This window comes from Saccharospirillum alexandrii, assembly GCF_043641555.1.
In the GTDB taxonomy this organism is placed as follows: domain Bacteria; phylum Pseudomonadota; class Gammaproteobacteria; order Pseudomonadales; family Natronospirillaceae; genus Saccharospirillum; species Saccharospirillum alexandrii_A.
Map to the genome: position 1 here is coordinate 459,809 of NZ_JBHZRJ010000001.1, position 57,671 is coordinate 517,479.

A 57,671-nucleotide genomic window follows, 5' to 3' on the forward strand; every position below is an offset into this window, starting at 1 on the left:
CAAGCGGCCACACTGGGTGAGGTCGGTGCTGGCATTCAAGTCAGCGCCAATGCCAGCCGGGTGTATCGAGAGATCGGCGTACTTGATCAGCTCAAGGCACTGGGCTTTCAACCAGATCAGTATCGCTTTCGTGTGTTCGACGAAGGCGACGTATTACAAAACATCCCGCTAGGGGAAACCTATGTCGAACGTCACGGTGTACCCTACCTTTCAGTGCACCGGGCTGACTTACATCGCGTCTTGGTTGATCGGGTGCGCGAGCTTAAGGCTGATGCCATTACCCTGAATGCGGCGGTGTCAGAATTTACCGAAGACGACAGTGGTGTCACCGTGCACTTCTCCGACGGCCGTTCCGCCCGGGGCGACGTGCTAATTGGTGCCGATGGCATCAAATCGGTCATTCGCCAGCAAGTGCTGGGCGACACGCCGATCAATTACACGGGTGATGCCTCCTGGCGTGTCATCGTGCCAATGGATCGCCTGCCCGAAGAGTACCGCCAGACCAGCGTCGATATCTGGGTCGGGCCCGGCAAACACGCGGTCACGTATCCGATGCGTGAAGGCACGTTGCTGAACCTCGTCGGTTGTGTGGAGCAAAACGACTGGGACGATGAATCATGGGTGACCAAACGCCCGTGGGAAGAATTAAAGGCTGACTTTGTTGGCTGGCATCCGGCCATTACCGCCATCATTGAGGCAGCTGACCGGGATGAGTGCTACCGCTGGGCGATGAACAATCGTATGCCGGTCGAAAACTGGAGTACAAAGCGAGTCACCCTCCTTGGCGATGCGGCTCATCCAACCCTGCCGTACATGGCCCAGGGTGCGGCCATGGCGGTTGAAGATGCGGCAGTACTTGCCCGGGCGTTGGTTCAGGAGTCCAACCCTACTGAGGCATTGCAGCTGTACCAGCGCAACCGGCTTGAGCGGACCGCAAAGATCGTCAATGAGTCGTCTGATAACCGGAATCTGTTTCATCTCGATTCAGTCAAGGCGCTTCGCGAGGCGTTTGCCAAGCGGGATATGAACGCCGAGCGAACGGCCTGGCTGTTCTCTTATGATCCCACGCGAGTACCGCTGGTCTGATGATCAACGGGGTTCTTGCGGACACGGCTTCATGGCACTATCGACGGCCCACCCCCGTTGTGAGTTCTGCTTGTGGATAGACGACTTAAGTTCCGGCACATTCAGTGTTTTCTTGAAGCGGCCAAGTCCCATCACCTCACTGAGGTGGCCCGGTCGCTGAACGTGACACAGGCTGCGGTGTCAAAAACCTTGACCGAACTGGAAACGATCATGGGCATGCAGTTAATTTTGCGTGATCGTTCGGGACTGTCGCTGACACCCAAAGGTGAAGTGTTTTATCACTACGCAGCCGCTGGCATGGAATCATTTGAAAAAGGCTACGAAGGGCTGGTCGGTCTTAGCGATGCCCCCAGTATCGAATTGCGCATTGGGGTTTTGCCAACGGTAGCCGCGCGGTTTATGCCACAGGCAATGAATACGTTTTTTGCCCAAGCCACCCAGCCGGTCAATTTTGCGCTGCAGACGGGCTACAACCGTCACCTGTTCGACTTACTGCACGGTGGCAAGATTGACCTGGCGATTGCCCGGATTGGCGTGCCTGAAATGATGCATGAGCTGGATTTTATCCATTTGTATGCCGAGCCGATGGTGCTGGTGGCCCGGGCCGGTCATCCGATACTGGCCTTACCCGCTGCCAGCCGAATGCGAGCGGTTAAGGATTATCCGTTTCTGCTGGCACCGAAAGACACCCGGATACGGCCGATCATTGAGCAATCCTTCGCGACATTGAACATACCGTTGCCCAGTACATTAATTGAGACCGTCTCCAACACCTTCGGCCGGTCCTATCTGCCAAAGTCGGATGGTTTGTGGATGATTTCTTACGGTGTGGTGGGCGACTTGATTGAGGCGGGGGTGCTGGCACTGGTTGCGGAGCCGCTTGACAGTACCCGTGAGCCGGTTGGGCTCGTCCGGCGGCTGGATCAGGAAATGCCGATAGCTATGCGGCAGCTGATGTCTATTCTACTGGCTCAGACTCGTGAGCTTCGGCCGTTGACAGACAGCGCTAACTGAACGCAGCGTTCCATGGTGGTGAGGCGGCCGGGCTAAGCCCTCTGTTGCAAGGGCACGACGATCGAAAGCCTGGTTCGATAGGGCGGTCTGCAACGAGTGAGTCAGGGTTATAAGTTAATCATCACTATAATGATGATCACAATAGTGATTAAATAAAAAAGTGAATGAAGGGTCTACTGCCTGTGCCTGCTTGCATCGCACGGTGGAACAATATTAATCACCCCAGGCTAGGAGCTCACCATGTCTCTGACTGAAAAACCAGCCACATCGCCCGCACGGGATGCTTATTACAAGAAACTGGATGAGCGCAGCATGTCGGCGCTGTGGAATGTACTCAGCGATATCATCACACCGACGCCGCGCAGCGGTTGCCAGCCATTCAAGTGGGATTTCGATGAGGCCCGCGACTTGCTGATGGAAGCCGGCAGTCTAATCACTGCCAAGGAGGCTGAGCGGCGGGTACTGATTTTGGAAAACCCGGGTCTGCGCGGCCAGAGCCGTATTACCACCTCGCTGTATGCCGGCTTGCAACTGGTTATGCCGGGCGAAGTGGCCCCGGCGCACCGCCACAGCCAGTCGGCCTTGCGATTTGTGGTAGATGGCGACGGTGCATACACCAATGTGGCGGGTGAGCGTACCCTGATGCATGAGGGCGATTTTGTCATCACACCGCCCTGGGCCTGGCATGACCATGGTAATGAGTCAGACCGGCCGATGATCTGGCTTGATGGGCTGGACATCCCCATGGCCTCCTTTTTTGATGCGTCCTTTGCTGAAGGCTATGGCGCCGAATCCCAACCGGAATCGATTCCCCGTGGCGACAGTCTGGCCCGCTACGGCGCTAATCTGATGCCTTTTGGGCATGAGCAGCGGGGGCTGGCGTCACCCATTTTCAATTACCCGTACGACCGGACGCGTGACGCACTGGAACACATGCGGCTGCGCAATGAATGGGATCCGTGCCATGGCTTGAAACTGCGTTATGTGAACCCGGTTAACGGTGAAGACGCCATGCCGACGATCTCGACAGCGATGCAGCTGTTACCCAAAGGCCTGATTACCGATGTCTACCGGTCGACTGATGCGACGGTCTTCAGTGTGGTGGAAGGTCAGGGTCGCACAACCGTTGGCGACACAGTCATTGACTGGAAAGCCAAGGATCACTTCGTGGTGCCAAGCTGGGCACCGGTGGTTCACCAGGCACAGGACGACGCTATTCTGTTCAGTTTTTCAGACCGGGGCGTCCAGCAAAAACTGGGCTTCTGGCGCGAACGCCGCGGCAGTTAAACAGTCGACAATAAACAAACAGACGCTACGAAAAAAACGACACAAGAGGACCTACTAATGACCGCTTATATCTTCGAGCCGATGCCAACCCCCAGCGTTGAAATTACGGGCGAATCAAGCCGCTTTCCAGTTCGTCGTATTTTTTGCGTTGGCCGCAACTACGAAGCCCATGCCCGCGAAATGGGGCGTGACCCGAGCCGTGAATTCCCGTTCTTTTTCACCAAACCGGCTGATGCAATCGTGCCCGATGGCGGTGACGTACCGTACCCGCCCGAGACCGAAAATTTCCATTATGAAATGGAACTGGTTGTCGCAATCGGTAAGGCCGGCTTTCAAATAAAAACAGAAGATGCGCATGACTATATATATGGCTATGCCGTTGGCAATGACCTGACGCGTCGTGACCTGCAACTCGAAGCCCGTGAAAAAGGCCGCCCCTGGGACTGGGGAAAAGCGTTTGATGATTCCGCGGTGATTGGACCCATTCAGAAAGCCAGTGATATCGGCCACCCGACCAAAGGTCGGATCTGGATCGCGGTCAATGGCGAAGTAAAACAGGACCAGGACATCGCCGACCTGATCTGGGATGTTGAAGAAATCATATCCATTTTGTCGCACACCATGCGCATTCAACCGGGCGATCTGATTTACACCGGTACACCAGCAGGAGTGGGGGCAATGTCGGTCGGTGACACCGTCACTGGCGGGATAGACGGCGTGGGCGAGCACCGCATTCAGATTGTGGCGCCCCGGGAGGGAGTATGAAGCCGATATTGCATAACTTCTTCCGCAGTTCGGCATCGATTCGGGTTCGCGCCGCATTGAACCTGAAGGGCATCAGCTACGATCAGGTGTCTTATGTGCTGCGCGAGAACGAACATCACTCGGAAGCGTTTCTGGCGCTGAACCCCCAAGGCCTGGTGCCGGCGCTGCAGCTGGATTCGCAAACGGTCATCGCCCAGTCGCTGGCGATTATTGATTACCTGGATGAGGTCTATCCGGAACCGGCTTTTCTGCCCAAAACCCCGTTGGACCGTGCCTGGGTGCGGTCACTGGCCTACAGCCTGGCCTGCGATGTGCACCCGATTAATAATTTGCGGGTGCTCGGCTATATCGGGACCGAGCTCGGTGCCGACGATGCCCAGGTGAAAGCCTGGTTTCAGCACTGGGTAGCTGAGGCGTTTGGCCCAGTGGAAGCTATGCTGTCCAAGGACGCCCGGCGCGGCCAGTTCTGTTATGGCGACACACCGGGGTATGCTGATTTGTCGCTCTTTGCCCAGGTGACCAACAACCGCCGTTTTGAGGTTGATATGTCGCCGTATCCGACGATCCAGGCCATTCACCAGGCCTGCCTGGCATTACCAGCCTTTGTCGATGCCCTGCCTGAAAATCACCCGCACGCCACATGACCGACCGGTTCTGAGCACTCTGCAGCGCCCGCCAGCCTTGACGCTGCCGGGTGCTTTCTATAAAAGAACGACACACGCTTGCGGTACCCTGCCTATATGAAACGCGCACCTTTGGCCGATGCCAACGCCATGCCCGGTAATCTGCTGCGCAGATGCCACCAGATCAGCGTGGCGCTGTTTTTAAAACATTGCGAGGCCCTGGGCCTGACCCAACTGCAGTATGCGGCCCTGGTCGCACTGGAAGAAAAGGGCCCACTGGACCAGATTACCCTGGGCGGCTACACCGCTATGGACCGCAATACCATTGCTCTCGTTGTGCGCAAGCTGGAAGAGCGCGGTTCCGTTACCCGGGTGCGCAACCCTGAGGATCGTCGTGCGGTAATCGTGACACTGACTGAAGCTGGGGCGACGTTGCGGGCAGAAGCGGAGACAGCCGTTCGCCAGGTGCAGGAAGACATTGTTGCACCACTGACCGAGCCGGAACGCGAGCAATTGATCCGCTTGCTCGGAAAAATGGCGCACGCTCACAACGATCAGAGCCGAGTTCGGTTGCAGACTTGAGACGAGATTAGGTGCGACCTAGCCCTTTACTGGCCACTTAAGACATCCACCATATCACCTTATCGGTGCATTCAAGCTAATAGTCCCTTCCGACCCGCGAAACCTAGCCAGACCCGCCATGTGCGGGTCTTTTAGTGCCTGCCAGACACTGACCCCCTTCCTGAATAGCCCATTTTTAGTGTGTTATCGCTAATGTTTGACCTCCCCACACTTCTAATCCATAATAAATTCGACTACCAAAATAAAAGACAACTACTCAAGCCGATACCAGGAGGCCACCCATGGCGGATTTCTTCCGTGCAATCGACCCGATACGCTTTGAAGGGCCGGGTTCCGATAACCCGCTGGCGTTTCATCATTATGATCCGGAGCACATCGTGTTGGGTGCGCCACTGAAAGATCACCTTCGCTTCGCCGTCTGTTACTGGCACAACTTCTGCTGGGACGGTGCCGATGTGTTTGGCGAGGGTACCTTTCAGCGCCCCTGGCACAGCGGGGCCGACGCGCTGGCTTTGGCCGAGCAGAAAATGGACGTGGCGTTCGAGTTTTTTCAGAAGCTGGGCACTCCGTTCTGGACCTTTCACGATTACGACATCGCCCCGGAAGGTCAGACCATCATCGAGAGCCGGGAGAACCTGGCCCGCATGGTCGACCGGGCTGAGCAGAAGCAGGAAGAGACCGGTGTGCGGCTGCTGTGGGGCACGGCTAAGAACTTTGGCCACAAACGCTATATGGCCGGCGCGGCCACCAATCCGGATCCGGAGGTGTTTGCCTATGCCTGTTCGCAGGTGCAGCAGGCGCTGGATGCGACACATCGGCTGGGTGGTTCGAATTACGTGCTCTGGGGCGGGCGCGAAGGGTATGAAACCCTGCTCAACACCGACCTGAAGCGTGAGCAGGAACAGCTGGGCCGCTTTTTGCAAATGGTGGTGGCACACAAACATAAGATAGGGTTCAAGGGCGCCTTGTTTATTGAACCCAAACCCCAGGAACCGACCAAGCACCAGTATGATTATGATTCAGCGACGGTGTTCGGCTTTCTGCAGAAGTTTGGCCTGGAAAAAGAGATTAAGGTGAACATCGAGGTAAACCACGCCACGCTGGCGGGGCATACCTTTGAGCATGAGGTGGCTACAGCGGCTGCACTGGGTATTCTGGGTTCGGTCGATGCCAACCGTGGCGATCACCAGAATGGCTGGGATACCGATCAGTTTCCGAACAGTGTCGAAGAGATGACGCTGGGCTGTTATGAAATCATCAAGGCGGGCGGGTTCACCACCGGTGGCTTTAACTTCGACACCAAGCTTCGTCGCACCTCGATCGCACCCGAGGATTTCTTTCATGCCCATGTAGGCGCTATGGATACCATTGCGCTGTCGTTCATGAAAGCGGCCGAATTGTATGAGCAAAAGGTACTGAGCGATTTTGTCGAGGCGCGCTATGCCCGCTGGCAAGGTGAGCTGGGGCAAAACATCCTGAATGGAACCTTGGATCTGGCTGCTGTATCCGATCATGCCGTGTCCCGGAATCTGAATCCGCAACCGGTTTCCAGCGGTCAGGAAATGCTAGAGAACCGGGTAAACCGGGTGATATTCGGGTAAAGCACCTGTGATAGAGTAACCTGATCGCTCATTGGTTTTTGTGTCACTTCATCAGGTTACTTACGTCATGTCAGATTTTCCCTTTACCGATCTTTCCCGCCTGGAACATCAGGACGCATTGCCCGAGGCGTGCGATACGCTGATCATCGGTGGCGGCATCGCGGGTGTGATGACCGCCTACTTCCTGGCGAAGCAGGGTCAGCGGGTTGTGGTGTGTGAGAAAGGCCGTATTGCCGGCGAACAATCCTCCCGTAACTGGGGCTGGATTCGTCAGCAGGGTCGTCATCCGGCTGAACTGCCAATCATGGTGGAGGCAAACCGGTTGTGGCATCAACTGGCGGATGAGGTCGGCGAAGACATCGGCTTTAAAACCACCGGCATCCTGTACATGGCATCCGATCAGGCGGAGCTTGAAACCTATGAGCGCTGGTTGCCTTATGCCAGGCAGGCCGGGGTAGACAGCCGGGCACTCAGTGCGCAGGAGCTGGCCGATAATCTGCCTGGCGCCCGCGCGAACTGGGTGGGCGGCTTGTACACCCCCAGCGATGCACGGGCCGAACCCTGGCTGGCCGTGCCGGCACTGGCCCGCTTGGCGAAGCGGACCGGTGCCTTGTTGCGCGAACACTGTGCAGTGCGCTCACTGGATATAGCCGGTGGTAAGGTAGCTGGCGTCTGGACGGAGGCCGGTAGGGTGCGGTGCAATCAGGTTGTTCTGGCCGGGGGTGCCTGGTCATCCCTGTTTGCACGCGCCCAAGGCATTGTCTTACCACAGCTGAGCGTGCTGGCGTCGGCCATGGCGACGAACCCCATGCCGGCTGTGTTTCCGGGCGGTGCCGCAGACCCGGCGCTGGCATTCAGGCCACGTGCCGATGGCGGCTACAGCATTGCCCATGGTTTTTCGCTCGACTTTTACCTGGGGCCAGATGCTTTCAGGTATTTCGGTGCCTTTCGCGAACAGGTGAAATCCGGGCTAAAAACCACCCGCTTGCGTCTGGCGGCCCCCACTGGGTTTCCCGATGCCTGGGGTACGGCAAGGCGCTGGATTCCCAGCGAAGAAACCCCGTTCGAACGACTGCGAGTACTGAACCCGGCTCCCAACATGCGCGCCCTGAATGCCGCGCTGGACCGTTTTGCCGACACCTGGCCCACGCTCGGCCGACCCACAATAAGGCAGGCATGGGCCGGGATGATCGATACCTTGCCTGATGAGGTTCCCGTTCTTGATCGCGTGCCAGATGTACCCGGCCTGGTGATCGCCACCGGCCTCAGCGGCCATGGCTTTGGCATCGGCCCGGCTATTGGTCGGGTGGTGGCAGATCTGGTTACGGAACGGGCTGTCGGTCACGATTTAACGGCGTTTTCGTTCAATCGCTTCAGCAGTGGGCAGGTATTGAAACCGGGGCTGGCGTTTTGAATGGGTGATGTCCTGCGCTGGCAATTCATCACCCGTTCGTGCGGGCAACTGGCGATTACTTTGCAGCTTGGTGCAGCTCTTTCAGTTCGTCGCTGTACCAGATCTTTCGCTTGAACCGCGGGTTTTTCGATGACATGTCGATCTTGTAGGGGTTGAGTTCTTCGGCTTGCGGAAAACCAACAATGCGACACAATTCCTGCGCCAACCATTTTTCGATTTTCAACACCACCAGCTTTTTGCGCAGCCGGCCCTGTTCGTCGCGGTTCAGAATGGTGGGCAGGGTGTTCAGGGTAAGAATTTCGTCGATGGCCGGGTGCGCCATGCGTTCACGGCCTTCATCGCTGGCGTAAAAGTGCGAAACCGCAAATACCAGGCGTTTCGGGTTGATCTGTTTCAGGAACTGGCAGGATTTAACCACGGTCGACCCGGTGCGCACCATGTCGTCGAATAGGATGACGCTGGCTTCTTCCAGGCCTTCGAAGGTGTGCTCGCTTTCTTTGTGCAGGGTGATTTCGACTTTGCGTTCATCGGTTCGTTCTTTATCGAGCATGATGAACTTGGCTTTGCTCAGGCCCAGAGTATCGAACATTTCTTTTACGAAATCGCGTGCGCCTTTGTCGGGTGCACACAGCACCAGGCCTTCGCCGCTGTCGCCATAATTCAAAATATCGGAATTTAATAAATAGTGGGCGTAAATTTCATAGGGAATCAGGTTGTGAAAGTCGCCTTCGAACACACTGGAAAAGATTTTCTGAACAGAGCTGGAGTGGTTGTGAACGGTGAGTACGGAATCGACCCCGGAAAGTTTCAGTAGCTGTGCGTAGAGTTTTGCGGTGAAGGGCTGGCCGTCGAATTTCTTGATGTCTTTGATGTCGCGTTCGAAATGGGTTTCACCCAAATCCTTTCTTGGCCCTCTGTCCTGAGCGCTGTAAAACAAGTCCGGTTCAACCAGTACGACTTGCTTGGCGCCGTTCTCTTTGGCAGCCCGGGCGATGATCAAATTCGCCATGGCCAATTCCTGTCGGCTCTTCAGGTGGCTGCTGGTGCTGACGATGACCACAATCTTGCCATCCAGCGTATGGCCAATGTTGTCCATATCCTGCTCATCGGAAATAAACCGTGGGCAGAATTCGGAGTTCATGAACTGTTTCATGCTGATCTTGTCAGCGATGTCTTCCAGTTGTCCGACGGCGTAGGCAATGTCGATGGCGAAGGGGTTATCGGCGACGTTGCTGACAACAACGACATTTCTTGACTGTTCAGTCGAAAAAGTCATGACGAGTCCTGTTTTTTGAGCGGCTGGGCAGAGGGGCGCCAGTTTAATATGGGAGGCAGGATTTCGATAGGGGCAAAGCAGGATTGGTGATCATCAAACAGCGTCCGGTTGCTCGGCGGGTGCTGCTTGCTTGAACTCTGGCAGGTTTCTGCAGTGGGTAGCGACGCGCACCAGGGTTGGGTAGGGGGTTAGATCGCAGTTGAATCGTTCTGCGTTGAACAGTTGTGGTACCAGGAACACATCCGCCAGGGTGGGCGAGTCGCCATGGCTGAAGCTGCCGGTTTCCGGCTCCCGGGCCAGTCTCGCTTCCAGGGCGGTAAAGCCTTTGGTCACCCAGTGCTGATACCAGGCAAGCTTGGTGGCTTCATCGACTCCGATTGTGTCAGTCAAATAGCCGAGCACCGAGACATTGTTCAGCGGGTGCATTTCGCAGGCGACCAAGAGGGCCAGCGAGCGAACCCGGGCGCGCGCTTCCAGGCTTTCCGGCAACAGCGGTGGTTCCGGGTAGCGCTCTTCGAGGTATTCGCAGATGGCCATTGATTGGGTGAGCGCGCTGCCTTGCTCGGTTTCCAGCACCGGCACCAGCCCCTGGGGGTTGCGGCGCCGGTGGGCTTCCAGTCGATGTTCGCCCTTAAGCAGGTTGACCGGGATCTGTTCGTAATCGAGCCCTTTCAGGTTCAGGGCAATGCGCACCCGGAAAGCCGCTGAAGAGCGGAAGTAACTGTGTAATGTAAGCATGGGGAGCGCCTTATCGGATGATCTGGCCAGTGTAGTCGATTATTTTACGCCTGGTATTGCGTAACTTTCTGGTCGATAGCGCCGAAAATACTCTGACCGTCAGCGTCGAACATTTCGATGCGAACCCGGTCGCCAAAGCGCATAAAAGGCGTTTTTGCGGCGCCGTGCAGTATGGTCTCGACCATTCTCAATTCGGCCAGGCAGCTGTAGCCAACGCCGCCGTCACCGATTGGCTTACCGGGGCCGCCGTTGGCATCCGGGTTAGAGACGGTGCCGGAGCCAATGACGGCACCTGCGCCCAGGTACCGGGTTTTTGCGGCGTGGGCGATCAGCTCGGGAAAGCCGAAAATCATATCCGGACCGGCATCGGGTTCGCCGAATTTTTCGCCATTGAGGTGAACGGTTAATGGCCGGTGTAAGCGGCCATCTTTCCAGGCGTCGCCGAGTTCATCTGGCGTGACGCAGATCGGGGAAAAACTGGAGGCGGGTTTGGCCTGGAAAAAGCCAAAGCCCTTGGCCAGTTCACCGGGAATCAACCCACGCAGGCTGACGTCGTTGACCAGCATGACCAGTTTGATGTGGCTGGCGGCCTGTTCGGGCGTGACGGCCATGGGCACGTCGTCGGTGATGACCGCAATTTCGCCTTCGAAATCAATGCCGTGCTCTTCACTGACCGCTTCGATGTCTTCGGTGGGTGATAAAAAGCAATCGCCACCACCCTGGTACATCAGCGGGTCGGTCCAGAAGGTTTCCGGCATCTCGGCATTGCGCGCCTGGCGTACCAGCTTGACGTGGTTCAGATAGGCGGAGCCGTCGGCCCAATGGTAGGTGCGCGGCAAGGGCGAGTGCAGGGCGCTCATATCCAGTGCGAAGGCGTCTTTGGCCGTGCCTGCGTTCAGAGCGGCGTAACGTTCTTCCAGCTTGGGTGCAACCGTTGCCCAGTTCTCGATGGCCTGTTGCAGGGTGCTGGCAATGTCGCTGGCTGGCGCGGCCTGGGTCAGGTCCCGTGAGACCAGGATCAGGGTGCCGTCGCGGCCGTTGTTCAGAGTGGCAAGTTTCATAATGGTTCAATCCTGTAAGTCGAAAAGCGTAGTCTGCCTGAGAGTGGCTTTCTGTCAGCGTTGGCCGGGGTCGAATTGAGCGGTCAGTGTCGACCAGACGTGCACGTAATCCTGCTGACGGTGTTCGGTATTCAGGGCCGCTTCGGTCGCTTGAAAAACGTAGCGGCTCTCAAACATAAACGCCAGGGTGTTGCCCTGGTACTGGGGCGCTAAGTCGGCCCCGCTGGCTTTGGCAAAGGTGTCGGCATCTGGCCCGTGTGGCGACATGCAGTTGTGCAAACTGGCACCACCGGGCACGAAGCCTTCGGCTTTGGCATCGTATTCGCCGTGAATCAGCCCCATGAATTCACTCATCAGATTGCGGTGAAAATAAGGCGGGCGAAAGGTGTTCTCGGCGACCATCCAGCGCGGCGGGAAGATCACGAAATCGATATTGGCCATGCCCGGGGTGTCGGAAGCGGAGGTCAGCACGGTAAAGATAGACGGGTCAGGGTGGTCGAAACTGACGGTGTTAATGGTGTTGAACCGCGCCAGGTCGTATTTGTAGGGCGTAACATTGCCATGCCAGGCAACGACATCGAGTGGTGAATGGCTCAGGTCTGCGACCCAGAGGTGGCCGGAGAATTTGGCAACCAGCTCAAAATTACCGGTTTGGTCTTCATAGGTCGCCACCGGCGCTAAAAAGTCTCTCGGGTTGGCCAGGCCGTTGGCGCCAATAGGCCCGAGACCCGGTAATTCCAGCGGGCTGCCGTAGTTTTCGCAGACATAGCCACGAACGGCCTCGCACCCCTCACCCAGACGAACCTGGAATTTAATACCACGTGGTATTACCGCGATCTCACCGCTGGCGACTTCCAGTACGCCCAGCTCCGTGCGCAGTATCAGGGTACCCAGTTGCGGCACGATCAACAATTCACCATCGGCATTGTAGAAAAACCGCTGGGTCATATCGGTGTTAGCGGCATAGAGGTGAATACCGCAACCGGTTTGGGTACCGGCATCGCCATTGACCGCCACGGTGAACAAACCGTCGATAAAATCGGTGGGTTCGGTCGGAATGGGTAACGGATCCCAGCGCATTTGGTTCGGGTCAGCCGCACCGGCCAGTGGAGCGGTTTCAACCAGGTGACCTGGCAGTGGCCGATAGGCCGATTGCAGCACCGATGGCCGAATCCGATACATCCAGGTGCGCAGGTTCTGGTGTCGCGGTGCGGTAAAGGCGGAACCGGAAAACTGTTCGGCGTATAGACCATAGGGGCAGCGCTGGGGCGAGTTCTGACCGATGGGCAGTGCACCCGGTAAGGCTTCGGTTGAGAACTGGTTGCGAAAGCCGCTTTGGTAGTCGAGTGAAGCCGTCATGATCAGGCCCTCTGAGTATGATGGTTGCAAATGAAACTATATGGGCCAAGGGTAGCTCTGTTTGGTTTCATTTGCAACTAACTGCCCGGGTGCCGCTATGAGGACTGCCAGGAATCCAGCCCCAGCAGCTTGCGCCCAAGCTCCGACAACTCGGCTCTCGGGTAACGCGTCTGCTCCCAGCCTCGTGGATCGCCGGGGAAGGCATAACCCTGAGGGGGAAGGCGGTCGCGCCAGGACGTTATGCGCCAGTCGCGCACCTCGGTGTTGTCTTCCTCGGCGGGCACCATAGCGATGTATTGTGCCAGGCGTACGGCATCCGACTGGTTCGGGCGAATGCCGTGGGCGAGCAGGCTATTGAAGATCAGCAGGTCGCCGGCTTTCATCGGTACGAACTCGGTTGGGTAGCCACAATCCTGACCGGGCGAAAACGGATCCCGGTCGGCTGGGGCCTGGCCTCGCCATGCTTCAAAGTGTTCGAACAGCTGGGGCACACACTGGAATCCACCGGTCTCTGGCGTGGTGTCGCTCAGCGCCAGCACACCCTGAACGTTTACTGGCAACGGGTCGAGCGTGGTGTTGGCATCCCAGTGAATGAAACCCGAAAAGGCCCGGCCAGAGCGGTTGGGCGGGTTCAGGTTGGCCCGGTCTATGGTGACCCAGAGGTCTTCGCGGTCCCATATATCGACGAAGGCGTTGTACACCCGGGGTGTTTGGCGGTTCGCCCACAGCAGAGGGTGGTTGTAAGCCTCCACCATACCGCTGTTGTTCAGTTCTACCATGGCATGATCACGCCGCTGGGGTGCGTACCAGCTGCCTGGGTCCTGGGGCGACATTTCCTGAAATTCCCAGAGAAAGTCGGCGGTGGCGGTTACCTGTTCAGGTGCGATCGCCTGGCAGATGACGACGTAGCCATAACGCTGCCAGTGAGCCCAGTCAGCCTCGCTGAGCACACGCAATGGTGTCTGTTTAACGAGACTGGCAAGCGGCGGGTGTTCCTGATTGCCAACGCTGTTGTTGCCGGGTTGCTGGTCACCAAAGCCGTAGCGGTTTTTTATTGTGGTCATGGGGTTCTCCTGTGAGTCCATGGACACATCCTAGCGCCATGACAGGGGGCCGGGCGGTGACTTTTGAGCATAAACCAATACTATTCGCTCAATTTGAATGGCATTATCGAATAGATAGTGCAATTAAGGGATCAGGTGCATGAAAGCCCAATTCGAACGCATTCAGCACCCGGAGGATGCCTCCTGGCGGTTCTTTCTGCGTGAGCTCGATACTTTGCCGTTTGAATGGCATTTCCACCCGGAGTACGAGCTGACGCTGACGGTGAACAGCCAGGGGGAGCGTTATATTGGTGATCATATCGAAGCCTACCAGAGCGGTGACCTGGTGTTGCTTGGCCCCAATTTGCCACACAGCTGGGCCAGCCAGACACCCGAGCAAGCCGGCCCGCATCGGGTTTATGTGCTCTGGTTTCACCAGGCCTGGGTCGATGGCCTGGCCCGGCAATTTCCGGAATTCGCGTCACTCGCCACCTGGCTGGACCGGTCGCGGCGGGGGCTTGCCTGGTCGCATAAGCTGGCCAGTGACCTGGAACAGTTGTTTGAGCAATTACCTGGGGCCAGTGCGGCTCGTCGCCTGACGTTATTGCTCGATATTCTTATCGCCCTTCAGGAAGAAGCCCCGCGTACGCTGGCGTCTGCTCGGTTTCATGGCGAGACGCTGGCCGAACCCGCGCAGCGGGAACTGAGCCCGATACTGGATAGCCTGCATCGTGATTTTCGCGAGCCACTGCGGGTGCCCGTGCTGGCACGTGAGCACCATATGAGCGTCAGTACACTGAACCGGGTGTTTCGCCGGCAAATGAACCAGAGCCTGCACCAGTATTTAACCCACATTCGCCTGGGACATGCCTGTGCTGATCTGATTCGGACCGAGCGACCGGTCAGTCTGGTGGCTGAGCAGAGCGGTTTCGCCAATCTGTCCAATTTCAACAGGCTGTTCAAGCAATACAAAGGCGTAACACCGCGCCAGTTCCGCCGGAAGTTTCAGCAGGCGGTGGTTCATGGCAGGCCCTCCATGCTGGCCGGTGCGAGTTGATTGGCCTATTCACCGTATCGTCTCTTACTCATTTCCCGTTCTGATCCATAACCCCTCAGTTGCCTCCGGGTAGGGGTTGGTTGCGTCCGCAAGAAACCCCATGCTCATCAAAATAAATTAAAAGCAGTCTCATAGGCTGTCCTCGCAACGGCCCTGCCAGCTGGCCCGACTTACTCACTGAGCAATCCTCCCAACCGATCCTAATAAAACCAACAGGTTGGTCATCGCCCATGGTGGTGTTTTCCATTCACCACACGACAAAAGAGTCATCATGCCACTGAATATTGCAGTGCCCCGGCTACGCCGGTGTCGCCAACCCGCTGTTCTACCGCGACAACAGCGCCATGCTGTTTGGCAATGCCAAAGCCAGCGTTCAGACGCTGGTCAGCAAGGTCTCCTGAGTTCACCCGATCGCTGGGTCAGCAGGTACCTCCGGACCCGGTCGAACGGCATGCCGGATACTCAGCTTGGGTTGAGTCTCAACCAGTGACTGAAAAAACCAAGGCCAATCAAATACTTACTTATAATGAGACATAAAGTACCAAAAAGACCTTGACCCCGCATTCAGGCTGATACTACTATCACTGCATGAAATATGTTCCAAGTTAGTGCAATATATTTCAGCTGGATGATTGGCTGTGTACCAGGGGCAGATCATCACATTGAATCTCAACATCTCGATGCACCCATAAAAATAAGGAGAGTGCTAATGAGTAAGTTCTCGAAGTTGAAAGGGGTTATCTGCGGTCTGTCTATCGTGATGGGTACTGGCCTTGCTGCCGGTGTTCAGGCGGAAGATCAGAATCCACTGCCGTTTCGTTGCGAGCCCGGTGAAACGTTCTATATGAACGTCATGGTCTCGGGCGTTGAATACTGGTTCCCGGTGTATGAAATGATGAAGCAGGCCGCTGAGCAAATGGGCTGCGATACCGTCTATACCGGTACACCCGAATACGACGTCAACAAACAACTGGCCTCGTTTGAGCAAATTCTGGCGCGCAATCCTGCGGGCATTCTGTTGCATCCGATGAACCCGGATCCGTTCATTGAGCCGATCAACCGGGCCGCCGAAATGGGCATCCCGGTCGTGACCTTTGCGGCCGACTCCCCGAACAGCAACCGTGTGTCTTTCATCACCTCCGACAACAACGAAGAAGGCAAGTACGCGGCTGATGCAATCGCCGAAGCCATGAACGGCGAAGGCGAATACGCGGTGCTGGAAAACCCCGGTCAGGATAACCACGACAAGCGTGTTGCCGCCTTTATCGCCCGGATGGAGTCGAACTGGCCAAACATGGAACTGGTCGCCCGTGCCGCCAGTAACCAGGACCCAACCCGCGCCTACAATGCGGTAATGTCGATGGCACAAGCCAACCCGAACCTGGGTGCTGTGTTTATGCCGGAAGCGAACTCTGCTTTGGGTGCTGCCCAGGCCGCGGTAGAACTGGATCGTGATATCAAGGTGTTCAACGCTGACGTTAACGCCAAAATCCTCGACATGATCAAGGCTGGCGAAATCTTTGGTGCGGTCAACCCGAACCAGGGTATCCAGGGCTATATGGGCATGATGATGCTTTACCTCGCATCGCGCCCTGGCATGATCGATCCGATGAACGATTATCAGCGCAGTGGCTTTAACCCGATGGGTGTCCCGTTCGTTGACAATGGCTTCTCCATAGTAACCGCCGAAAACGCCGATGACTTTTACTGGGGCGACTACCTCGAACGCCGCGGCACTCGGGGCATCAACGAGTAAGTCGGGTTTCCGCTAACGACAGACGGTAAGGATTCCAGATTCACTGGCAAGGGAGTTGCCTGATTACGGAAACAACGGGTCGCATGGTGCGACGCACTCATCCAGAAACAGTGTGCTCAGAGGAAGTGGTTATGACGGACAAGGCAGCCGATATCGTCCTGGAACTGCGAGGCATTGAGAAAGCTTTTGGCGCGACGCATGCGTTAAAAGGCGTCAACTTCTCGTTGCGCAAAGGGGAGATACATGCATTGGCCGGAGAAAACGGTGCGGGAAAATCGACACTGATGAAGGTGATTGATGGTATCCATCAGCCGGATCGGGGAGAGATATTGCTGCACGGTCGTCCCGTCACAATCGCCAGTCCATTGCAGGCTCAGAAACTCGGCATTGGGCTGGTGCATCAGGAAATTGCGCTGTGTCCCGACATCAGCGTGGCTGAAAACATTTCCATGCCGATGTTGAATGCCAGCAAGAAATGGTTTGTGAATTTTAAAGAGATCAGACGCATTGCCCGCGAAGCGATTCAACCGCTGGCCAACATCGACCCTGATGCAAAGCTGTGTGATCTCAGTATTTCCAATCAACAGCTCGTTGAAATCGCCAAGTCGCTGACACTGAAATGCGACATCCTGATTTTCGACGAGCCGACTGCTGCTCTGACAGAAAGCGAATCGAAGGCACTGTTTCGCATTATGCAGACCTTAAAGTCACAGGGCATCAGTATTATTTACATCAGCCATCGTATGGCTGAAGTGTTCGAACAATGCGATCGGATCACTATTTTGCGTGATGGTCAGTGGGTCTGTACTGACGTTGTGGCTGAAACGTCGCCTCAGGAAGTGGTGGGCAACATGGTGGGTCGGGAGCTTGGAAAGCTGTACCCGTCAAAGCTGGCCACACCCGCAGAATCGGGAGACGTAATGCTCTCGGTGAAAGGGTTTACACACACCAAACGATTCAAAGACATCGGTTTTAATGTTCACCGCGGAGAGATATTTGGCATCGCCGGTCTGATTGGCGCGGGCCGTAGTGAAGTCGTCAAGGCCATCTGTGGCTTGTACCCGAAAAAAGCCGGCACACTGAGCTTCATGGGTGAGACAGTAACAATCAACACCTATCAGGACAGCATTAAGCTCGGCATTGTTTACCTGTCGGAAGACCGTAAGGAAAACGGTGTCTTTCTGGACCTGTCGATCGCCGGGAATGTGTCGGCGCTTGATCTTGAGCAGGTCTCGCGACACGGCATCGTCAGCCGCCGCCTCGAATACAACCAGGCCGCAACGCTGGCGGAACAGTTGAACCTCAAGTACGGCCGCCTGGACCACCCGGTGTCATCGCTCAGCGGTGGTAACCAGCAAAAGGTGGCCATCGCCAAGATGCTGTCGGTGAAACCGAAGCTGATCATCATGGACGAACCCACACGCGGCATCGATGTTGGTGCCAAATCCGAGATCCACAAACTGATGCGGGAACTGGCAACGCAGGGCGTCGGCGTGATCGTCATATCGTCCGAATTGCCTGAAGTGGTTGGCTTGTGTGACCGGGTAATGGTGATGTGTGAAGGTGAAAGCCAGGGCATCGTTTCGGGCGATGACATTAACGAAGATCGTATTATCCGACTGGCCTCGGGGGTGTCTCTAACAGATACACCAGTGACCGAGACCAGAGTTCACCCAGTATCGGCATTCGCACAGGCGACCTGACGGGTAACAACCCACTGATAACGTGCTGCCAACAACAAAAATGGAATAGGAGTAGCCCAAATGACCGCGAATAACCCGACGGTGTCCTCGCAACCCGGAAAACAGAGTCTGTTTCAGGACATACGAAAAATGCGCGAGCTGACGCTCGTGCTGATCATCATTGCCATGTTCGTGGTCATGAGCTTCGCCTCGCCCTATTTTCTGACCTGGGCCAATATGAAAGCCATGATGTTGTCGTTCTCGACAGAAGGCATTGTCGTTGTTGGCATGACGATGCTGTTGATTGTGGGTGGCATCGACTTGTCGGTTGGTGCCGTCATGTGTCTGGCCATGGTGATGGCCGCCAAGCTGTTTGTTCTGGGCACCAACCCCTGGCTCGCCAGCCTGATGTCGATCGGCGCGTGTGGGGTAATCGGCCTGATCATGGGCAATCTGGTGACGCGCATCAAGATGCACCATTTTATTGTCACCCTGGCTTTCATGGGCATTGCCCGGGGCGCGTCGCTGGTGATTACCCAGGGCACGCCGATCTCGTTATTCTCGCTGCCACCGGAATTCAAGTTTGTCGGCCAGGGAACCATCTGGGGCGTACCGTTCTCGATTGTAATCTTCTTTATTGTCGTGATCATTGCCGATTATCTGCTGCGTCATGCCACCGCCTTTCGCAAAATTTTCTATACCGGCAGCAATGAACGGGCGGCGCAATTTTCAGGCATCAAGACCGACCGCATTAAAATCGGCGTGACCGTTCTGAGCTCCACGCTCTGCGGCGTCGCCGGCATTATCTATATGTCGAAGTTTGGTGCGGCCACACCGAATTTCGGGGTCGGCCTGGAACTGAACATCATTGCTGCAGCCGTGATCGGTGGCGCGAGCTTAAAGGGTGGGGAAGGCACGATTTTTGGCGCCATTCTGGGTATTGCCTTGTTGTCGGTGGTGTCCAGTTCGCTGATCCTGCTGAACATTTCGGTGTACTGGCAAGACCTGATCAAAGGGCTGATCCTGCTGTTTGCGGTCGCCGTAGATCACATTCTACACAACAGAACAGTGCAACAATCCTGATCCCGGGCAACGCCAAACCCCGTGATCTGAGTAACGGTTTATCAAAGAGGACAACGGACGCATGGACTATGACAAGGCACGCCTGTTCAGTCGAATACTGACCATGCATTACATTGAACAACACAACCAGTCCGACATTTCCCGCATGCTGGGTTTGTCGACGGCAAAGGTAAACCGGATCATTCGCCAGGCGCGAGATGAGGGGTATCTTGAGATCAATATCAGAACGCCGTTTCAGTCGCTGTTTGATCTTGAGCAGAAGCTGACCAGCCTGGTTGAGATACCCGAAGTGCTGGTGTGCCCGACTTTGTCTGATGATCCGAACACCGTGCTTCGCACCATGGGGGCCACTGCCGCCGACTATCTGCTGCAGCATCTGCGCGACGGCGATGTTCTGTGCATCAGCGGCGGCAAGCAGGTCACCGAAATCGTGAATGCGCTCAATCCGCAGCGAAAATTTGATGTCACTGTTGTTCCGGCGACCGGCGGCGTTCAGGGCAAGCATTACACCGATGTCAATCACCTGGCCATGGAGCTTGCCAAACGGCTGGGTGGCCAGGCCCTGCAATTGCACGCACCACTGTTCGCCGACAGTGTTGAAGAGCGCAATATGCTGATGAACATGCGACAGACACGGGAAGTGTTGGACCGGGCGCGGCACGCCGATATCGCGTTAATGGGCATCGGCTCCATTGTGCCGGATTCATCCAGTTATTTTGATCTGCGGTCCATGTCTGAAGCCGACCGCAAACGCCTGATTGAACAGGGCGCTACCGGTGATGTGTTTGCACACCTGTTCGATGTGAACGGCAAGACGGTTGGGCAGGAACATAACGAGAAACTGGTCGGCCTGACCTTAAGTGAACTGCGTGACATACCGCTGTCAGTCGGCGTAGCGGCATCGGGCAATAAGGTCAGCCCCATACTGGGGGCATTGCGCGGCCATTTCTTCAAGGCACTGATCACCGATGAGGTCACCACCAAACAGGTCCTGAAACTACTCGAAAAAGGAGTCTGAACATGAAATACAGAACATTGGGTTCAACCGATATCAAAACCTCCGTTGTCGGCTTGGGTACCTGGGCTATGGGTGGCTGGATGTGGGGTGGTCACGATGACAAAAACTCCATCGCGGCCATTCAGGCATCGGTTGACCAGGGCATTAATCTGATCGATACCGCACCCGCCTATGGGCTGGGGCGTGCCGAGGAGTTGGTGGGCGAAGCGCTCGTTGGCCGTCGGGATAAGGTGGTTCTGGCGACCAAATGCGGGATGATCTGGCACGACACCAAAGGCGAATATTTTGTCGAGGAGCACGGCAAGCCGGTTCACCGGTATCTGGGTGCGGAGTCGATACAGTACGAGCTTGAGCAAAGTCTGAAGCGTCTGAAAACGGACTACATCGATCTGTACATTACGCACTGGCAGGATGCCACCACCCCGGTTCAGGAAACCATGGAGAAACTGTTGGCGTTAAAGCAAGCCGGTAAGATCCGGGCGATTGGTGTCAGCAACGTCAACGCCGATGAACTGAACGAGTATCTAAAGTTTGGCCCGGTCGATGCCATTCAGGAACGGTACTCGATGCTCGACCGGGAGATCGAATCCACGTTACTGCCTATTTGCCAAAGCCAGGGTATTTCCACCTTGAGTTATTCCTCTATGTCGCTGGGGTTGCTGTCTGGGAAGATGACACCGGACCGTCAGTTTGAAGGCGATGACCAGCGCCTCAGTGACCCCCGATTCAGCGTCGACAACCGCAAGAAAGTCGCGGATTTCTTTGCCGATATCGAGCCGCTGTGTAATCGCCACCAGGTGACCCCGGCGCAGTTGGTCATCGCCTGGACAGTCGCCCAGCCCGGCATTACTTACGGACTGTGTGGCGCCCGCAATGCCAACCAGGCGATTGAGAACGCCAGGGCGGGTGAAGTTGACCTGCCCATGGATGACCTGAACGCCATCGACCAGGCCATTAAGCGGCACCTCGCTGATGTAGCCTGAACGGCTAAGCAGGAAAAAGCACCCGGTAACAACACATGCCGGGTAGCTGAGTTCACTTTCTACGTTGGGAACGATGTTATGAACGAGCATAGCAGGGTAGTGCTGTGGCAAAAATTGGCGGCGAGGGACAGCGTTTCGGTGATTGTAATCGGGGCGGGCATCAACGGCATCAGCGTGTTTCGCGAACTCAGCTTGCAGGGTGTTGATGTGATACTGGTCGATAAGGCTGACTACTGCGGCGGAGCCAGTGCCGCACCTTCGCGGATGATACACGGTGGTTTGCGGTATCTGGAAAGCGGCGAAACGGATCTGGTGCGCGAATCACTGGCTGAGCGAAATGCCCTGCTGCGCAATGCGCCCCATTTTGTCCAACCGCTACCGACCACTATACCCATCTTTTCCTGGCTGACAGGGGTTGGTTCTGCCATTTCGCGGGTGCTGGGCCGGGCCGCCAAACCTTCCCGCCGCGGAGCGCTGATCATCAAGCTGGGGTTGTGGCTTTATGATTTCTACACCCGGCGTCAGCAAGTGTTGCCCCGACATCAGTTTCACAATCAGATAGCAACTCATGAACGCTGGCCCGAACTGAACAAAGCACTGGTGTGCAGCGCCACCTATTACGACGCCTGGATTAGCTACCCGGAACGCCTGGGCATGGAAATGGTTCTGGATACCGTGCAGCAGTGTCCGCAAGCGCTGGCGTTGAATTATGTATCGGTTGCCGGGTTTGAAGACGGAAAGGTGGTACTGCACGACGAAGCCTCTGGTGAACAATGCCGTATAAAGCCAGACATCGTGATTAATGCCACCGGTGCCTGGATTGATTTGACCAATGAGGCGCTGACCGACCCAACGGACTTCATCGGTGGAACCAAGGGGTCGCACCTGATTGTTGCCAATGAACGGCTGCGTGAGGCAACGGGCGATCATATGATTTTCTATGAAACTCCCGACGGCCGGGTCTGCATCTTATTTCCGTTTATGGGCAATGTTCTGGTCGGTTCAACGGATTTGCCAGTCGATTCACCGGAGGGGAATTACTGCACACCCGAGGAAGAAGCCTACATTCTCAAGTCACTTGAATTTGTGTTTCCGGATATTCGGATTAAACCGGACGAGATCGTTTACCGTTTCAGTGGCATACGGCCTTTGCCGCGCAGCGATGCCGACCAGACCGGCCAGATCAGCCGGAATCATCTGTGCCGTCTCACCCCGCCTACCGAGCAACGATCGTTTCCGGTGTATTCAATGATCGGCGGCAAATGGACAACCTTTCGAGCATTTGGCGAGCAGGTTGCCAACCAGGTGCTGGCCCGGTTGGGCCAGCCACGCACCGTCTCCACCGGCCAGATGGCCATCGGCGGGGGGCGTGATTACCCAGCCGATGCTGTGGGAATTAACGCCTTGCTCACCCGGTGGTCGAATCACTACCAACTCCCGCTACCGCGCATTACGGACTTGTTTGAGCGTTACGGTACCCGGGCAGAACAGGTTGCTGACTATCTGGCGGGCGGGCCGGACCGGCCGTTGTCCAGTCAGGCGGATTACAGTGAGCGGGAAATTGAGTTTCTGATCGTGCAGGAAGCGGTATTAACCTTGAATGATCTGGTACTGCGCCGTACGTCGCTGGCCATCGCCGGCAAACTGACCGGGGAAACACTGGTGGAGTTGCAAACGCATTTGACCCGTATGCGTGGCCTGACGCCTGAACAGGCGCAGCTCATGCTGGCAGAAACCCAAAATTATCTGACCCACTTTCACGGATTAACACCCCGGCAGTTGGCGGACCCCGAGCACCACAAAGCACAGTCGGCCTAACTGGCACACCTCTGGAGAAAACACGATGTTTGATAAAAAGAAAGTACGCATAAACCGGTTGTTGAAGAACGGTCGGTGTCTGGATGTTGCCATCGATCATGGCGTCTGTAATGAACCGTCTTTCCTGAACGGTCTACAAGACATGGTTGCTGTTGTAGAGCAGCTGGTCGCCGCCGCGCCCGATGCCATTCAAATGAATTTTGGTCAGAGCGATTTGCTGCAATCCCTGCCCGGTAAGGACAAGCCGGCTCTGGTGATGAGAACCGACATGGGCAACCCTTACAACCTCATTCGGCACCGTTCGATGTGGTCCATGTTGCAAAGTGAAGACGAACCCATTCGAGCCGCTCTGCAAATGGATGCCGCCTGCGTTGTGGTTAATCTGTTTATGCTGCCGGATGAGCCGGAGTTGTTTCGCCAGTGCGTCAGCAACATTGGCAAGGTGCGAAACGACTGCGACAAATACGGCATGCCGTTGATGATTGAACCGTTGGTCATGCAGGCTCATGATGGCAAGGGCGGGTACATGGTTGATGGTGATCGCGAAAAGATTGTGACTCTGGTTCGACTGGCTCGTGAGATGGGGGCTGATATCATCAAGGCCGACCCGACGACGCAAGCCGAAGATTTTCACGAAGTGGTTGAAGCTGCTCGCTGCCCGGTGCTTGTGCGAGGTGGCGGTAAGGAGGACATTGAGGCGGTGTTTGGCAAAGCCGAACAGTTGCTGCGCCAGGGCGCTCACGGCATGGTATACGGTCGTAATATCTATCAGCACCCCGATCCGCGTCGCGTGGTTCAGGCGTTGATGGCGATGATTCATGAGGGTGCCTCTGCGGAGCAGGCGCTGGCGATGTACCGGGGCTAAGCCCTAGTTCGTTACAGCAACCCAAGTTGCCATAACCCGCGTCGGCAACCGGTGGTGCCTCTGTGGGGTCGGCGTGAATCCGTCCTTGGAGCCTAGGCCGCAGCATCCCTGCTGCGGACTTCCCCACAGAGGCACCACCGGCCGCCGACACTCGCATTGTGCAAACTTCGAATTTTGAGTACTAAGAACCAAAGAGATAATTGTCATGCCAGACGTATTAGCCCAACCCGCCTGTTTGCTGGGCATTGATTGCGGCAACACGGTGATCAAGGCTGCGTTGTTTACCACCGAGGGGCGGGAACTGGCGGTGCATGCTGAATCGGTGGACACCCTGCGCCCGGCGCCGGGTTTCGCGGAGACCGACATGGAGATGCACTGGCGGCAGTGCAGCTCGGCGATTCGGGCAGTGCTCACAGCGTCGGGCATTGATCCGGCGAGTATCGTTGGTATTGGTACCTCGGGGCATGGCAACGGGCTCTATACGCTGGATCGGGAAGGCGCGCCGCTGAAAGCCATCCAGTCCATGGATACTCGGGCCGAGCAGCAACTAGCCACCGGTGATTTGGACCATGCGGCCATTCTTGCCCTGAACCATCAGGGGATTTGGGCGGCGCAGACGCCAGTCCTGTTGCGTTGGCTGAAGACGTTTGAACACGCGACCTACCAACAGATTGGAACCGCGTTTTTATGCAAGGATTACGTCGGCTACTGCCTGACGGGGGAGCGCGGCTCGGATTACACCGACATGAGCGGCTGCGGGTTGCTCGACTTTGAACAAGGCAGCTACTCTTCCCGTTTATTGTCGTGTTTCGATTTGGCCGACGCTGAAGCCAGCTTGCCCCCGTTGCGGCACAGCACCGACGTGCTGGGCAGGGTAACGGAGGCTGCGGCGGAGCTTACCGGCCTGAAGGCCGGAACTCCGGTGGTTGCCGGGTTGTTCGATGTGGTCGCCAGCACCCTGGGATCGGGTGTTGAACGGACCGGTCAGGCGTCCATTATTGCCGGCACCTGGAGCTGTAACCAGGCGGTGGTGGACAGCCTGCCACCGCCCGGGTCGATTTTCATGCCCAGTCAGTTTGATCACTCCCGTTTTCTGGCCATTGAATCCAGCGCCACCTCAACCGCCAATCTGGAATGGTTTATTCGGGAATTTTGCGCGGCGGAAATGCAACAGGCACAGGCCGCAGGCTGCTCGGTGTACGACGTGATCAGTGAGCAACTGAAACGCATTGAATTACCCTCCGATCAGCCGCTGTTTCATCCCTACCTCTATGGTGCCGGGCAAGCGGCGCAGGCACGTGCCGGTTTTTACGGCATCACCGGCTGGCATGACCGGGGTTCTCTGTTGTACGCCCTGTTTGAAGGCGTGGTGTTCGGGCATCGCCAGCACATCGAACGACTCCAGAAAGCCGGGGTTCCGTTTCAATCGGCCACTCTGACCGGTGGCGGGGCTCGCAGCCGTTACTGGACGCAGCTGTTTGCCGACATTCTCGGCATCGAGATTCATACCGCCGCTGGCTCTGAAACCGGTGCCTTGGGCGCCGCCATTGCCGCAGGTACCGGCAGCGGCGTGTTCGCCCACTACGCAGACGGCTGTGCGGCGATGACCAACCGCCTGGAGAGCTTTACCCCCCGCCCCGACTTGAAACCGTATTTTGACCAGCGCTACCAGTGGTTTGTCGAGCTGTGGCACACCCTGGATCCGGTTTGGCGTCGTATGGCCCGGGGCTGAGGCCCCGTTTTCCTCTATTCCACGGTGACATCCCTTCTGTAACGCCATGGCCCTTCACCTGAAGACGGCCTGCATCTTTTTTATCGTTCCAGAATTATTAAAATGATACAAAACGTCTCATTATGGTGTTAATGTTTGTCTGATAGATGGCTTTACCCCTTGGGTTGGTCATCGGCGTTCAGGCTGATCTTTGGCTCACGCCTGAGAAATAAGACATCACAAAAGGGTGTGGGCCGGCGTGTCGGCACCTTGGGAGGGTCGGGATATGACTCATAGAATTGTGTTGCCTCGTATCATGGAGATCGGGGCGGGTGCCATCCAGAAAATGCCGGATATTCTGGGAGTGCTGTCCTGCCAGCGCCCCTTGCTGATCACCGATCCGATGATGGTTCAGTTAGGTCATGCCGGGCGTCTGACCGACATCCTGGAGACAGCAGGGCTGAGCTGCGCGGTGTTCGCCGACACCATGGCGGAGCCGACGGAAGACTCCTTGCAACCGGCGCTCGAACAGTTAAAAAGCGGCGATTTCGATGCGCTGATCGCGCTCGGCGGTGGCAGCGCCATCGACACCGCCAAGGCTTTGGCCTTGCTCGAGGCCCGGGGCGGTTGCATGGCCGATTACAAAGTGCCGCGCATTGTGGATGAGCCGGGTTTGCCGGTTATCGCCATTCCGACAACGGCTGGCACCGGGTCCGAAGCGACCCGGGTAACCATCATTACCGATGCCAGTACCGATGAGAAAATGCTGTGCATGGGCCTGGGCTTTATGCCGATGGCGGCGATCATTGATTTCGAGCTGACACTGACGGTCCCGGCGCGCGTTACTGCCGACACCGGTATCGATGCCCTGACGCATGGCATTGAAGCCTATGTGTCACGCAAAGCCAGCCTGTTCAGTGATGAGCAGGCACTGGCCGCCATCCGGTTGCTGGCGCCGAACCTGCGCAAGGCGTATCACAACCCCAACGACCGAGCCGCCCGGGAAGCGATGATGCTGGGCTCTACCCTGGCCGGCATCGCATTCTCCAACGCCTCGGTCGCCCTGGTGCATGGCATGAGCCGGCCGATCGGCGCGCACTTTCATGTACCCCATGGCTTGAGCAACGCCATGCTGTTACCCGCCATCACCGAGTATTCACTCAGTGCCGCAACGGCGCGTTATGCCACCTGTGCCCGCGCCATGGGGCTGGCCCGGGAGACCGACAGCGACGACGTCGCCAATACCCGATTGTTGGCGGAATTGCGCGCCCTGAACGCCGAACTGAAGGTGCCGACGCTGGCCGGGTTTGGCGTTAAGGAGAGCGAGTTCATGGCGTTGCTGCCGGTTATGGCAGAGCAGGCACTGGCCTCCGGTTCACCGGGCAATAACCCCAGGGTGCCCGTTCAGGAAGACATCATCGACCTCTATAAAACCGTTTGGCATCAGGAGTAAAAGCATGCAGGACCAACTGAATTTTATAAACAACGAACGTGTATCAGGCGAGTCTGAACGGTATCTCGACGTGCATGACCCGGCGACCGGAGAGCCCTGCGCTCGGGTGCTGATGTCTTCGGCCGATGACACGCGCCAGGCTATTGCTGCGGCCCAGGCGGCGTTCCCAGCCTGGTCGAAAACTCCCTCGCTGACCCGGGCCCGGGTCATGTTCCGGTTCAAGGCGCTGCTGGAAGAACACGAGGAAGAGCTGGCCGAACTGATCAGCCGTGAACACGGCAAGGTGTTGTCGGACGCACGCGGTGAACTGACCCGGGGCAAGGAAGTGGTCGAATTTGCCAGCGGCATGCCGCACCTGCAAAAAGGTGAGTTCAGTCGCAACGTGGGCAGCGGTGTCGATTCACATTCACTGATGATGCCGTTGGGGGTCTGTGTGGGGATTTCTCCCTTTAATTTCCCGGCCATGGTACCGATGTGGATGTTTCCCATCGCACTGGCGACTGGCAATACTTTTATTTTAAAACCCTCTGAGAAAGACCCATCGCTGTGCCTGCGACTGGCCGAATTGCTGCGCGATGCCGGGTTGCCACCCGGGGTCTTTAACGTAGTCAACGGCGACAAGGAAGCCGTGGATGTCTTGCTGACCGATGAGCGGGTGCAGGCCGTCAGCTTTGTCGGGTCCACCCCGGTGGCCGAGTACATTTATCAAACCGCCAGTGCCCATGGCAAACGGGCACAGGCATTGGGCGGCGCAAAGAATCACTTGGTGGTGATGCCCGATGCCGATATCGACCAGGCGGTCTCCGCGTTGATGGGTGCCGCCTATGGCGCGGCCGGCGAACGCTGCATGGCGATCTCGGTGGCCGTGGCAGTGACCGACGCGGTGGGCGATGCGCTGGTGTCCAAACTGAAGTCAAAGGTCGAGGCGTTGCGCGTTGGCCCCGGGTATGGCGTCGACACCGAAAACGACATGGGGCCGCTGATTACGGCTGAGCATCTGGCACGAGTGCGGCAGTTCGTTGATGAAGGCGCCGAGCAGGGCGCGCACCTGGTGGTCGACGGTCGCGATCTGACGGTACCCGGTCATCCGGATGGCTACTTTATTGGCGGTTGCCTGTTCGACCATGTGTCGTCTGACATGAGCATCTACCAGGAAGAGATTTTTGGCCCGGTGCTGTGCGTTGTCCGCGTCGCGGATTATGACCAGGCGGTGGCCCTCGTGAACGCCCACGAATACGGCAACGGAACCGCTGTTTTTACCCGCAGCGGCGATGTCGCGCGTCAGTACGCCGAAGACATTCAGGTGGGTATGGTCGGCGTAAACGTACCGATTCCGGTACCGATGGCGTTTCACTCTTTCGGTGGCTGGAAGCGGTCTCTGTTCGGGCCTTTGCACATGCATGGACCCGACGGCGTACGCTTTTTCACGCGGATGAAAACCGTCACCACTCGCTGGCCCGATCAGCAGAAACAGGCGGCTGACTTCGTGATGCCAACCATGAAGTAACTTAAGTATTGGAGTTCGCAACAGGTTAAGCGTCAGGTGCCGGGTATGCCTATCCGGGGAAGTCCGCAACATGGATGTTGCGGTCTAGGCCCCATGGATGGGTTTACGCCGACCCCGGATAGGCATACCCGGTGGCTGACGCGTATTCCTGGCAACCAAGCAAGACTGAACTCCGATACTTAAGAATTAACTCATCGCACAGTGTCCGGCGCCGATAGCTATCGGTTGCCGGGCCGGTCAGTTTGGTCAGAGACATGGGCGGCGTTATGGTAGAATTCTGCGCAATCTAACCGAGTGAGCCGACCGACCCGATATGACTAACCAGCGACGTGAAAAGGGATCGTCCATCCAGCGAGTCCTCGACATCATCAGAACCGTTAGCCTGACCGAGCGTGGCGTGTCGTTGCCGGCACTGATAGAAGAACTGGATATTCCCAAAGCCACCGTGCACCGCCTGGTGCAGCAGCTCGAAGAGGCTGGCTTCCTGCAAACCAACCTGCGCGGTAACGTGGTACCGGGCAGTCAGATGCAGGCCATTGCCCTGGGTGTGCTGAACAGCAATGAAGTTAAGATACAGCGCCAGGCCATTTTGCAGGGCCTCGCCCGGGAAGTGGACGAGACCTGCGGCATTTCCATCCCCGACGGCATCAACATGCTGTATTACGACCGGGTGCAGGCCAACTGGCCCTTGCAGGTGCATTTGCCGGTTGGCAGTCATGTACCGATCAACTGCACGGCCAGTGGCAAACTGTATCTGTCGTCGCTGTCCAAAGCTGCCCGCCAAAAAGTGATTCGTAACTTGCCGCTGGAAAAACGCGCGCGCCATACCATAACCGACCCCGAAGCACTGAATGCTGAACTCGACCGCATCAAAGCCCGCGGCTATGCGACCGACAATGAAGAATTCATCGACGGCATGGTGGCGGTATCGGTGCCGGTGTTGCGCGAGAACGGCCAGGTGATTGCCTGCCTGTTCAGCCACGGGCCGGTCATCCGGTGCTCTCTTGAGGAGCTGGAAGGCCACATTCCGGCCCTGCAGCGCGCTGCCAAAGAGCTGAGCCAGGTGCTCAGTGCACCGGGCGAAAAGTGAAATATATTTCAATAGTGAGACTATTTGTCTCATTATTTTGACTTTATTGTTTCGTGACGGTACGCTTCGGGGATAATAAAAAAGACCGGAGCGTTCAATGCCCTTTGCTGCTTCCATACCGTTACCCGACACCAGCAGGGATTCCTGTGAATCACTACGGTGTCTGGTCCGCCTCAACAACGTTATTGGAGAGAGCCCGGTCTGGTGTGCCGACCGGCAACACCTGGTGTGGGCCGACATTGAACAGCAACGGGTTTATCAACTCGACATCCCCTCCAACCACCTGACCGAGTTCCCGGTTGATATCGGCATAACGGCCCTGGTCCCCACGTCGTCGGGCGACTGGATTGCCGCGAGCCGGACCGGGTTGTATCGGTTAACCCCTGATTTTCAAACCGCCTATTTGCTGCTCGATCCGGAAGCGGATCGTCCGGGCATTCGATTGAACGACGCCATTGCCGATCGCCAGGGCCGGCTGTGGACCGGGTCTCTCTGCGACGACCGACTGGACGCACCGGTCGGTCGTCTGTTTCGGCTCGATCCGGATCTGCGTTGCACCCAATCGGACGCAGGGTTTGCGGTCGCCAATGGGCTCTGCACCAGCCCGGACAATCGCACACTCTATGCCGTCGACATGTTTAATCACAGCATTCGCCAGTACACCCACGATCCGGTAACCGGTGAGTTGGGTCCGGCCCGGGTCTTTGTGCAACTGGCAGAACACGAAGGCAAGCCCGATGGCCTGTGCTGCGATGCCGAAGGCGGAATCTGGGTGTGCCACTGGGGCGGTGGCTGTGTCAGCCGCTTTGATGCCCGGGGCCAGCTCAGTTACCGACTCCAGTTACCGGTGTCGCAACCGACTCGCTGTACTTTTGGCGGCCCGGACTTGCGTGATCTGTTCATCTGTTCAGCCCGATTCGGTCTGCCCGAAGCGGCGCTGGACAACGAGCCCCTCGCGGGCAGTGTTTTTACCGTACGGGTACCCTGGACCGGGTTGCCCGAGCCGGCTTTTGAGGCGGGCAAACTGCCAAGCTAGCCGGAGCGACGGAACCGCACCCTGAGTAAGTAACTCTTTATCGGAACCATCAAAACAATAAACCGGCGGGCTGACCTGTGCAGCGAAACCGCTTTCCGTAAAGCACTGTGGCAACCCAGGTTGCACAGGGGAGACCAACTCGATGAAACCAACCACACGACTGCGGGGGGCGCTGGCTGCGCTGATGCTCGCGCTCATCCCGATCGCCTTCGCAGAGAACGGCCCGGGCCTGGGTAACCTGACGTATAACGCCAATGAATTGTTTGAACCGGTGTCCATCATTGATGGCAGCATGGGTATTCCAGGTAATGGCGGAGATCCGGCGGCGCCCTTTGGCCTGACCATGGGCTATATGTTCAATGGCTATTTCGTCGGGGTGTTCGCACCCGATCACGGGCATTCATCCGGCGGCTGGCTGGTGCTGGATGTGTCCGATCCGCGCAATTTAGTCCAAGTTGTGCGGCAATACGACTCAACCTATGTGGGCAATGGCAGTGCCTACAACGGTTATGACGGCAATGGCAATCAGGATCCGAATTGGGTCGGCAATACCGGTGATTTCCGTGAAGTGCATGGCATGGGTTTCACCATTCAGGATGGCCGGTATTACGCGGCCATTCCGACTGGCTACGGGATTGAAATTTGGGATTTCACCGATGTTGGACCGGGCATTCCTCCGGTGCAAACGACCCGGTTCGACATTCCCGGCATTGCGGCGGGCAACTACACCGATACCTCCTGGCAACTGACCTGGCAAGCGCCATACCTGTACGTCGCCAATGCCAACCAGGGGATCTCGGTTATTGATACCAGCGACATCAACAATCCGGTGTTGCTGAGTAAAACGCCGATTTCCTTGCTCGGTGGTTTTCGCATAGGTCCGATCTTCGCCATGGGCAATCACATGATCGTGTCGAGCATGGAAACCAACGGACGCGCCGCCAGTCTGGATATCAGCGATCCGGCTCAGCCGAAATTACTGACCACATTCGCCGCTGGCCAACAGTTTTATGCCACCTGTTTTAACGGCTCCCAGGTGATGTTCACCAACCGCGGCACACCGGCCTACATGCAAGTGGTGGATATCACGGACCCGACGCAATTCGTCGAACTCAACCGGGACACCGTGCAACTGAACGAGGCACTCTATTGCGCGACCCAGGGCGACCGGTATTTCTCTGGCAATCAGGAGCAAGTCAGCATTGTCGACATGAGCGATCCGTCGAATCCGGTATTGATCGGAGAGGGGTCGCTGAACATCGGCAGTGGCAGTGATCACGGACAGGTCTCTGTGTTTGGCAACCTGGTGTATGTGGGTAACGATCACGGGAATGGCAATGGGTTTATCGTGCATCAGACGGCACCGGATACCGAGGGGCCTGCTGTGACTCAGGTCAGCCCTCGCGATGGCTCAACCCAGGCCGGACTGCTCAGTCGGGTGGGTTTGTCGATGAGTGACAGCATTTTAATCCGCTCTATGGATAGCAGCAGTTTTATCGTGCGTGAGCAAGGCAGCACCCAGCCCATTGCCGGCCACTACAGTGGCCAGGGCGACATCATCAACTTCTCACCAGCCACACCTTTGCAGGCCAATACCACCTATGAAGTGGTGGTGCCGGTTGGCGGCCTGGAAGACTGGGCGGGCAATTCGGTCGACACCGCCTTCTTATCCACCTTTACCACCGGGGATGGTTCAGGTTCGGGTGATTGCAGCGTGAATTGCCCGATTGGCGGAGGGTCCGCCAGTGCCAGTACCAGCCAGGCCGGGCACCCGGCAGCAGATGGTAATGACAGTGATTTCTCGACTCGCTGGACAGCCAGCGATGGCTCGGTTCCGCAGTGGTATCAGGTCGATTACGGCACGCCGTTGCAACTGTCCGGCGCGACCATGACCTTTGAATTTGGTGACCGGTTGTATCACTACGTGATTGAAGTCTCGACTGACGGCACGCAATGGACTCAGGTAGCGGATCGTTCCAGCAACACCGAAACGAGCATTCAACAAACCCTGACGTTCACGCCAACAACCGCGCAGTACCTGCGCATCAGGTTTACCGGTTTGCCATCGGGTTCCTGGGCAGCGCTGTATGAATTCTCGGCACTGGCGCCGGTAGCGGGCTGCACTCCATCCGGTAGTGAAGTGTGTTTTGTGAAACTCATTGCTGACTCTGAAGTCAACGGCGAAGCCTGGACCTCAGTCGCTGAACTCAGGGTACTTGATGGTGACTTGAACGCCCTGTCGGTCGCATCGGTGGATGTGCACTCTGTCGACAGCGAAGAGCTGTCTGGGGAAGACGGTTCAGCCTTCAATGCTATCGATGGCAATGCGGCGACGTTCTGGCATACCGAATGGCAAAATGCAGAACCAACGCACCCGCATCAGCTCACGCTAAAACTGGATCAGGCAAGAACGCTGGGTGGACTTCGTTATCTGCCGCGCCAGACGGGCGTCAATGGTCGCATTGCCAATTACCGGGTAGAAACCAGTACCAATGGCACCGACTGGACTCAAGTGGCCAGTGGTACCTTCGCCAACAACGCCACTGAACAGACCGCCCTTTTTGATGAAGCCATAGAGCCGCTGTCGGTAGCGTTGCCGTACCCGGGTGCGGTTCAATTCGGCCAGAGCATTACCTACACGGCTGAGGGGCAGGGCGGTGCGGGAACGCTGGAGTACGCCTTCGATTTTGGCGATGGCAGCGGCTCGACCGGGTTCAGCAACCAGGCCAGCGCAACGCACACCTACAGCCAGGCAGGTCACTATCCGGTGATCGTAACGGTTCGCGACGCCAACAACCAAACCGATACCGCCAACCGGTTGCAAACCGTGCACCGGCCTCTGACAGCACAGTCACCGACCCGGTCCAGCAGTCTGCAGGTAGCCAATGGGTCGATCTATGTCGTGAATACCGACAACGACAGTGTCACCGCCATCAACGGCCAGACACTGGTCAAGCAATGGGAAGTTGGCGTGGGTGATCAGCCTCGCACACTGGCGGTTGCCAATAACGGTAACCTCTGGGTAACCAACCAGGGCGACGCAACCCTGTCGGTACTGAACAGCAGCGGGTCTGTGCTCAATACCATCGCCTTGCCTCGCGGCTCACAGCCCTATGGCATCGTCTTCAGCCCGGATGCGACGCGTTTGTACGTGTCACTTGAAGGGCGAGGCGAGGTCGTTTCTCTGGATACCGGTACCGGCACGGTGATCGATACGCTGGCGGTCGGGCCGGATCCGCGCGGGTTGGCTGTTACCGCCGATTCCCAGGCACTGTATGTCACGCGCTTTATTTCGCCCCAGCTTCCTCAGGGCGAAGTGCGGAAAATAGAGACGGCAGGCTTTACGGTTGCCCAGGTGATCAGCCTGCAGAACGACACCACCACCATCGATGGCGAAGACCGGTCTGGCGGGCACCCGAATTACCTGAGTGCCATCACCCTGTCTCCGGACGGCGCACGGGCCTGGGTGCCGTCGCAAAAGGTCAATACCGATCGGGGCAGTTTCGTCTCCGGGCAACCGCTGACGTTTGAAAGCACAGCACGTACCATCGTCTCGCAAATTGACCTGACCACCGACACCGAAGACGCGGCCGCCCAGGTTGACTTCAACGATGGCAATCTGGCCAGCGATGCCGCCCTGATGCCACTCGGCGACTACGTCTTTGTGGCGATACAGGCCAATAACCGGGTCGACATTCTGGACGCCTATTCGGGTTCAGCCATGGGCTCACTGACGACAGACCGGGCACCCAAAGCCGTCGCCCTCAGTGACGATGGCAGCCGACTCTTTGTGCACAATTTCATGGGGCGCAGCGTCGAAGTCTTTGATACCAGCAATATTGTCAACGGCAGTGACTTTGTCGCGCCTACCATCGCGCAGATTCAAACCGTCAGTTCAGAGCAACTGGCCGCCAACGTCTTGCAGGGCAAACGCATTTTCTACAATGCGGAAGACACGCGCATGGCGCTCGACGGCTACATGGCCTGCGCCAGTTGCCACCTCGACGGTGATTCCGATCGCCGGGTATGGGACTTTACCGATCGCGGTGAAGGGCTGCGCAATACCCGCAGTTTGATTGGCGCCGCCGGCACGCGTGATGGCAATGTGCACTGGACCGCGAACTTCGATGAGATCCATGATTTTGAGAATGACATTCGGTCGGCCTTTGGTGGCACCGGCTTCCTCTCAGAGTCTGACTTTGCCGCTACAGCAGATCCGCTGGGGGCACCCAAGGCGGGCCTGAATGCGGATCTGGATGCGCTGGTTGCCTATGTCGATTCGTTGGCCGAAACGCCACCGAGCCCGTATCGCAACAGCGATGGCAGTCTGACTACCGAAGCACAGGCCGGCGCTGTGTTGTTCGACACGCTCAATTGCGCCTCCTGCCACAGCGGCGACTATTTTACCGATGGTCAGCGCTGGGATGTGGGTACTATCCAGGCCAGTTCCGGACAGGGCAGTGGCCAGTCGTTGACGGGTGTGGGCTTTGATACGCCATCCTTGCTGGGCCTCTGGTTCAAGGCGCCGTACCTGCACAACGGCCAGGCAGCGACGCTTCAGGACGTGCTCAACAGCAGCAACCACGGCGGCACCGATACCCTGACCTTGCAGCAACGCGATCAAATGGCTGCCTATCTGTTGCAGTTAGAAGGTCCGGACACGGGCTTGTCCGGTACGGCTCGTTTGCAATCCAAACTCAGTGGCCGCTGCGCTGATGTTGAGGCGGCGGGAACAACCAACGGAGACGATGTGCTGCAATGGAGTTGCCACAACGATGCCAACCAGCGCTGGCAGGTCGAGCCGACCAGTGCAGGATATGTGGAACTGACGGCTGAACACAGTGGGCTCTGCCTCGATGTGGATGGCAACAGCTCGCTGGCCGGCGCCAATGTGCACCAATGGACCTGCAGCGGTGGGGCCAACCAGCAATGGCGAACGGTAGCCACCGGCGACGGCTACTTTCAATTGCAGGCGCGACACAGCCAGTTGTGCCTGGGGTTGTTGAACAATGGATCCGCCAATGGCGTTACGCTTGAGCAGCAGACATGTTCGTCGAGCGACGGTCAGCGCTGGCGTCAGTTCTGACAGACAGCAGGCACGCCAAGCCGGCGTGCCTTTATTCAGGGTAATACCTGGTGTGCTACTGATACTTTTCCAGTAATCCATCAAGGCGCTTAATGAAGTTGTCAGTAGCGCGGGAATTTGGGCTGTCGACTGAAAACGTCTGGTGAAACATCAGCGTTAACGTCACTGCACCGTCACTCAGTGAGACGGTATAACCATCAAAACCGGTATCGGCGGTGAGGCCATCGAGCTCATAGCCCTTGTCGGTTTTTGTGCCGTTGTCGATCACGGTCTGGAAGGCACGCAAGGCGTTACCGGCTTCGATTTTTTCAGACATTCGGTCAGCCTGTGAAGGGTGAGTTCAGTCTGAGTCTAGTGTAATTGGCCTTGGCTTCCCAACAGCGTAGGCCTCAACCTGAAAATCGGGGCAAGCGGCTGATCACCATTGCAGCGACAAGCGACAAACCACCGGTGACTACCCAGGTCCATTCCCAGCCTCCGCTGCGACTGGCGACCAGTGCAACCAGAGGCGGGCCAGCAAACTGACCCAGAGATGACCATTGCTGCATCCAGCCGACGGTGGTTGAGACCGTATCCTCACTGGGTGCCAGCCTAACGGCAAGTGAAAACAGCACGCCGGGAATCACACCGCCGACCATGGAGAACAGCAAAACAGCACCGTAGCGAACCAGAGGCGCCGTGTCGGTCAAACTGGAAAACGCGAACAAAGTGCCGAGGCTCATCACACCAAAACCGGTGTACAACAATTGCCGGGCCTGAATGCCCCGGTGCAACAGATAGCCGGAGGCCAGGTTACCCAGAACGTTAATAAGCGCCACCAGCGCCGTAAGCGGCCCGATCAAAAGGGCGCTGAAACCGGCCTGACGATAGATGGATGGTAAAAACCCGATGACCGAGAGCCACTGGCTGGAATACATGGCGAAGATAATGGCAATCAGCCAGGGGCCAGGCGCCGCAAGTGTATCGGCCGGGCGTTGCCACCAAGGGGCCGATGGCGAAGTGGTGCTGGCTGACGTTGATTGCGGTTGGTCGGTGGGCACTGCGTACCACACCCAAACCAGCATCAGCATCGATATCAGCGCCAGCACTCGCCACCAGCCTTGCCAGCTGACTGCATCGATCACCCAGGGTGCGGTTAATAACGCCAGGCTGGTACCGAACCCCATGTAGCAGCCCCATAGCCCGAGGCGTTGGCTCAGTTTCTCGACCGGTACTTGGCGCCGAATCAGTCCCGGGGCAGGCAGTACAACCAGCAAAAAGCCAACCCCTTCGAGCGCACGCAAGGTGAGCAACGCCGAAACCGACGTCGCTTCAGCGCCGAGAAAACTGGCCAGTGCCAGGATAATCAGCCCGGCTATCATGCTGCGCCGTAGACCGACCGTATCGGCTGCCATACCCACCAGTAAACCCACTGTCATGCCCGCCAGTTGCACCAGCGACAACATAAACCCCGCTTGCAGCAAGGTGAGGCCAAGTGCCGTCTCCAGGGAGGTAATCGCCGGCGGCAATTTCCCCAGGTGAAGCGCTGCGGAAACACCAGCGATGATGACAGCAAACTCGGACGGAAAACGTGAGTGCGACATAACAGCAAGAGGCCTGAGTAGTGAGGGCAATGAAGAAGCCGGTACTTTATCAGCTCGGACCCGGCAGACAACCTTGAGTTTCACCGCAGCACTGGCTCAGGTGGTGCCCAGGTACTAGGCTTGTCCGATCATCGAACATTAATTAAGTCTGGAGTTTCGAAGTTGGCAAACAACTGAGTGTCAGGTGCCGGGTAACCCGATCTGGGGAAGTCTGAGGCATGGATGCCGAAGTCTAGGCCCCATGGATGGGTTAATGCCGACCCCAGATCGGGTTACCCGGTGCCTGACACGGACTCATGGCTCCGAGGTAAAACCGAACTCCGGAACTTAAATGACGCCAGCGATTAAGAGAGCGACCATTATGGATTCCACAATAGAAACACTTTGGCATCACGTCTATGGCGCGGATCATCCTGAAGCGCTGTCGCGATTGTCCGAACTGCTGGAAACCAGCCGCCAAACACTGGCGCAGCAACCAACGACGCCCGACCCGGACTGGTACCGCAACGCCATTGTCTATTCGCTCTACGTCGATGCCTTTGCCGGTGACTTTACCGGCCTGACTGACCGGCTCGACTATCTGGCGACGTTGGGCGTGAATACCCTGTGGCTATTGCCCATTCTGGATTCGCCGATGCGTGACCAGGGCTTTGATATTCGTGACTTCAAAACCATTCGGGCGGAATTGGGTGGCAACGCGGCCTTTACTGGTTTTATTCAGGCCGCGCACCAGCGTGACATTCGGCTTTTGTTCGACATGGCGGTGAATCACAGTTCCGATCAGCACCCCTGGTTTCAGGCCGCCCGAGCAGATCGGAACTCGCCCTATCGGGATTATTACATCTGGCATCCCGACCGCGAGCGTTACCAGGGTGCGCGGCTGATTTTTAAAGGCATGGTCAATTCCAACTGGTCGTATAACGAGGCGACCGATGATTATTATTTTCATCGCTTCTATTCGTTTCAGCCCGATCTGAACTATCGCAACCCCGATGTGCTCATCGCGATGATGGAGAATTTCCTGTACTGGAAAATTCAGGGTGTCGATGGGTTGCGCATGGATGCCATTCCCTTTATCTGGAAGGAGGAGGGCACCAACTGTGAAGACCTGCCCACCACGCATACGCTACTGAAACTGATTCGAGCCGGGCTTGATTATTGCGAGCCGGGCACGCTGTTGATCGCGGAAGCAAACATGAAACCCAAGGATGTCGTCGGCTATTTCGGCAACGACGATGAATGTCAGGCGGCTTATCATTTTCCCCTGATGCCGCAGTTTTATATGGCGCTGGCCGAGGGCAACCGGCGCTACATTGAAGATGCGCTGTCACCTTCAGTCACGCCAGCCATACCGGAGAAGTCCTGCTGGATGTCGTTTCTGCGCTGCCACGACGAGCTGACGCTGGAGTTCGTCTCGCCTGAGGTTCGCGAAAAAATGAACCGCTACTATCTACACAATCCGGAGTGTACTTTTCGTGAAGGGGAAGGGTTGGCCGGCCGGCTGTTCTACCTGGTGAAAGAAGACCCGGCCCAAGCCCTGCTGCTGAACGCCATGCTGTTTGCGACCGAAGGCTCGCCCATTTTGTATTACGGCGATGAAGTCGGCATGACCAACGATGAGACGTTTTATCGGGAAAACAGTGCCCGCACCGGTTTTAAGGACGCGCGTTTTATGAACCGGGGTGACATGAGCTGGAGCAAGGTCGACGCGGCCCTGAACCAGCCCGGGTCGGTCGAACATCAACTTTTTCACGGCGTTCAACAATTAATTGAATGGCGTCGCCGGTTTGCGGCCTGCTTTCATCGCAGTGCCCGTTTTCTAGCGAACCCGAACCCGGCGGTTTACAGCCTGGAACGAGACGCCAGCGGTCACCGGCTGGTCATTGTGCACAATCTTTCGGCAACGCCCGTTGAGGTTGAGATCGACCAGCCGATGACCGACCTGGCATCGAACCAGACTGTCATCGGGCCGATTGGGTTGCCGGCCTTCGGCTTCGTCTGGCTGGTCAGCGACACGACCGGTTAAGAGGATACCTCAGTGATCAGTTTTAGGGTGCGTTCCCAGGCAACCTTGGCTGAAACCGGCTCATAGGAATCGCGAATGTCGCAGTTGAAACCGTGGCCCGCCGGGTAGGTGTAGACCGGGAGTTTGGGTTGCTTGCTGCGTACGGTGTCGACGTTTGTCATGGGAATGCTCGCGTCCTGCTCTCCGAAGTGAAGGATGGTTGGGCACAGGGGGGAGGTGTCGGCGAATTCCGGAATGCGACCGCCGTAATAGCTGACCGCACTGGCAAGGTCGGTATTCTGGGTCGCGACCTTGTAGGCCAATGAACCACCCATGCAAAAACCGATGACGGAGACCGGACCGCGCGCTTTAAAATGGTCGATCGCAGCGGTGACATCCAGTAGGGCGGTGTCGAAACTGAAGTTAGCGAGCAAGGCACGGCCGCGAGCCACGTCTTCGGGGGCATAGCCCGTTTCATAGCCGGGCTCTAGCCGGTCAAACAACGCCGGTGCCACGGCGATAAACCCTGCGTCAGCCAACCGGTCGCAAACCGAGCGGATGTGACGGTTCACCCCGAAAATTTCCTGCAAGACAATAACGACGCCCCGCGGGGTATGGTCTGGCTCCGCGACGTAGGCCTTAAAACGGTGCTGGTCGCTGGCGGACAGTTCCTGAGTTTGTGACATGATCAATTTCCTGGTGAAGTTGGTGTGGCCGTCAGTGTAGCCAGCTTTATCCGCACTGGGCAGACTCAGCAGTGAAACTGAGCGTTCAGAAAGGAAACCGGACTGTATTTCAGCGAACCGATGGGCAAGGGGCAGGCAAAAAAAAGCACGGGACGATCGCTCGGCCCGTGCAAAATAACAACACAACAACAACGACAAAGAGGAGAGCTTGCACCAGCGTGGTGTTTGTCAGGTCACCACGCCGTCATGAAATTGGAGTGTTCAGGCGTTTCTTGGCGTGGCACGCGAGCCCAGAACATTCTGGATACCAGCGCGCAAGGACTTGAACAAGTCGCTTGCCTGCTTACGCAGGTATTCGTTGCGCAAGCGCATGGCTTCACGTTCGTAGTAGGCAACATCAACGTTGCCAAAACGGTCGGTCACGATTGCGGTTTCAGCTGTCGGGTTGGTCATCTCATGCTCCTGGGCGCTATGCCATTCTGGGTGGGAGGGGAGACCGGCGTTGGGTGCCCTCTTCAATTGCGGCGCATGATAAGAACCTGACCGTCTGGTCACAAACGATCAAATTTCAGGCTATGGGTGAGAAAAAGTATTTTATGCTGGCAATGGCCGGGCGGCCCAGGCGGTCGAATGCTGTGCGAGCCAGATATTATTTTTCGTGACGCATCAGCCAGGGCAAGGTCAGGCTGGTGAGCAGCACGGTGCCGACGGTTACCACCATCATGGCGGTAAACGCCCGGGGATCGGCGCCTGCTTCAAGAGCCTTTTGCATGATGACCATGGCAATTTCGGCCCTTGGGATCATGCTGACGCCGATCAGCAACGCCCCGTAGCCGCCGAGGCGGCGATAGGCGGGCAGGCAGGCACCGAGCATCTTGCCTGCGATGGCGGCTGCCAGCAGCACCACTCCGGGCCAGAACGCACTGGAAAAGGCCGTCAGATCAATGTGCAGGCCAAGGCCAATAAAGAAGAAGGGGGTGAACACCAGGTAGAGGCCGTTAAACACCACCCGCTCTTTGGCGGCCGCGGTATCCCGGCTGAACGCCAGCCCGGCCAGAAAGGCGCCTACCGCCAGCGACAGTCCACTGACTTCAGCCAGCGCCGCAATGATGAACCCGATCGACAGCATCAACACCATGGGTTCATGACGGGTTTCATAGCGTTCGACAAACTGGGTCAGGCGTTTTTCAAGGTAGACCGAGAATACCCAGCAGGCAGAGACAAACAAGATCAGGATGCTGAGCACTTTAACAAGGGTCAGCCCCACGTCCATCATTGCAATGCTCTCACCACTAGCCAGCAGCGGGGCCAGAGCAACCAGAATGGCCATCAGCACGATGCTGCTGATGTCATCGAGCTCCGCTACATCGACGAAGAGGTTTCCGCGCTCGGTAGTCAGTTGTTTGGCATCCTGCCAGATGGTGACCGTAACTCCCAGGCTGGTTGCGGTCAGGGCTACGCCGACAAAAATACTGGTTAGCAGGGAGAAACTGACCAGGTAATAAGCTGCCGCAAAGCCGAAGGCACCGCTGAACAATACATTCCACAACCAGATCCAGGAGGCATTGGGTAATTGCTTCAGCAGTCCGCTCAGGTCGCTTTCCAGGCCGACCTTGAATACCAGCAATACCAGACCCGCTTCGGCCAATAACCCCAGGCTGTGTCGGCTGCCCTGATCGAGCAGTGGCACTTGGGTGTTCAGCCAGCCCAATAAAGTGCCTGCCCCAATATAGATGACCATTAACGGCATAAATCGTCGAATAAATACGCCACGGACGAGCAGGGTGAATATCATCAGTACGCCCACCAGGAACAGTGAGTAGGCAGAGGGAAGTTCTGGCAACGACAGAGCATTCATGGCGAGACTGACGAAAGGGAATGTGGCCTCAGTGTAACAGATCGGCCAGCGACGCCAGGCTGATTTAAGTCAGTAGAACCGCTGCGTTTAAGACGCGGGGCGATAGCGGTGTCTCAGTCTTACATACAACGTGCGCTCCACGTGGCAAACCAGGTTACCCTCTCGGTCGCGCACATTAACGGTAAACACCGGGAAACATTTTTCGCCACTGGCCGTGGCCGCTTTAATGCTATGCAACTGGTCGTCTTCAATATGAAACTCGGCGGTCAATCGCCCTTTACCGGGAGCAATGTACTCGATGTCTGCTTTTTTATCCCAGATCAGGTAACGGTCCCAGCCCAGGCAGCCAAACAGCATCAGGGCATAGAGGGGGTCGGTCATCGCATAGAGGCTGCCACCGAACTGCGTGTTGTTGATATTGCGAGTCCAGGGGCGCCATTTCAGATCCACCCGGGCATAGCGAAAGTCGGGGCTAATGGTCACGATTTTCACTCCAGTGAACAAAAACGGTGGCCAGAGGTTCATGACCCAGCGAAACAAAAATGGATGGCGAAAGAAGAGGTTGCGCATGAATCAGCCTACTCGGTCAGTGAATAGCGGCTGAGTATACTGGACAGTGCCGGGGGGTATAGCACCCCGGGCTTATCTATGAAGCAGTGTGTATAAAAGAGTCTTAGAACCGGCGTTAGCGCCCATCGAATGCGGAGAAGGTGTTTATGCATCCGATGAGCGAGGTTATGGGCTACGCCACTTCGTGGTCGAGTGGTGCTTTGGGCAGGATACGCTGGCTCAGGCTACCCAGTCGATCCATGTAGGTCACCACCACCGGCACGACCACCAGCGTCAGCAGTGTTGAACTCAGCAAGCCACCGATGACCGCGTGTGCCATGGGCGCGTTCTGGCCGCTGCCCGCGTGCAGGTTAAGGGCCATCGGTAACATCCCAAAGGTCATCGCCAGGGTAGTCATGATGATCGGTCGAAACCGGGTGGTGCCGGCCTGAACCAGGGCATCGTACAGGTTAAGGCCTTCACGCTGGCCCTGGTTGGCGTTGTCGACCAGCAAAATGGCGTTCTTCACCACCAGCCCCATCAACATGATGAACCCGATCATCGAGTACATGTTCAACGTGGTGCCCCCGACCAGCAAACCGAGCAAGACACCGACCAACGCCAGCGGCAGGGCGGCCATAATCGCGATGGGCTGAAGGAAGCTGCCGAACTGAGAAGCCAGCACCAGGTAGATGAAGACGATGGCCAACAACAGTGCAGACCCGGCAGCCGCCGCCGTTTCTGCAACCTGCTCGGCGTCGCCACCCATGCTGGCACGGTAACCGGTGGGCAGTGACAGAGCGTCAATCGCTTGCTGTAACTGAGGTGTCACGTTCCCCAACGGTACGCCAGCGATATTGGCCGACAACGTTACCTGGCGCGACAGATCCAACCGGTTGATCTCGGAAGGGCCGGTCGATTCGACGATGTCAGCGACCTGATCCAGCCTTACAATCGACTGGCTACCGGTGGCCCCGCTTTGAGAAATGGGCAGGCTTGCCAGAGCATCGCGATCGTTTCGGCTGGGCTCGGGCAGACGAACCACCAGGCTGAAACTGCTGCCTGCCGGGTCGGTCCAGTCACCGACTTCCTCGCCGCCCAGCATGGGCCTCAGGGTTGCCCCAATTTGCTGCAGACTGACACCGAGGTCACTGGCGGCATCACGATTGATCCGGACACCCAGCACCGGTTGCGAGGCGGTCAGGCTGGATTCGATGTCGGTCAGTCCGTCAATGTCCACCATGGCGGCACTGAGCTGGTCAGACAGTCGACGCAAGGTGCCGAAATCGTCGCCATACAGGTTGACCTGCACCGGCGCGGTGACGCCTCCACCAAAGCCATTGGCGGTACCGACTTTGACATCGATGCCGGGAATGGTCTCAAGCGCTTCGCGAATCGGAATGGCCAGTTCAACCGGGGTTCGGCTGCGTTCCGAGGGCGGTACCAGGGACACCATGACCGTGGCGGCGTTGCTGCCCTGTGCATTGGTGCCGGCGTTGACGGTGGTGTAGGTACCGGTGACTTCGGGCAAGCCTTGCAGCAAGGTACTGACCTGGCGCGCTTTGCTCGCGGTGTATTCGAGGCTTGAGCCATCCAGGGTTTCGAGGTCGACTTGCAATTCGCTGGTGTCCGTTGCCGGTACAAATTCGACCCCGACCAATGGAAAGAGGGCAAAACTGCCGATCAGAGCCGACAGTGCCAGCGCCAGTGTCGACTTGCGATGGCGCAAACTCCAGCGCAGGACAGTCCGGTAGCCGTTCTGAAGGCGGGAAAACAACCGGTCGAACGCCGCGACGGCTCTTCCCAGCGGGCCACGCTTCGCATTGGGTTCTGCCGACGGGTCATACCAGACGCTCGACAGCATGGGGTCCAGCGTGAAGGCCACGAACATGGAAATCAGCACCGCCACCGAGACAGTTACGCCAAACTGCAGGAAAAAACGCCCGAGAATGCCGTCCATAAAGGCGACAGGCAGGAAGACGGCGATGATCGACAGGGTCGTTGCCAGAACTGCCAGTCCGATCTCGTTGGTGCCATCCAGCGCTGCCTGGCGGTGACCTTTACCCATGTGCAAATGACGCATGATGTTTTCACGGACCACGATCGCATCATCGATTAACAGACCAACCGCCAGCGACAGGGCCATTAACGACATCATGTTCAAAGTGAAACCAAAAAAGTGCAGCGCGATCATGGTTCCGATGATGGAGATGGGCAGCGTCAGGCCGGTAATGATGGTTGAGCGCCAGGAGTTGAGAAACAAAAATACAATCAGTACCGCCAGCGCGGCCCCTTCAACCAGCATGTTCTGCACAGCGTGGAAAGATTGCTCAACCGGCCTGGCGTTATCGCGCACGATTTCCAGATGGACATTCTCGTTGGCCAGTTCCGCTTCCAGTCGAGCGACGGTGGCTCGAACAGCTTCGGCAACCCCGACGGTGTTAGCGCCCTGAGTCTTGATGATGTCGATCGCCAGTGCCTGGGTGCCATTCAGCAATGCCATGCTCTCCCGATCGGCCTGGCCACTTTCTACACGGGCGACGTCGCCCAGCCGAATCGGCTGGCCACCCCGGCGCGCGACAATAACGTCGAGAAAATCATCCATTCGCTCAATTCGACCTTCAACCTGAATGGCCTGAACGGTTTGCTCAAATTCCAGTGACCCGGCGGGTAGGTTCTGGTTTTCCTGAGACAGGGCGGCGGTTACCTCGCCAATGCCGATGTTAAAGGCGGTCAGCTTGTTGGGGTCAATCAGAATACTGACTTGCCGGTTGATGCCACCGATAACGGTGGCCTCACCGACTCCCTGTATGATGGAGATTTGCTGGGCGATGATGTCTTCGGTCAGTGCCGTCAGCTCGCCTGCGGACAGCGAATCGGAACTCACCGCGAGTGACATGATCGGCAACTGAGCAGGGTCAAAGCGCAGAATCATTGGGTCGTTGGCGTTGCTTGGCAAAGTACCTTCAAGCGTCGCCAGTCGGTCGCGGACCTCCTGGGCGGCTGCGCTGGAGGCAACATCCATATCAAACATCAGGATGATTAATGCCTGGCCAGCGCGAGCGGTAGACTGAATGGAGTCGATGCCACTGATGGTGTTGACCGATTCTTCAATTGGCTCGATCACATCCTGTTCAACTGCCTCTGGCGCGGCACCGGGGTAGCTGACCACCACGGCAACCACCGGGAAGTCGACGTCCGGTAATTGCTCGATCGGCAAACGCTGATAGGAATAGAAACCAAACACCATGATGGCAACCATGATCATGGTCGCGAACACGGGCTGGTTAACGCTGATGCGAGTCAGAAACATCAGTTGCCTCCTGCGACGCTAATGCGATCGCCCGCGCGTAATTCCGGCAGGGGCGCTGAAACCAGGGTATCGCCCAAGGCAAGGCCTTCGGCGATTTCAAGGCGGGTACCGGATTCCCACTCGCCAGCGACGGTTACCGGCTGACGCACCAGGTGGTCGTCTTCCAGAAGCAGCACGAAATCACCCTCAGCATCGGACCGGACGGATTCGGCGGGTACCGACAGGGCATTGTCGCGTGCATTGATCACGATGTATCCGGTTGCAAACATGCCGCCGCGCAGGCGTGCATCTGGCTCGGTGACCCGGATGTACACCGGCAGCGTCCGGGTTGCATCCAGCGCGACCGGGTTGATGCGGTCAACCGTGCCCTGCAGGCTGAACGGTTCGGCACTGTCGACTTCAATGGTGACAGCCTGACCGGCTTTAACCAGGGTAGCGGCATTGACGGGCAGGTTGGCCTGCATTTCCAGAGCGGCAAGATCAACCAGCGTCACCAGCGGTGTGCCGACCGATACATATTGCCCGGGTTCAACCGACCGGGCCGACACCTGGCCACTGAACGGAGCACGAACAACGGCATTGGCAACCGCCCGCTCTGCGGCGCGGATTTGCCATTCCTGAGTGGCCAGGCTGGCACTCTGAGCTTCGACATTGGCACGCAACTCTTCGATGGACGACGCCGGGCTCAGGCCCTGCTCAGCCAGACGCACGCCCCGGTCGAGGCTGTTTTGTGCCAGGGTCAGCTGAGCCTGAGTTGCCCGCGCTGTGTTCGTAAGCTGGTTCAACTGGTTGGTCAGATCGGTGGCATCCATTTCAACCAGCACGTCACCCTGTTCGACGGTATCCCCAGGGCGAACCGCAATGCGCAGCACCGGGGCATTCACCTGAGACGATAGCTGTGCTTTTTCCACCGGGCTCAGTGTGCCCGTTACCCGCAGCCGCTGTTCCAGGCGCTGAGGCTCCAGCGTTGTGGTCTCGGTCGCACTGATCTGTAACACCGGTTCGGTGTCTTCCGGTTCAGCCGGGCCGGCTTCGGCGGGCTCCGGACTTGCCTGCATGGCAAACACCAGCAAGGCGACGCCAATGACAATCAGGGCGAGCAGCCAGGGCCAGCGGCGGCGTTTTTGGGGCGCTAGCCCCTGTCTTTGACGTTCGGCGTTCATGAGTTCGCGTTTGCTCATTGCCCAGTCGGGTTTGGCATTTGAAGGGGTATCTGCAGTCATGGTTGAATCCGGTGAATCAGTGAATCGGTCAGTGGTGGCGTATCAGGCAAACGGATGGAAGCGGACAGACTGTTATTTTGAAGGAGGCAACTTCTCGGCCCAGGCCAGAGACGTTTCCGAAGCAACCCGGTAACACTCAGCCAGGTTGGCGATGCGCTCGCGCGCGACGCTTTGTTCGGCAGGGATTGCATCCCGTGCTCCGGTGATCTGATCAGAGACTTGCTTCATACGTGCGCTGACTTTAATCGCCATCTGGCGGTATACATCGGGCACCAGTTCGTAGAAATCCTGGCGAACGCCGGGCTTCGTCGTTAGCCGGATAACCCCTTTCTCGGCCAGTAAGCGGGCATTGGTGCTGGCACTGGCTTTGCTGACCTGCAGCCGTTCGGCAATGCCTTGCAGCGAGTGAGGCTCATCCTCCACCAACAGCAGCCCGAAAATGCGGCCTGCAATGCGCGGCGCGCCATCGGCCTGGTAAATCAGGCCCATCATTTCGATGAAGTTTTCAATTGGGTCGTTCATGGCAGTCCCCTATCAATTGACCTTAGTTTGATATGTTTAGTTCGTTCAGTCAATACTAAACAATATTAACAAGTGATGACAACGCTGAAATATAACCGGCAGCGAGTAGTGGGGCTCGGCCTGGGAAGGTGAATCACGCATGAATTGAATTCACCTGTGGCATGAAAACCCATCGTTTGTTACCGATCGTAAGCCTCCCTATCATGGGTGTCATTGAAGGCCTCAGCGCCTAACCGTACACGCACATGACATTGTCTGGAGGCAAACATGGCACACTCAAACGAGACCGAATTCAAAGCCGTAACCGATTCCTGGGGCAACCCGGATGTGGCTTACTACGAAGCCGAAGCGATGAGAATGCGTAACGAATACTTGCGCTCGGCTGCCCTGAAAGGCTTGGCATCTGCCAAAGAGACTCTGGTCTCCTGGTTCAGCGCCCCGTCTCGCACGCACAGCGCCTGATCGACCTATTTTTGCTTTATCGTTGTTAGTTTCCAGCACGTGCTCCTTCGGGGCCGTGCTTTTTTGTTTTGTGCTGCCTGCGCATGACATTTTGCCGCCTGACCCCCTATAATCCCGTCTCTTCAAGCCCTTCCTGTTTATTGCATCGCTGATTTCCGAGGTGTTATGTACCCGATCGACCTGAATGATCTGCGCCAGTCCATCGTGGCTAATGTGGCGGCTTCACTTGCCGAAGACGTTGCCAGCGGAGACATCAATGCCGCTTTGATTGCTGAGCAAAGCGAAGCCCATGCGCGAGTGATTACTCGTGAGACGGCCGTCATCTGCGGTGTCGACTGGGTGAATGAGGTGTTTCATCAGTTGGATCCCGACGTCACGCTGGAATGGCATGTTCGGGATGGCGACCGGGTAGCGGCCAATGACACCCTGGTAGAGATCAACGGCAAAGCCCGGTCGCTGCTGACCGGTGAACGAGCGGCTCTGAATTTCCTGCAGTTGTTGTCGGCCACAGCGACGCGCGCGGCGCATTTCGTGGCCATGCTCGAAGGCACCGGCGTAAACCTGCTCGATACCCGCAAGACACTGCCCGGGCTGCGCCTGGCGCAGAAGTATGCGGTGACTTGCGGCGGTGGCCAAAGCCATCGGATGGGCCTCTACGATGCGTTTCTGATCAAGGAAAATCACATCCTGGCCTGTGGCGGTATAGGTGCGGCGGTGACAGTGGCCCGTGACCTGGCCCCGGGCAAGGCGGTTGAGGTGGAAACCGAAAACCTGTCTGAACTGGCCGAAGCGCTGGAGGCCGGTGCGGATGTCATCATGCTCGATAATTTCAGTCTTGAGGATACCCGCACAGCGGTGGCAACCACGGCTGGCCGGGCTCGTCTGGAAGCCTCGGGTAATGTGAACGCCGATACCCTGCGTGGCATTGCTGAAACCGGGGTGGATTATATTTCGATGGGCACCCTGACCAAGGATGTCACCGCAATCGATCTGTCGATGCGCCTGTTCATACAAGATTAACAGCCGTATTTCGCTCAGGAAGGCTGGTACCAGAACCGGCTGTCGTTAAGCGGGGTCTCGGGAGGCAACAGCGGGTTGGTCAGTTCTATGACCCGGCGCTCCTGCAGGCGAGCGCGTTCGATGGATTCACCGTGAAAGCGCCAGAAAATGGCATCGAAGCTGCCATCGTCGATCATTCTCAGCAACCCGGTTTCCAGTCGTTCTGCCAGAGCGACGTTGTCTTTCTTGACGAAGAAATAATAGGGCCAGGGGTAGTACAAGAGCAGATTGGGCTCAATGGTCAGGTTGGGCAATACCTCCCGCCGCATTTCCCATTCGTCGAACACCTCACCGATACCGCGCGGAAAAATATCCACCCGGCCAGCATCGATCATGCGAAACAGGCTTTCGTATTCGCTGGTCGATACCCGCAACCCGTTGGCTTCAAATACCCGTATGTCTCCCCACCCAATGCCTTGCGCCAGTGAAAGCTGCGCGAGGTCTTCCAGGTCTTGTACCTGGTCAATTTTGGGCAGACTTTCGGCCCGGGTCAGTGCGATGCGATACGACAACAAGCCTTTGCGCAAGGGAATACGAATAGGCCGGAGGAAGGTTTCGCGTTCAAGGGAGGTTGAGGTCCAAATCACGTTCGGGGTGCGCCCGGCCATCAGCTCCTGCGAATAGCGCATGGACGTCATGGGGGTCGACGCGGCGTGCATCTCGAAGGGGCCAAAGTCGGCTTCGGTTTTTTCCAGGGCGGTGCGCAATATGAGTGTGAGGTCGTCAAAGCGACGATCCAGTTCAGATTCACTGGCGGGGTAAACCACAGCGAGTTCAGCGCGAACACTGGTCACGATGGTCACAAACCATAACATCACCAGAGTTCGCACCATTCGGGTCACCCTACAACGACAAGCCTTACCGCAGATTAGTTGAACGGCTGGGGTTGTCAAAGGAGTGTGGGCGCGTCATGAGGTAGAGCTCTGGTTTCGGAGGCTGAACTGGCTACAACGCCTTGAGCCCGCGACGGATGGCAGGGTTGCTCTTGCAGGGGCGCCGTGAATACCTCCGTGTAGGCTTAACTTCGGGATATGAATCCCTTCCATGGGAATCACCCTAAGGGCTCGCTGCGCTCATGCTAAAACGCTCCCGGCGTTTTAGTCCATGCCTCAGATACCCCCGCAAAAGCAACCCTGCCACCCGCCGCTCGCATAGTGCAAACTCAAAAGCTGACCTCTAACTCATGACGCTGTCGAACAGATTTAACCAACGATCCCTTGCTCACGCCAAAGCGCCAATTGCTCTGCATCGCAATTCAGCAGGCCCGTTAGAACCCGGTCGGTATCGGCACCCAGTGACGGCGGCGCCTTGTCGTACTGAACCGCCGATTCGCTGAACCGGATCGGGTTGGCGACTGAGGGCACCTTGCCCAGTTCAGCCTGGTCCAGTTCTCGCTTCAGTTCGCGGCTTTGAACCTGGGGGTCGGCGAATACTTGCTCCAGGGTGTTGATCGGGCCGCAGGGTACGGAGACTTCTTCCAGGCGGGCCAGCCACCAGTCGCGGGTCTGGGTTTTCATCAGCTCGATAACCACCGGTAACAGGGTTTCTCGGTTGGCAACGCGTGCCTGGTTGGTGGCAAAGCGTTCATCGGTGGCCAGGTCGGGTCGGCCGGCAACGTCGCAGAAACGCTGGAACTGACCATCGTTGCCGACAGCGAGAATGAGGTAATCGTCAGCCGTTGCGAATGCCTGGTAGGGCACGATGTTGGGGTGGGCGTTGCCGAGGCGCCCCGGTGAGTTGCCGGTGGCCAGGTAGTTCATCGCCTGGTTGGCCATGGCCGCGACCTGAACATCCAGCAGGGAGAGGTCGATGTGCTGACCGAGGCCGGTGCTGGCGCGAAAGTGTAGGGCAGCCTGAATGGCGTTGGCGGCGTAGAGGCCTGTTAAAATGTCGGACAGTGCTACACCGGCTTTCATCGGGGTGCCATCGGGTTCGCCGGTGACACTCATCAGGCCGCTCATGCCCTGTATCATGAAGTCGTATCCGGCGCGGTGTTTGTAAGGCCCGGTTTGGCCGAAGCCGGTGATTGAGCAGTACACCAGACGCGGGTTGATGGTCTTCAGACTGTCGTAGTCGAGCCCGTATTTTTTCAGGCCATCGACTTTGTAGTTTTCGACCAGTACGTCGGCGTCGCGAATCAGGTCGCGTAACAGTTGCTGGCCTTCCGGTTTGGTGAAGTCGATGGCGATGGACTCTTTGCCCCGGTTGGCGCTGTGAAAGTAGGCGGCGACGCGGTGGTCGCCCTCGCCCAGAAACGGCGGGCCCCAGCCCCGGGTGTCGTCACCCTGGCCGGGCCGTTCTACTTTAATCACTTCGGCGCCGAAGTCGGCCAGCATCTGGGTGGCCCATGGGCCGGCCAGAATGCGGCTCAGGTCGATGACCCGGATGCCGCTCAGGGCGCCTTTTACTGCTGTGTCGCTCATTAGCCGAACGCCTGAATGCCGGTTTGGGCACGGCCGAGAATCAGGGCGTGGATGTCGTGCGTGCCTTCGTAGGTGTTAACGGCTTCGAGGTTCATGACATGGCGAATCACGCCGTACTCATCGCTGATGCCGTTGCCGCCGTGCATGTCGCGGGCGACCCGGGCGATGTCGAGCGCCTTGCCGGCGTTGTTGCGTTTCATCAGAGAAATCAGTTCGACCGGGCAGGCGTCGTTATCCATCAGTTGACCCATGCGCAGGCAGCCCTGCAAGCCGAGGCTGATTTCGGTTTGCATGTCGGCCAGTTTTTTCTGGATCAGCTGGTTGGCCGCCAGTGGCCGGTTGAACTGAACCCGGTCCATCACATAGCTGTGTGCGGCCAGCCAGCAGGCTTCGGCGGCGCCCATGGCGCCCCAGGCGATGCCGTAGCGGGCTTTGTTGAGACACCCGAACGGCCCTTTGAGGCCTTTGACGTTGGGCAGAATGTTGGCTTCGGGCACATAGACATCTTCCATCACGATTTCGCCGGTGATCGAGGCACGCAGGCTGAATTTGCCTTCAATTTTGGGGGCGCTCAGCCCTTTCATGTCGCGCTCGAGCACAAAGCCGCGGATTTCACCGTCGAGCTTGGCCCAAACGACAAACACGTCGGCAATGGGTGAGTTGGTGATCCACATTTTGGCGCCGTTGAGAACGTAGCCATTGTTGGTCTTGACGGCCTTGCTCTGCATGCTGCCGGGGTCGGAGCCAGCATCGGGTTCGGTCAGGCCAAAGCAGCCGATCAGTTCGCCGGTGGCCAGTTTGGGCAGGTATTTCTTACGCTGTTCTTCGCTGCCGTAGGCGTAAATAGGGTGCATGACCAGGGAGGACTGCACGCTCATGGCTGAGCGGTAGCCGCTGTCGACCCGTTCAACTTCGCGGGCGATCAGGCCATAGGCGACGTGGCTTGCATTCACGCAACCGTATTCTTCCGGCAGCGTCACCCCCAGCATGCCCAGCTCGCCCAATTCCAGCATGATGGCCGGGTCGAAGCTTTCATTGCGGTTGGCCATTTGCACGCGGCTGGCCAGTTTGTCCTGGCAGTAGGCGTGGGCGGTATCAAGAATCATGCGCTCGTCGTCATTCAGTTGAGCAGCCAGTGCAAAGGGGTCTTTCCAGTCAAAATGTGCGGTAGCCATGAGGGTGCCTCTTGTTTTGGTGTCTGTAGTTCGTGTCAGTCGCCGGGTGCGCCTATCCGGGGTCGGCGTGAATCCGTCCATGGAGCCTAGGCCGCAGCATCCATGCTGCGGACTTCCCCGGATAGGCGCACCCGGCACCTGACACTTGGCTTGTTGCCAACTCCAGACCGGGTGTTTTAAGTGGGGTTAAAGATAGCTCAAGTTCTTGAATATCCGTATTATATTGTTTTTATATTTTCTATATATTTAAAATATAGCTGTGAGCTGTGAGCTGTGAGCTGTGAGCTAGAGGTACGTTTATGCGGTTAGACAGCATCAGCCGGTTGCGGTATTTCAACGACATCGCCATAACCGGCAGTTTTTCCCGGTCGGCCCGGCGGTTGGGGATTGCTCAGCCGGCGTTGAGTATCGCGATCAAAAAGCTGGAGGAAGAGACCGGGCTGAAGCTGATTAACCGGGCCGACCGGCGCATGACGCTGACGTCGGACGGTGAGGTACTGCTCACTCACGCCAGGCGCATTCTGGAAAGCCTGACCGACGCGACGCGAGAACTGAACGAGTTGCAGGGGCTGGAGCAGGGTGAGGTGAAGCTGGGTGCGTCGGCGATGCTGTCGACGTATTTTCTTCCGCCCTACTTGCTGGCGTTCAAAAAAGCCTACCCGGGCATTCGCCTCCGGCTGTATGAAGCCGGTACGGATACGCTTGAGCAGTTGGTCATTAATGGCGAACTGGATTTGGCGCTGATTCGCTCGGAAAAACCGCACGACCAGATTCGTTATGCCTCGCAGCTGTCTGAGCAGGTGGTTGCCTGCATGCCCAGGCATCATCACCTGGCTGAGCAGGAGTCAGTCAGTATTGAGGCGTTCTGCCAGCAACCGACGGTGATGTTTCGCAGTGGTTACTACCTGCGCGACTCGGTTGAACAACGCGCTCGCGTTCAGGGGCTCAGTCTGAATGTGCAGTTTGAGACCAATCTGGTCGACTTGCTGATGAACCTGGTCAAAAACGAGATGGGGCTGGCGACCTGTCTGTCGATGATTGTTAAAAACGAACCCCTGCTCTGCACCCGACCCTTCGATCCGCCGATTCCACTGGAGCTGGCCTGGGGCTGGAAGAAGAATCACTATCTGTCGAAGGCCAGCCAGGCGTTCTTAAGCTTTTTTGAGAAGTAAGAGAGTTGAGAGCTGCGAGCTGCGAGCTGCGAGTTATTAGCTAAAAGCTCGCGGCTCTCAGCTCGCAGCTCACAAAGCCATTCCCTCAGGAACCCCAAACAGCGGGCCGTAACGCAGGCCAATGTAGGCGTGTTCGCGCATCAGCATTTCTGCGCGGGTGCTTTCTCTCATCACCAGGGCTTGCACTACGAGCTGGTGCTGCAGTTGCGCGACCTGGAGCTTGCGTTGCTCCTGGGCCAGGTGGTCGGTGTCGATGGTGATGGAGTCCGACGAGGCGAACGGAAGGTGGTTGTTGCGGGTGATGGCATCACTGATCGCCCGGCTACCCGCGTTGTTGACGATCAGGGCGTGAAAGCGCGCGTTGATGTCGCCCCAGTGTTCAATGTCTTCCTGGCTCAGCTGCGACTGGTTTATGAGCGCATCCCCTTCCTGAACGCAGCGTTCCAGTTGGTCTTTCAACTCTGCTGATAAACCCTTCTCGGCCAGCCGACGCGCTGCCAGCCCTTCCAGTACGCCGCGTATTTCGACGCCGCACAAGACGTCGTCGGCCGACACTTCACGTACGACATAGCCTTGCTTGCCGGTACGTTCCAGCAGGCCTTCCTGTTCCAGGGTGCGAAAGGCGAGTCTGACCGGTGTACGTGAGACGCCCAGTAGCTCGGCGACCTGTACTTCACGCAGTTTTTCACCGGGTTGGTAGCGACCATCGCGGATGTGTTTGCGCAGTGCGGTAATGGCGGTGTGGCTGATCTGGGTCATGATGAAAACGGGATCCAGTGAGTCATTCGTGCTGGGCATTCTCGGCCCAATGGGGGCATTGCGCAAGCCTTTCAGGTACATCCTGGATCCAAAAATAGGCACGAGTGGATCCAAAACTGATATTTTTATTGACAAGCGGGGGTATGAAACCTATTTTTGGATCCATAACTGATGTCGACGGATAAAAACAAGCGAGTCGACCGACCCAACCACACGACCCGATGCAGTGGAGAACCGCCATGACCGTGCAAGCCTCCTGGCCGACCAATACCTGGTACGTTGCCTTTTCGTCCGATGAAATAACCGACAAGCCACAGGGCCGCCAGATTTGTGGCCAGCGTATGGTGTTCTACCGCACCCAGAACGAGAAAATCGTTGCCCTGGCCGACTTCTGCCCGCACCGGGGTGCGCCGCTCTCGTTGGGTTATGTAAACGATGAAGGTGACCTGGTCTGCGGTTACCACGGTATGGTGATGAACTGCGATGGCAACTGTAAGTCGATGCCGGGCCAGCGCGTCAATGCGTTTCCGGGCATTACTGCTTACCCGGTCGAAGAGCGTTATGGCTTTATCTGGGTTTGGCCGGGCGATGCCGAAAAGGCCGATACCGATCTGATTCCCAAGTTCGACTTCTTTGATGACCCGGACTGGGCTTACGGCGGCGGTGTTTATCACATCAACTGCAACTACAAGTTGATGGTCGACAATCTGATGGACCTGACGCACGAGACCTATGTGCACGCGTCCAGCATTGGTCAGCCCGAGATCGAAGACGAAGCACCCGATTCCTTTAAGGACGGCGATACCGTGGTCACCAAGCGCACCATGGAAAGCATCAAGGCGCCTCCGTTCTGGCAAAACGCTCTGAAATTCAACGATCTGGAACCAACCGCCGATGTCGACCGCTGGCAGATCAGTCGCTTTACGCCGCCCAGCCACATCATGATCAACGTCGGCGTGGCTGTTGCCGGCCAGGGTGGATTCGATGCCCCGGCCGACCAGAAGGCTTCAAGCGTTGTGGTCGATTTCATTACCCCGGAAACCGAAACCTCGATCTGGTACTACTGGGGCATGGCTCGTAACTTCAAGCCGCAGGATCAGGAACTGACCAAGACCATTCGCGAAGGCCAGGGCCAGATTTTCTCGGAAGATCTGGAGATGCTGGAAGCCCAGCAACAGAACCTGATCGATAACCCTGACCGTCAGTTGCTGAAACTGAACATCGACGGCGGTGGTGTATTGGCGCGCCGCATGATCGACAAGATCCTCAAGCAGGAAGCGTCGGCGTCTTAAATCTTCGAGATTTGAAGTTCGCAACGTGCGAGCGAAGGGTGCCTGTGGTGCCTGTGCGGGGGAGTCCGCAGCATGGATGCTGCGGTCTAGGCTCCATGGATGGATTTACGCCGACCCCGCACAGGTACCACCGGTAGCCTTCGCGGAATGTAGCCACTTAGTGAACTCCAGGCTTGAGCTAATCCGAACAGTGCCCGGCCACTTTGGCCGGGCGCACTGTCTACCGGAGTTGGTATGAGTAAAAAAACCACCCTGTCGATGATCGTCAAGGTCAACAAAAAAGTCGCCGAGGCCGATGGCATTGTGCGAGTGGAACTGGTCGACCCGCACGATCGTGAACTGCCGGCGTTTACCGCGGGCAGCCACATCGATGTGCAGGTTGCACCGGATACCATTCGCCAGTATTCGCTGAGCAATGCCCCCTGGGATAATAAACGGTATCAGTTGGGTGTGCTGCGCGAACCGGAATCACGCGGTGGGTCTACGGCAGTGCATGACGCACTCAACGAAGGTGACCTGTTGCAAATCAGTGCGCCGCGCAATCATTTTGAATTGCGTCCGGCGGCCAGGAAATCCGTGCTGTTGGCCGGTGGCATTGGCATCACGCCGATTTATTCCATGGCCCAGCAACTCGATCGCGATGGTCAGGAATTCGAATGTCACTATGCCGCCAAGTCACGTGGCTGCATGGCGTTTCTGGATGAACTGGAAGATGGGTCGTTTAGCGATAAGTGCCATTTCTACCTGAGCGATGAACCGGATACCGGTCGCATCGATATGGCGGCACTGGCGAAAAACGTCGAACCGGATACGCATCTGTATGTGTGCGGCCCGGAGCGGTTTACCGACAGTGCTCTGAAAACTTTTAAAGACGCCGGCTGGCCTGTCGATCACTTGCACACCGAATACTTTGTGGCAGAAGACATTGATACGTCAGCTGATGGCAGCTTCAAGGTTAGGATTGCGAGCACCGGTGAGGAGTTTGATATCCCGGCTGATGAGACCATCGCCAATGTGCTGATCGACAACGACATCGATTTACTAACATCGTGTGAGCAAGGCATTTGCGGTACCTGCCTGACCAAAGTGTTGGAAGGTACGCCGGAGCATCGAGACCGTTATCTCGATGACGACGAGCATGCCGCGAACGATCAGATGACGGTGTGTTGTTCCCGCTCCAAATCACCGCTGTTGGTGTTGGATCTGTAACGTCTGTGCGCCCTCCGGGGCGCAACTTCTGTTAGCATGGGGCTTCGGCAAAAACGAGGCACCTCAATGCGCCCCCTGTTTGAACAAATCGATACCCGCCCAACTCCCATCGGCCAGATTACCCTGCGTCGCCGGCGTATTCCCGGTCTAACGGACGACGACATCTATGAAGTAAAGCTCGGCGAAGAGTTCCTGATGTCCAGCCTGTTTGTTAAAGCCGAAGAAGCGCTGTCTGATCTGGGGTTAGCCGCATTGGATGATCGACCAGCCGACATTGTCGTCGGCGGTCTTGGCCTTGGCTATACCGCTGTTGCAGCCTTGAAGCACGAAAAAGTGCGTTCGATGCTGGTGGTCGAATTACTGGAACCGGTTATCGAGTGGCACCAG

The 57,671-nt window shown here is 57.2% G+C and carries 48 protein-coding genes (2 of these 48 running past the window's edge); 30 read left to right on the plus strand and 18 right to left on the minus strand.

The window, feature by feature from the left end:
• The 8 genes from ACHUE7_RS01965 to ACHUE7_RS02000 form a co-directional block, all read left to right on the plus strand.
• Positions 1-1,086 carry the 3' portion of an FAD-dependent monooxygenase gene (locus ACHUE7_RS01965; RefSeq protein ID WP_394168480.1) on the plus strand. It extends 117 nt beyond the left edge of the window, so only the last 1,086 of its 1,203 coding nucleotides appear in the window; the start codon falls outside the window, past its left edge; its stop codon occupies positions 1,084-1,086.
• Between the two features lie 72 nt (positions 1,087-1,158).
• Positions 1,159-2,100: a LysR substrate-binding domain-containing protein gene (locus ACHUE7_RS01970; protein WP_394168481.1), complete on the plus strand. Its 942-nt coding sequence runs from the start codon at positions 1,159-1,161 to the stop codon at positions 2,098-2,100.
• A gap of 240 nt (positions 2,101-2,340) precedes the next feature.
• Positions 2,341-3,387, plus strand: a complete 1,047-nt coding sequence (gene gtdA, locus ACHUE7_RS01975) for a gentisate 1,2-dioxygenase (protein ID WP_394168482.1) — start codon at positions 2,341-2,343, stop codon at positions 3,385-3,387.
• Between the two features lie 57 nt (positions 3,388-3,444).
• Complete coding sequence (locus ACHUE7_RS01980) at positions 3,445-4,152, plus strand: fumarylacetoacetate hydrolase family protein (protein ID WP_394168483.1); 708 nt, start codon at positions 3,445-3,447, stop codon at positions 4,150-4,152.
• Positions 4,149-4,796: a maleylacetoacetate isomerase gene (gene maiA, locus ACHUE7_RS01985; protein WP_394168484.1), complete on the plus strand. Its 648-nt coding sequence runs from the start codon at positions 4,149-4,151 to the stop codon at positions 4,794-4,796. The genes ACHUE7_RS01980 and maiA (ACHUE7_RS01985) overlap by 4 nt, the downstream gene beginning before the upstream one ends.
• 96 nt (positions 4,797-4,892) lie before the next feature.
• Positions 4,893-5,357, plus strand: coding sequence for a MarR family winged helix-turn-helix transcriptional regulator (locus ACHUE7_RS01990; protein WP_394168485.1), 465 nt, complete (start codon positions 4,893-4,895; stop codon positions 5,355-5,357).
• A gap of 281 nt (positions 5,358-5,638) precedes the next feature.
• Complete coding sequence (xylA, locus tag ACHUE7_RS01995; RefSeq protein WP_394168486.1) at positions 5,639-6,958, plus strand: xylose isomerase; 1,320 nt, start codon at positions 5,639-5,641, stop codon at positions 6,956-6,958.
• 67 nt (positions 6,959-7,025) lie between these two features.
• Positions 7,026-8,372, plus strand: a complete 1,347-nt coding sequence (locus tag ACHUE7_RS02000; protein ID WP_394168487.1) for an NAD(P)/FAD-dependent oxidoreductase — start codon at positions 7,026-7,028, stop codon at positions 8,370-8,372.
• 55 nt (positions 8,373-8,427) lie between these two features.
• Here ACHUE7_RS02000 and ACHUE7_RS02005 read toward each other — a convergent pair whose 3' ends face one another.
• From ACHUE7_RS02005 to ACHUE7_RS02025, 5 genes are all read right to left on the minus strand, one after another.
• Complete coding sequence (locus ACHUE7_RS02005; protein ID WP_394168488.1) at positions 8,428-9,648, minus strand: phosphoribosyltransferase family protein; 1,221 nt, start codon at positions 9,646-9,648, stop codon at positions 8,428-8,430.
• Between the two features lie 93 nt (positions 9,649-9,741).
• Positions 9,742-10,386 carry a maleylacetoacetate isomerase gene (maiA, locus tag ACHUE7_RS02010; RefSeq protein WP_394168489.1) on the minus strand — a complete coding sequence of 215 codons (645 nt, stop codon included), beginning with the start codon at positions 10,384-10,386 and terminating at the stop codon, positions 9,742-9,744.
• Positions 10,387-10,430: 44 nt separating this feature from the next.
• On the minus strand, positions 10,431-11,447 hold the full coding sequence (locus ACHUE7_RS02015; RefSeq protein ID WP_394168490.1) for a fumarylacetoacetate hydrolase family protein: 1,017 nt from the start codon (positions 11,445-11,447) through the stop codon (positions 10,431-10,433).
• Between the two features lie 54 nt (positions 11,448-11,501).
• The gene (hmgA, locus tag ACHUE7_RS02020) at positions 11,502-12,806 is read right to left on the minus strand and encodes a homogentisate 1,2-dioxygenase (protein ID WP_394168491.1); all 1,305 of its coding nucleotides are present in this window, start codon (positions 12,804-12,806) and stop codon (positions 11,502-11,504) included.
• A gap of 95 nt (positions 12,807-12,901) precedes the next feature.
• Positions 12,902-13,870: a phytanoyl-CoA dioxygenase family protein gene (locus ACHUE7_RS02025; RefSeq protein ID WP_394168492.1), complete on the minus strand. Its 969-nt coding sequence runs from the start codon at positions 13,868-13,870 to the stop codon at positions 12,902-12,904.
• Positions 13,871-14,009: 139 nt separating this feature from the next.
• On the opposite strand from ACHUE7_RS02025, the gene ACHUE7_RS02030 reads away from it, so the two are divergent.
• The 15 genes from ACHUE7_RS02030 to ACHUE7_RS02100 all read left to right on the plus strand — a co-directional run bounded on the left by ACHUE7_RS02030 (position 14,010) and on the right by ACHUE7_RS02100 (position 35,994).
• Positions 14,010-14,906, plus strand: a complete 897-nt coding sequence (locus ACHUE7_RS02030) for an AraC family transcriptional regulator (RefSeq protein ID WP_394168493.1) — start codon at positions 14,010-14,012, stop codon at positions 14,904-14,906.
• A gap of 284 nt (positions 14,907-15,190) precedes the next feature.
• The gene (locus ACHUE7_RS02035) at positions 15,191-15,307 is read left to right on the plus strand and encodes an NAD(P)(+) transhydrogenase (Re/Si-specific) subunit beta (RefSeq protein WP_394168494.1); all 117 of its coding nucleotides are present in this window, start codon (positions 15,191-15,193) and stop codon (positions 15,305-15,307) included.
• A 308-nt stretch (positions 15,308-15,615) separates the two neighbouring features.
• Complete coding sequence (locus ACHUE7_RS02040) at positions 15,616-16,662, plus strand: substrate-binding domain-containing protein (protein WP_394168495.1); 1,047 nt, start codon at positions 15,616-15,618, stop codon at positions 16,660-16,662.
• A 131-nt stretch (positions 16,663-16,793) separates the two neighbouring features.
• Positions 16,794-18,365: a sugar ABC transporter ATP-binding protein gene (locus ACHUE7_RS02045; protein ID WP_394168496.1), complete on the plus strand. Its 1,572-nt coding sequence runs from the start codon at positions 16,794-16,796 to the stop codon at positions 18,363-18,365.
• Positions 18,366-18,425: 60 nt separating this feature from the next.
• On the plus strand, positions 18,426-19,427 hold the full coding sequence (locus tag ACHUE7_RS02050) for an ABC transporter permease (RefSeq protein ID WP_394168497.1): 1,002 nt from the start codon (positions 18,426-18,428) through the stop codon (positions 19,425-19,427).
• 61 nt (positions 19,428-19,488) lie between these two features.
• A complete protein-coding gene (locus ACHUE7_RS02055; protein WP_394168498.1) occupies positions 19,489-20,445 on the plus strand; it encodes a sugar-binding transcriptional regulator in 957 nt (318 codons plus the stop codon).
• A 2-nt stretch (positions 20,446-20,447) separates the two neighbouring features.
• The gene (locus tag ACHUE7_RS02060) at positions 20,448-21,428 is read left to right on the plus strand and encodes an aldo/keto reductase (protein ID WP_394168499.1); all 981 of its coding nucleotides are present in this window, start codon (positions 20,448-20,450) and stop codon (positions 21,426-21,428) included.
• A 78-nt stretch (positions 21,429-21,506) separates the two neighbouring features.
• Positions 21,507-23,246, plus strand: a complete 1,740-nt coding sequence (locus tag ACHUE7_RS02065) for a glycerol-3-phosphate dehydrogenase/oxidase (RefSeq protein ID WP_394168500.1) — start codon at positions 21,507-21,509, stop codon at positions 23,244-23,246.
• 25 nt (positions 23,247-23,271) lie between these two features.
• Positions 23,272-24,111 carry a class I fructose-bisphosphate aldolase gene (locus ACHUE7_RS02070; RefSeq protein WP_394168501.1) on the plus strand — a complete coding sequence of 280 codons (840 nt, stop codon included), beginning with the start codon at positions 23,272-23,274 and terminating at the stop codon, positions 24,109-24,111.
• A gap of 205 nt (positions 24,112-24,316) precedes the next feature.
• Positions 24,317-25,843, plus strand: a complete 1,527-nt coding sequence (locus ACHUE7_RS02075) for an FGGY-family carbohydrate kinase (RefSeq protein ID WP_394168502.1) — start codon at positions 24,317-24,319, stop codon at positions 25,841-25,843.
• A gap of 265 nt (positions 25,844-26,108) precedes the next feature.
• A complete protein-coding gene (locus tag ACHUE7_RS02080; RefSeq protein ID WP_394168503.1) occupies positions 26,109-27,275 on the plus strand; it encodes an iron-containing alcohol dehydrogenase in 1,167 nt (388 codons plus the stop codon).
• Positions 27,276-27,279: 4 nt separating this feature from the next.
• Positions 27,280-28,782, plus strand: a complete 1,503-nt coding sequence (locus tag ACHUE7_RS02085; RefSeq protein ID WP_394168504.1) for a CoA-acylating methylmalonate-semialdehyde dehydrogenase — start codon at positions 27,280-27,282, stop codon at positions 28,780-28,782.
• A 313-nt stretch (positions 28,783-29,095) separates the two neighbouring features.
• Complete coding sequence (locus ACHUE7_RS02090; RefSeq protein ID WP_394168505.1) at positions 29,096-29,872, plus strand: IclR family transcriptional regulator; 777 nt, start codon at positions 29,096-29,098, stop codon at positions 29,870-29,872.
• A 97-nt stretch (positions 29,873-29,969) separates the two neighbouring features.
• A complete protein-coding gene (locus ACHUE7_RS02095) occupies positions 29,970-30,908 on the plus strand; it encodes an SMP-30/gluconolactonase/LRE family protein (protein WP_394168506.1) in 939 nt (312 codons plus the stop codon).
• Between the two features lie 142 nt (positions 30,909-31,050).
• A complete protein-coding gene (locus tag ACHUE7_RS02100) occupies positions 31,051-35,994 on the plus strand; it encodes an RICIN domain-containing protein (protein WP_394168507.1) in 4,944 nt (1,647 codons plus the stop codon).
• A gap of 55 nt (positions 35,995-36,049) precedes the next feature.
• Here the strand turns inward: ACHUE7_RS02100 and ACHUE7_RS02105 are convergent, their stop codons facing one another.
• The gene (locus ACHUE7_RS02105) at positions 36,050-36,310 is read right to left on the minus strand and encodes a DUF3081 family protein (RefSeq protein WP_394168508.1); all 261 of its coding nucleotides are present in this window, start codon (positions 36,308-36,310) and stop codon (positions 36,050-36,052) included.
• Positions 36,311-36,383: 73 nt separating this feature from the next.
• Positions 36,384-37,577, minus strand: coding sequence for an MFS transporter (locus tag ACHUE7_RS02110; RefSeq protein ID WP_394168509.1), 1,194 nt, complete (start codon positions 37,575-37,577; stop codon positions 36,384-36,386).
• A gap of 361 nt (positions 37,578-37,938) precedes the next feature.
• On the opposite strand from ACHUE7_RS02110, the gene ACHUE7_RS02115 reads away from it, so the two are divergent.
• The gene (locus ACHUE7_RS02115; RefSeq protein ID WP_394168510.1) at positions 37,939-39,603 is read left to right on the plus strand and encodes an alpha-amylase family glycosyl hydrolase; all 1,665 of its coding nucleotides are present in this window, start codon (positions 37,939-37,941) and stop codon (positions 39,601-39,603) included.
• Here the strand turns inward: ACHUE7_RS02115 and ACHUE7_RS02120 are convergent.
• From ACHUE7_RS02120 to ACHUE7_RS02150, 7 genes are all read right to left on the minus strand, one after another.
• The gene (locus ACHUE7_RS02120) at positions 39,600-40,268 is read right to left on the minus strand and encodes a dienelactone hydrolase family protein (RefSeq protein WP_394168511.1); all 669 of its coding nucleotides are present in this window, start codon (positions 40,266-40,268) and stop codon (positions 39,600-39,602) included. The two genes, ACHUE7_RS02115 and ACHUE7_RS02120, sit on opposite strands and share 4 nt — an antisense overlap.
• A 261-nt stretch (positions 40,269-40,529) precedes the next feature.
• Complete coding sequence (locus tag ACHUE7_RS02125) at positions 40,530-40,721, minus strand: RSP_7527 family protein (protein WP_394168512.1); 192 nt, start codon at positions 40,719-40,721, stop codon at positions 40,530-40,532.
• 196 nt (positions 40,722-40,917) lie between these two features.
• Positions 40,918-42,126 (minus strand): cation:proton antiporter, encoded by a 1,209-nt coding sequence (locus ACHUE7_RS02130; protein ID WP_394168513.1) that lies wholly within the window; start codon positions 42,124-42,126, stop codon positions 40,918-40,920.
• An 87-nt stretch (positions 42,127-42,213) separates the two neighbouring features.
• Entirely contained in the window at positions 42,214-42,696 is a 483-nt protein-coding gene (locus ACHUE7_RS02135) for a DUF4442 domain-containing protein (protein ID WP_394168514.1), read from the minus strand.
• Positions 42,697-42,868: 172 nt separating this feature from the next.
• A complete protein-coding gene (locus ACHUE7_RS02140; RefSeq protein WP_394168515.1) occupies positions 42,869-45,988 on the minus strand; it encodes an efflux RND transporter permease subunit in 3,120 nt (1,039 codons plus the stop codon).
• Positions 45,988-47,211 carry an efflux RND transporter periplasmic adaptor subunit gene (locus ACHUE7_RS02145; RefSeq protein WP_394168516.1) on the minus strand — a complete coding sequence of 408 codons (1,224 nt, stop codon included), beginning with the start codon at positions 47,209-47,211 and terminating at the stop codon, positions 45,988-45,990. Before ACHUE7_RS02145 ends, ACHUE7_RS02140 begins: the two co-directional genes overlap by 1 nt.
• A 72-nt stretch (positions 47,212-47,283) precedes the next feature.
• The gene (locus tag ACHUE7_RS02150; protein ID WP_394168517.1) at positions 47,284-47,733 is read right to left on the minus strand and encodes a GbsR/MarR family transcriptional regulator; all 450 of its coding nucleotides are present in this window, start codon (positions 47,731-47,733) and stop codon (positions 47,284-47,286) included.
• A gap of 267 nt (positions 47,734-48,000) precedes the next feature.
• On the opposite strand from ACHUE7_RS02150, the gene ACHUE7_RS02155 reads away from it, so the two are divergent.
• Positions 48,001-48,195, plus strand: a complete 195-nt coding sequence (locus tag ACHUE7_RS02155) for a hypothetical protein (RefSeq protein WP_127557011.1) — start codon at positions 48,001-48,003, stop codon at positions 48,193-48,195.
• Between the two features lie 165 nt (positions 48,196-48,360).
• Positions 48,361-49,215, plus strand: a complete 855-nt coding sequence (gene nadC / locus ACHUE7_RS02160; RefSeq protein ID WP_394168518.1) for a carboxylating nicotinate-nucleotide diphosphorylase — start codon at positions 48,361-48,363, stop codon at positions 49,213-49,215.
• Positions 49,216-49,229: 14 nt separating this feature from the next.
• Here the strand turns inward: nadC and ACHUE7_RS02165 are convergent, their stop codons facing one another.
• The 3 genes from ACHUE7_RS02165 to ACHUE7_RS02175 all read right to left on the minus strand — a co-directional run bounded on the left by ACHUE7_RS02165 (position 49,230) and on the right by ACHUE7_RS02175 (position 52,852).
• Positions 49,230-50,087, minus strand: a complete 858-nt coding sequence (locus tag ACHUE7_RS02165) for a substrate-binding periplasmic protein (RefSeq protein WP_394168519.1) — start codon at positions 50,085-50,087, stop codon at positions 49,230-49,232.
• Positions 50,088-50,456: 369 nt separating this feature from the next.
• Positions 50,457-51,677 (minus strand): CaiB/BaiF CoA transferase family protein, encoded by a 1,221-nt coding sequence (locus ACHUE7_RS02170; RefSeq protein WP_394168520.1) that lies wholly within the window; start codon positions 51,675-51,677, stop codon positions 50,457-50,459.
• Positions 51,677-52,852 carry an acyl-CoA dehydrogenase gene (locus ACHUE7_RS02175; protein WP_394168521.1) on the minus strand — a complete coding sequence of 392 codons (1,176 nt, stop codon included), beginning with the start codon at positions 52,850-52,852 and terminating at the stop codon, positions 51,677-51,679. The genes ACHUE7_RS02170 and ACHUE7_RS02175 overlap by 1 nt, the downstream gene beginning before the upstream one ends.
• Before the next feature lie 299 nt (positions 52,853-53,151).
• Here ACHUE7_RS02175 and ACHUE7_RS02180 point away from each other — a divergent pair, with 299 nt between their 5' ends.
• Positions 53,152-54,024 (plus strand): LysR family transcriptional regulator, encoded by an 873-nt coding sequence (locus ACHUE7_RS02180; protein WP_394168522.1) that lies wholly within the window; start codon positions 53,152-53,154, stop codon positions 54,022-54,024.
• 69 nt (positions 54,025-54,093) lie between these two features.
• Here the strand turns inward: ACHUE7_RS02180 and ACHUE7_RS02185 are convergent, their stop codons facing one another.
• Positions 54,094-54,864, minus strand: coding sequence for a GntR family transcriptional regulator (locus ACHUE7_RS02185; RefSeq protein ID WP_394168523.1), 771 nt, complete (start codon positions 54,862-54,864; stop codon positions 54,094-54,096).
• 158 nt (positions 54,865-55,022) lie between these two features.
• Here ACHUE7_RS02185 and ACHUE7_RS02190 point away from each other — a divergent pair, with 158 nt between their 5' ends.
• From ACHUE7_RS02190 to ACHUE7_RS02200, 3 genes are all read left to right on the plus strand, one after another.
• Complete coding sequence (locus tag ACHUE7_RS02190) at positions 55,023-56,075, plus strand: aromatic ring-hydroxylating dioxygenase subunit alpha (RefSeq protein ID WP_394168524.1); 1,053 nt, start codon at positions 55,023-55,025, stop codon at positions 56,073-56,075.
• A gap of 234 nt (positions 56,076-56,309) precedes the next feature.
• Complete coding sequence (locus ACHUE7_RS02195) at positions 56,310-57,284, plus strand: PDR/VanB family oxidoreductase (RefSeq protein ID WP_394168525.1); 975 nt, start codon at positions 56,310-56,312, stop codon at positions 57,282-57,284.
• A gap of 66 nt (positions 57,285-57,350) precedes the next feature.
• Positions 57,351-57,671 carry the start of a polyamine aminopropyltransferase gene (locus ACHUE7_RS02200; protein WP_394168526.1) on the plus strand. It continues 399 nt past the right edge of the window, so 321 of the gene's 720 nt are visible here — the first part of the coding sequence; the start codon lies at positions 57,351-57,353; the stop codon falls past the right edge of the window.

Bases quoted from the DNA above. Each gene is read 5' to 3' on its own strand.
- ACHUE7_RS02100 (WP_394168507.1), top strand. From the start codon at position 31,051: ATGAAACCAACCACACGACTGCGGGGGGCGCTGGCTGCGCTGATGCTC.
- xylA (WP_394168486.1), top strand. From the start codon at position 5,639: ATGGCGGATTTCTTCCGTGCAATCGACCCGATACGCTTTGAAGGGCCG.
- hmgA (WP_394168491.1), bottom strand. From the start codon at position 12,806: ATGACGGCTTCACTCGACTACCAAAGCGGCTTTCGCAACCAGTTCTCA.
- ACHUE7_RS02075 (WP_394168502.1), top strand. From the start codon at position 24,317: ATGCCAGACGTATTAGCCCAACCCGCCTGTTTGCTGGGCATTGATTGC.
- ACHUE7_RS02110 (WP_394168509.1), bottom strand. From the start codon at position 37,577: ATGTCGCACTCACGTTTTCCGTCCGAGTTTGCTGTCATCATCGCTGGT.
- ACHUE7_RS02045 (WP_394168496.1), top strand. From the start codon at position 16,794: ATGACGGACAAGGCAGCCGATATCGTCCTGGAACTGCGAGGCATTGAG.
- ACHUE7_RS02050 (WP_394168497.1), top strand. From the start codon at position 18,426: ATGACCGCGAATAACCCGACGGTGTCCTCGCAACCCGGAAAACAGAGT.
- maiA (WP_394168489.1), bottom strand. From the start codon at position 10,386: ATGCTTACATTACACAGTTACTTCCGCTCTTCAGCGGCTTTCCGGGTG.
- ACHUE7_RS02125 (WP_394168512.1), bottom strand. From the start codon at position 40,721: ATGACCAACCCGACAGCTGAAACCGCAATCGTGACCGACCGTTTTGGC.
- maiA (WP_394168484.1), top strand. From the start codon at position 4,149: ATGAAGCCGATATTGCATAACTTCTTCCGCAGTTCGGCATCGATTCGG.
- ACHUE7_RS02055 (WP_394168498.1), top strand. From the start codon at position 19,489: ATGGACTATGACAAGGCACGCCTGTTCAGTCGAATACTGACCATGCAT.
- ACHUE7_RS02180 (WP_394168522.1), top strand. From the start codon at position 53,152: ATGCGGTTAGACAGCATCAGCCGGTTGCGGTATTTCAACGACATCGCC.
- ACHUE7_RS01980 (WP_394168483.1), top strand. From the start codon at position 3,445: ATGACCGCTTATATCTTCGAGCCGATGCCAACCCCCAGCGTTGAAATT.
- ACHUE7_RS02155 (WP_127557011.1), top strand. From the start codon at position 48,001: ATGGCACACTCAAACGAGACCGAATTCAAAGCCGTAACCGATTCCTGG.
- ACHUE7_RS02065 (WP_394168500.1), top strand. From the start codon at position 21,507: ATGAACGAGCATAGCAGGGTAGTGCTGTGGCAAAAATTGGCGGCGAGG.
- ACHUE7_RS02115 (WP_394168510.1), top strand. From the start codon at position 37,939: ATGGATTCCACAATAGAAACACTTTGGCATCACGTCTATGGCGCGGAT.
- ACHUE7_RS02135 (WP_394168514.1), bottom strand. From the start codon at position 42,696: ATGCGCAACCTCTTCTTTCGCCATCCATTTTTGTTTCGCTGGGTCATG.
- ACHUE7_RS02140 (WP_394168515.1), bottom strand. From the start codon at position 45,988: ATGTTTCTGACTCGCATCAGCGTTAACCAGCCCGTGTTCGCGACCATG.
- nadC (WP_394168518.1), top strand. From the start codon at position 48,361: ATGTACCCGATCGACCTGAATGATCTGCGCCAGTCCATCGTGGCTAAT.
- ACHUE7_RS02095 (WP_394168506.1), top strand. From the start codon at position 29,970: ATGCCCTTTGCTGCTTCCATACCGTTACCCGACACCAGCAGGGATTCC.
- ACHUE7_RS02005 (WP_394168488.1), bottom strand. From the start codon at position 9,648: ATGACTTTTTCGACTGAACAGTCAAGAAATGTCGTTGTTGTCAGCAAC.
- ACHUE7_RS02150 (WP_394168517.1), bottom strand. From the start codon at position 47,733: ATGAACGACCCAATTGAAAACTTCATCGAAATGATGGGCCTGATTTAC.
- ACHUE7_RS02030 (WP_394168493.1), top strand. From the start codon at position 14,010: ATGAAAGCCCAATTCGAACGCATTCAGCACCCGGAGGATGCCTCCTGG.
- ACHUE7_RS02170 (WP_394168520.1), bottom strand. From the start codon at position 51,677: ATGAGCGACACAGCAGTAAAAGGCGCCCTGAGCGGCATCCGGGTCATC.
- ACHUE7_RS02185 (WP_394168523.1), bottom strand. From the start codon at position 54,864: ATGTACCTGAAAGGCTTGCGCAATGCCCCCATTGGGCCGAGAATGCCC.
- ACHUE7_RS02060 (WP_394168499.1), top strand. From the start codon at position 20,448: ATGAAATACAGAACATTGGGTTCAACCGATATCAAAACCTCCGTTGTC.
- ACHUE7_RS02130 (WP_394168513.1), bottom strand. From the start codon at position 42,126: ATGAATGCTCTGTCGTTGCCAGAACTTCCCTCTGCCTACTCACTGTTC.
- ACHUE7_RS02120 (WP_394168511.1), bottom strand. From the start codon at position 40,268: ATGTCACAAACTCAGGAACTGTCCGCCAGCGACCAGCACCGTTTTAAG.
- ACHUE7_RS02090 (WP_394168505.1), top strand. From the start codon at position 29,096: ATGACTAACCAGCGACGTGAAAAGGGATCGTCCATCCAGCGAGTCCTC.
- ACHUE7_RS02015 (WP_394168490.1), bottom strand. From the start codon at position 11,447: ATGAAACTTGCCACTCTGAACAACGGCCGCGACGGCACCCTGATCCTG.
- ACHUE7_RS02025 (WP_394168492.1), bottom strand. From the start codon at position 13,870: ATGACCACAATAAAAAACCGCTACGGCTTTGGTGACCAGCAACCCGGC.
- ACHUE7_RS02190 (WP_394168524.1), top strand. From the start codon at position 55,023: ATGACCGTGCAAGCCTCCTGGCCGACCAATACCTGGTACGTTGCCTTT.
- ACHUE7_RS02000 (WP_394168487.1), top strand. From the start codon at position 7,026: ATGTCAGATTTTCCCTTTACCGATCTTTCCCGCCTGGAACATCAGGAC.
- ACHUE7_RS02145 (WP_394168516.1), bottom strand. From the start codon at position 47,211: ATGACTGCAGATACCCCTTCAAATGCCAAACCCGACTGGGCAATGAGC.
- gtdA (WP_394168482.1), top strand. From the start codon at position 2,341: ATGTCTCTGACTGAAAAACCAGCCACATCGCCCGCACGGGATGCTTAT.
- ACHUE7_RS02070 (WP_394168501.1), top strand. From the start codon at position 23,272: ATGTTTGATAAAAAGAAAGTACGCATAAACCGGTTGTTGAAGAACGGT.
- ACHUE7_RS01990 (WP_394168485.1), top strand. From the start codon at position 4,893: ATGAAACGCGCACCTTTGGCCGATGCCAACGCCATGCCCGGTAATCTG.
- ACHUE7_RS02175 (WP_394168521.1), bottom strand. From the start codon at position 52,852: ATGGCTACCGCACATTTTGACTGGAAAGACCCCTTTGCACTGGCTGCT.
- ACHUE7_RS02105 (WP_394168508.1), bottom strand. From the start codon at position 36,310: ATGTCTGAAAAAATCGAAGCCGGTAACGCCTTGCGTGCCTTCCAGACC.
- ACHUE7_RS02080 (WP_394168503.1), top strand. From the start codon at position 26,109: ATGACTCATAGAATTGTGTTGCCTCGTATCATGGAGATCGGGGCGGGT.
- ACHUE7_RS02040 (WP_394168495.1), top strand. From the start codon at position 15,616: ATGAGTAAGTTCTCGAAGTTGAAAGGGGTTATCTGCGGTCTGTCTATC.
- ACHUE7_RS02165 (WP_394168519.1), bottom strand. From the start codon at position 50,087: ATGGTGCGAACTCTGGTGATGTTATGGTTTGTGACCATCGTGACCAGT.
- ACHUE7_RS02195 (WP_394168525.1), top strand. From the start codon at position 56,310: ATGAGTAAAAAAACCACCCTGTCGATGATCGTCAAGGTCAACAAAAAA.
- ACHUE7_RS02085 (WP_394168504.1), top strand. From the start codon at position 27,280: ATGCAGGACCAACTGAATTTTATAAACAACGAACGTGTATCAGGCGAG.